This is a genomic window from Streptomyces sp. NPDC018693, assembly GCF_044391385.1.
In the GTDB taxonomy this organism is placed as follows: domain Bacteria; phylum Actinomycetota; class Actinomycetes; order Streptomycetales; family Streptomycetaceae; genus Streptomyces.
Map to the genome: position 1 here is coordinate 166,521 of NZ_JBIRZZ010000012.1, position 54,903 is coordinate 221,423.

Consider the following 54,903-nt stretch of genomic DNA (forward strand, 5'->3'; position numbering starts at 1 on the left):
GGGTGCTGTCGGGTCGTACGCACTCGTCGCGTGAGACGCCGTCCAGGGGCGCGACCTCGGCGTCGAAGAGGCCCCGCTCCCAGGCGGCTGCGGCCTGGCGGTGCGAGGAGACGGCGAAGTTGTCCAGCTGTGCGCGGCTCAGGGACCACTTGGCGGCGATCAGCTCGGCGCTGATGCCCTGCGGGACGAGTCCGTCCGGGTAGCGCTCGGCGACGCCGGGTCCGAAGGGGTCCGTGCCGGGCGGCACGTTGGACCACATCGGTACCCGGCTCATGGACTCGACGCCGCAGGCCACGACGAGGTCGTAGGCGCCCGCGATGACGCCCTGGGCGGCGAAGTGCACGGCCTGCTGGGAGGAGCCGCACTGGCGGTCGACGGTGGTCGCGGGCACGGACTCGGGGAATCCGGCCGACAGCGCCGCGTAGCGGGTGGTGTTCATGGCCTGCTCGCCGACCTGGTCGACGGTGCCGCCGATGACGTCGTCGATCAGGGCCGGATCGACTCCGGAGCGTTCGACGAGGGTGCGCAGGGTGTGGGCGAGGAGCTCGACGGGGTGGACGTGTGCGAGGGCGCCGTTCGGCTTGCCCTTGCCGATCGGGGTGCGTACGGCTTCGACGATGACTGCGTCACGCATGGTGCGGGCCTCCTGCCGATTACCAGTAGGTAGGAAATCTGGACCCACCATAGGCGGGTGGGTTGGGAAAACAAACCCAGTAAGCCCTTGCACCGCCCCTCGGGTTGGAAATTCAAACCCTCACTAGACTGAGGAGCATGGCCGCCACCAAGGACCCGCGCCCCTGCTCGATCGCCGACGCCCTCGCCCTAGTCGGCGAGAAGTACTCCCTGCTCGTCCTGCGGGAGGTCTGCCTGGGCAACGGACGCTTCGACCAGCTGGCGCGCAACATCGGGGCCCCGCGCGACATCCTGGCCACCCGGCTGCGCCGCCTGGTGGACGCCGGGATCCTCACCAAGCGGCCGTACAGCCAACGGCCCCAGCGCTTCGAGTACCGGCCGACCGAGGCGGGGCTCGAACTGGAACCGGTCCTGATGACCCTCATGGCCTGGGGCGACCGCCACCTGCGGGGGGACGACGACCGCCCCATGGTGATCGAGCACAGCTGCGGCCACGAACTGCTCCCGGTCGTCACCTGCGCCACCTGCGGCGCACAGGTCCACCACGAGGACCTCCGGGCCCACCCGCAGACCCCGGGCTGGACCCTGTCGGGCCCGGCGGGGCGCTAACCGCCGCGTCCGTTGCGCCCGGGGAGGGGCTCCCACGAAGCCCCTGTGACGGACCTGTCATACCGGGACGCTAGGCTGCCCCCGGCACACGTGATCAGACGCGGCTGTCGTCGCGTCCGTCCGTCGCCCCTCCCACCGATCGGCACTTGGACTCCGTAACTTCATGTCTTGGTTTGAATCCCTCATCCTCGGACTCGTCCAGGGGCTGACCGAGTTCCTGCCCGTCTCCTCCAGCGCGCACCTGCGGCTGACCGCCGCGTTCTCCGGCTGGGAGGACCCGGGCGCCGCCTTCACTGCGATCACCCAGATCGGCACGGAGGCCGCGGTGCTGATCTACTTCCGCAAGGACATCGGGCGGATCCTCTCGGCGTGGACCCGCTCGCTGACCGACAAGACGATGCGCAAGGACCAGGACGCCCGGATGGGCTGGCTGGTCATCGTCGGCTCCATCCCCATCGGCGTGCTCGGGGTGACGCTCAAGGACCAGATCGTGGGCCCCTTCCGTGACCTGCGCATCACGGCGACCATGCTGATCGTCGTGGGTGTGATCATCGGCATCGCCGACCGGATGGCGGCCCGCGACGAGAAGGGCGGGCGGCACCGGGCGGCCAAGCAGCGCAAGACGCTCCAGGAGCTCGGCGTACGGGACGGCCTGATCTTCGGCCTCTGCCAGGCGTGCGCCCTCATCCCCGGTGTCTCCCGCTCCGGCGCCACCATCAGCGGCGGCCTGTTCATGGGCTACAAGCGCGAGGCGGCGGCCCGCTACTCCTTCCTGCTCGCCATCCCCGCCGTACTGGCCTCCGGGGGCTACGAACTGAAGGACGCGCTGGAGAACGATCACGTGGCCTGGGGGCCGACCATGTTCGCCACGGTCATCGCCTTCGTGTCCGGCTATGCCGTCATCGCGTGGTTCATGAAGTTCATCTCGACCAAGAGCTTCATGCCCTTCGTCTGGTACCGCATCGCCCTCGGCATCATCCTCGTCGTCCTCGTCACCGCCGGCGTGCTCAGCCCGGACGCCGGCGAGCCGGCGGGCGGCTGAGCCGCCACACCCGGGACAACTCAGGGTGCCCACCGACCAGTTGGCTGTTCGACTGATCGATCAGCCGTGACCAAGCCCATACGGGATCAGTAGCCGCGCGGTAGCGCGCTGTCAGTCCTTGTGCCTAGGCTTGGCGCATGTCCCCCGAATGTGCCTTCCCTGGTTCCGTGCGGTCCGCTGCCGAGTTAAACGAGCGGATCAGGGCCTTGTGGCTGCGCGCGGGCGGGTCCCTGACGGCCCAGGAGCGCGCGGAGTACGAGCTGTTGGTGGTCGAGTGGGCCGAGGCGATCCGCGGCGAGGTCGTCGAGGCGGCCTGACGCGGATCACCTCCGCAGGTGCGCGAGGACCTCCTCCGCCACCGGGTACGGCCGCTCCGGCGGCAACAGGGCCCGCGCCCGGTCCAGTTCACCGGCGCGCACCTGGCCCTGGATCTCCCTGGCCAGCGGGGTCACATCCCTGATGCCGACGAGCCACTCATCGGCGTACCGGGCCGTCGCCTCCCCCGCGAGCCCCAGCTGCAGCGACCTGTGGGGCAGCGGGTTGTGGTGCAGATCCCGCTCCGGATCCCACTGCACCCGCGCCGGTGCCGCTCTCAACTGCCGCTTCCACTCGGCCTGTTCGCCGTGCAGCTCCGGCACGTGATGCGAGAGGCAGGAATGGCGCAGCGCCCACTCGAAGCCCTCCCGGGTGATCTCCACGGCGAGGACGGTCTCCTGGTTCTCCTTGGTGGCCCAGCCGCAGCGGTACATCATCCACAGGAAGGACGGCTTGATCCACGTCATGCGCTCACGGCTCCATGACGAGGGGAAACGGCCGTTGCGCGCCGCCGCGGCGCCGATCCGCGGACGGTATGCCTGATAGACCGTGATCGTGGACTCGGTGTAGAGCGCACGGATGCGGAACCTCGGTTCCTCGGCGACGGTCTGTTCGACTGACTGATCGTTCACGGCCCCAGCCTGGCCGCCACCCGGGCGACACGGCCACCGAATATCCCCGCACGGCCCTTGGCTGCGCACGCCGTATGTCCAACACTCGGGCCATGACGCAGCGTGTGGAGCTCGCCACCGTGATGGACCGACTGGCCGTCGATGGACTGATCACCGACTACGCGGTGGCGGTCGACGACGGTGACTGGACGGCGTACCGGGACCTGTTCACCTCCGACGGCCGCGCGGACTACCGCTCCGCCGGCGGCATCGAGGGACACGCCGGGGACGTCGCCGACTGGCTCGCCGACACCCTGCGGCGGTTCGCGATGCGGCAGCACCTCATCGTCAACCGCCGGCTGCGCTTCGGGATCCTGGAGCAGGACACCGGCGACACCGCCCGGGTCCAGGCCGACTACGTCAACCCGATGCGGCTGGCCGGCGGCGACGGTGCCTCCCCGCCCGACTTCGTGTGCGGCGGCCGCTACGCCTTCGCCCTCCTGCGCACCCCCGACGGCTGGAGGGTCCACCAGGTGGTCGTACAGGAGAAGTGGCGCCGCCTGCCGAGCGCATAGCCGCGGTCGCCCGCCGAACCGCTGCTCCGGAAGATCGCACAGAGCCGTGCCCACTGTCGGAGATCGTCCGCCGCGCGGCACACTGGAGCCATCACCGGGCAGGAGGCGCCGTATGAAGTGGTTCGGCCGGTGGCTCGCCTCCCCGTGGCGGCGGTCCGTGGTCGCCGCACTGGCGGGTGCGCTGCCCGTGCTCGCCTTCCCCGGCCCCGCGCTGTGGTGGTGGGCGTACGTCGCCCTCGTGCCCTGGCTGCTGCTCCTACGGGCCGCGCCCAGCTCTCGACGCGCGGTGTACGACGGCTGGTGGGGCGGGTTCGGGTTCATGCTGGGCATGCACCACTGGCTGCTGCCGAACCTGCATGTGTTCACCTTCGTGATCGCCGTGCTGCTCGGCGTGCTGTGGGCGCCGTGGGGCTGGCTGGTGCGCCGGTTCCTGGCCGGAAGACCCTCGCGGTGGCAGGTCGCGGCGGCGCTGCTGGTGCTGCCGTCGGGCTGGCTGGTGGTCGAGCTGGTGCGGTCCTGGCAGGGGCTCGGCGGGCCCTGGGGCATGCTCGGGGCGAGCCAGTGGCAGGTGGAGCCCGCGCTGCGGCTGGCCTCCGTCGGCGGGGTGTGGCTGCTGAGTTTCCTGGTCGTGGCCGTCAATGTGGCCGCCGCCGTCCTGATCGCCGTGCCGCCCTCGCGGGTGCCCGCCGTGGCCGGCCTGGTGGCCACCGCCGTCGCCGCCTCGGTGGCGTGGGTGTGGTCGCCGCGCCCGGACGAGACCGGCCGGGTCCGGATCGCCCTCGTCCAGCCCGGCGTGGTCCACGGTCCGGCACACCGCTTCGACCGCGAGGAGCAGCTCACCCGCGGGCTGGTCGGCCAGGACGTGGACCTGATCGTGTGGGGCGAGAGCAGCGTCGGCTACGACCTCGGTGAGCGACCCGACCTCGCCCGGCGCATCGCCGCCCTGTCGGAGGCGACCGGTGCCGAGATCCTCGTCAACGTCGACGCCCGCCGCTCCGACCGGCCCGGCATCTACAAGAGCTCGATCCTGGTCGGCCCGGACGGGCTGACCGGCGACCGCTACGACAAGATGCGGCTGGTGCCGTTCGGCGAGTACGTCCCCGCCCGCTCCCTGCTCGGCTGGGCGACCTCCGTCGGCGAGGCGGCCGGTGAGGACCGGCGGCGCGGCACCGCGCAGGTCGTGATGGACGTCGCGCCCGGCCTGCGCATCGGGCCGCTGGTGTGCTTCGAGACGGCGTTCACCGACATGAGCCGCCATCTCACCGAGGACGGCGCGGACGTCATCGTCGCCCAGTCCGCGACCTCCACCTTCCAGCAGAGCTGGGCGCCCGCGCAGCACGCCTCGCTCGCCGCGCTGCGCGCCGCCGAGACGGGCCGCCCGTTCGTGCACTCCACGCTGACGGGCGTCTCGGCGGTCCACGACGCGAGCGGGAAGCGTGTGGGGTCCTGGCTGGGCACGGACGCGAGCACCACGGCGGTCTACGAGGTGCCGCTGTCCGACGGCGTCACCCCGTTCGTCCGCCTCGGCGACTGGCCGGTGCGGGCGGCCCTGCTGGTGCTGGCCGGCTTCGGCCTCGCCGAGGGCGTACGGGCTGTGCTCAGGCCGCGCCGGAGCGCTCCCGCACCGTCCGCACCACCCGCTCGCACAGTTCGTGGGTCGCGAGCGCGTCCCGGGCGCTGAGCACCTTCCCGGCGCGCACCGCGTCCAGGAAGACGAGCACCGCCTGCTCGATACCGCGCTGCCGGGCGACCGGCACCCAGTCCCCGCGCCGGCGCACCGACGGCTGCCCCTTGTGGTCGATCACCTCGGCGAGGTTGACCACCTGCCGCTTGGTGTCCTGCCCCGACACCTCCAGGATCTCCTCGGTGGAACCGCTGAGCCGGTTCATCACCCCGAGCGCGGTGAAGCCGTCCCCGGCGAGCTGGAGCACGACGTGGTGCAGCAGCCCGTCCACCACACGCGCGCGGACCGTCACGTCGTCGATCGGGCCGGGCGCCAGGAAGCGCAGGGTGTCGACGACGTGGATGAAGTCGTCGAGGATCATCGTGCGGGGTTCCTCGGGCAGGCCGATCCGGTTCTTCTGCATCAGGATCAGCTCACGCGGATGGTCGGCGCACTGCGCGTAGCCGGGCGCGTAACGCCGGTTGAAGCCGACGGCGAGACTCGTCCCGCGCGCCTCGGCGAGCTCCACCAGCCGCTGGGAGTCGGCGAGTTCGTAGGCCAGCGGCTTGTCGACGTAGGTCGGTACGCCCGCCTCCAGCAGCCGGGCGACGATGTGCGGGTGGGCCTCGGTGGGCGCATGCACGAACGCGGCGTCCAGGCCGGCCGCGAGGAGCGCGTCGAGGTCCCGGTGACGCTGCGCGGCGGGCAGGTGCAGGGCGTCGGCGACCCGGTCGAGGGTGGCCGGGGTGCGGGTCTGCAAGTGAAGTTCGGTCCCTGGCTGCACGGCGAGCACCGGCAGGTACGCCTTCTGCGCGATGTCACCGAGTCCGATGCAGCCGATCTTCACGGGGGCTCCTTCACTGCCTGCCTGGGGACGCCTGCACGGCAGCATACGGGTGCTGCGGCGGCCGCCGGCCTGCGATGCCGTGGAAGCTCCGTGGGCAAAGCGCCGGCCCGGCCGCCGCTGACGGAGCTGCTGCGCGGCCCGGGGCCGGAAAACCCGTGGTGGGCCGAGCGTTCGCTGGGCGAGGATGCCCTCATGACGACGACTCAGCGCACCTCGACCTCTCAGCACGCCGACGAGCGGACCACGCTGGAGGGCTGGCTGGACTTCCACCGCCAGACCCTGGCCCGGAAGTGCGAGGGCCTGACCGACGCACAGCTCAGAACCGCCTCCGTGGAGCCCTCCGAGCTGACCCTCATGGGGCTGGTGCGGCACATGGCGGAGGTGGAGCGATGGTGGTTCCGCGCGATCCTCACGGACGACGCCGCCGCCGGCCCGATCTACTACACCGAGGACGACCCCGACGGCGACTTCCACGTCACCGACGACGACACCTGGGCGGAGGCGCACGCCACCTGGCAGGCCGAGATCGAGGCCGCCCGGCGGGCGGCGGCCGGTGTCGCCCTGGACGACCTCTCCCAGCGCAGGAGCCGGCGCACGGGTGAGCCGTACAACCTGCGCTGGATCTACACCCATATGATCGAGGAGTACGCCCGCCACAACGGCCACGCCGACCTGATCCGCGAGCGCATCGACGGCGCGACCGGCGACTGACGTCAGCCCGCGCCGCCCCACGCCCTCCTTACGGGGCAGGAGATCACCCGTGCGGGGCAACCTCCGCTTGTCCACTGTGGTTCTCGGGGCGTGACCCAGCAGAGTTGCGCGGGTGCAGCGAACGACGACTACCGCAACGCTCCTGGTCACCGTGGCCGTGTCCGCCCTCTCCGGTTGTGTGACCGTCCAGCAGCGCCCGCCCGTGCCCGGACCGCCGCCCGTGGCGCCGTCCCAGCTGCCGGTGCCGCGACCGGACGGACGGGCCGAGACACAGGTGGTGCAGGCCCCGGTGCAGGAGGCGCTGGAGATGGTGCGGCCGGCCGCGACACCGCAGGCCGCGGTCCCGGCCCGGCGACCGGACACCGAGCCGCAGCGGAGCGTCCCCCTGGGGGAGCGTCCCGAGCGCTCGGAGTCGCCGCGGAAGGCGCAGGCACAGCCGCACCCCCGGCCGACGCATCCCTCGCCCCGGCGGACCGCACACCCCGGCGGGGGTACCCTGGACCTGTCGAAGGGCACGTCGAACGAGATGGCGCGTGAGGTGTCGCAGGGCGTGCAGAAGGAGGTGCGCAAGAACACCGATGTGTGCGCGCTCGGCAAGAAGTACGGGGGGTGGCGGGCGGACAGCCCGGAAGCCGTGATCTGCCGGCAGACGTACGGAAGGTGACAGCCCCGACCGGGGTCACGGCCGCTGCCTGGGCGGGCCCCAGCTCTCCCCGTCGGCGCCGCCCTCCCCCAGCCGCAGCTCCAGCCGCCTGATCGCCTCCCGTACCCGGTCGCCGTGGCCGTCGTCCGGCAGGACGGCCGCCGCGCCACGGGCCGCGCGCAGATGGGAGCGGGCGGCGTCGGAGCGGCCCAGCTTGGCGTAGTCCGCCGCCAGGTTCAGATGCAGCGAGGGGTACAGCGCCCGCGCGGCGAGCGACCCCTCGTGCTCCTCGGCCGCTGTCAGGGCCCGCAGGTCCCAGGCCAGTTCGTGCTCGGGGTCGTCCTGGGTGTCGGCCAGGTAGTGGGCGAGGGTGCAGCGGTGCAGCGGGTCGCCCCGCTCGCCGAGTTCGGACCAGAGGTCCAGGAGGCGGCTGCGGGCCTCCTCGCGGTCGCCACCATGGTGCAGCATCACGACCTGCCCGATCCGCGTCAGCAACGCGTCCGGCGCCGTCTGCCCCTGTCGCTCCGCCACGATGCCCTCCTCGCGTCCTTGGGACGACGCTAACCGCCACCACCGGCATTCCCCGTCAGGCGGCACCGGGCCGGCCCTGGGTGGGACCGGCCCGGCGGCGGTCAGCCGAGGTTAGGGACCGTCCAGTCGATGGGCTCGTGGCCCTGTGCGGCCACCGCCTCGTTGATCTGCGTGAACGGACGGGAGCCGAAGAACTTCTTCGCGGACAGGGGAGAGGGGTGCGCGCCCTTGACCACCACGTGCCGGGTCTCGTCGATCAGGGGGAGCTTCTTCTGCGCGTAGTTGCCCCACAGGACGAACACGGCCGGGTCGGGCCGGCCGGCCACCGCGCGGATCACGGCGTCGGTGAACTTCTCCCAGCCCTTGCCCTTGTGCGAGTTGGCCTCACCGGAGCGGACGGTGAGGACCGCGTTGAGCAGCAGGACACCCTGCTCGGCCCACGGCATCAGATAGCCGTTGTCCGGGATCGGGGTGCCCAGCTCCTCGTGCATCTCCTTGTAGATGTTGCGCAGGGACGGCGGGATCTTCACCCCGGGGCGGACCGAGAAGCACAGGCCGTGCCCCTGGCCCTCGCCGTGGTAAGGGTCCTGACCGAGGATCAGGACCTTCACCTTGTCGTACGGCGTCGCGTCGAGGGCGGCGAAGACCTCCTCGCGCGGCGGGTAGACGGGACCCTTCGCCCGCTCCTCCTCGACGAACTCCGTCAGCTCCTTGAAGTAGGGCTGCTGCAGCTCGTCGCCCAGCACCCCGCGCCAGGACTCGGGCAGCATGGCGGTGTCGGTCACGTCAACGTCCTTAGGTCGTGCGGTCGCTTCCAGGTCTCAGAACCTACAGGCGACCACTGACAACCCGCCCCCGGACCGGGACTACCAGCTCGTCTTGCGGGACAGCTCCCACAGCAGCATGATCGTCGACGCGTCCATCGACCGCTCGGCGCCGGAGATGTCCTCGTTGGCGGCCACGTACTGCTTGCCCTGCCACAGCGGCAGCAGCCGGACGTCCCTGACGAGGACCCGCTGGGCCTCCTCGAAGTCCTTCACCACGTTGGCGCGGTCGCTCTCCTGGCGGGAGCGCGGCAGCAGCACGTCGGTGATCCGGTTCGCCTCGTAGGGCGTGCCCAGGGCGTTCTGCTTGCCGACGAAGGGGGCGATGAAGTTGTCGGCGTCCGGGAAGTCCGGGGACCAGCCGCGGCCGAACACCGGGTACTCGCCCTTCTGGTAGCCGTCGACGTAGTCCTTCCACGGGCGGCTCTTGAGGGTGATCTCGAACAGTCCCGTGGCTTCGAGCTGCCGCTTGAGCTCCTTGAACTGCAGGGCGATCTCGGAGCCGTAGCGGTCGGAGGTGTACCAGAAGGTGAGCGGGACCGGGTCGGTGATGCCGGCGTCGGTGAGGATCTCGCGGGCCTTGTCGGCGTCGGGGTTGCCGAAGTCGTCGAAGAAGGCCGTGGTGTGGCCGGTCAGGCCCTGCGGGACCATGGAGTACAGCGGCTGGACGGTGTTCTTGTAGATCGTGTGCGCGAGGGCGGCCCGGTCGACGATCTGGGCGATGGCCTTGCGGACGGCGGGCTTGGCGGCCCACTTGTCCTTGGGGTTGAAGACCAGGTAGTCGATGCTCGCACCGGTGCCCTCGACGATCTGCAGTCCCTCGTTCTCGCTGTTCTTGCTCTCCAGCGAGACGATGTCGTCGGCGGCGAGGCCGCGGTAGGTGACGTCGATCTGCCGGTCCCGCAGCGCCTTGACCATGGTGGCCGAGTCATGGAAGTAGCGGATCGACACCGCGTCGTTCTGCCGGTCGGCGAAGCCCTTGTACCGATCGTTGCGGACGAGTTCGGCGCTCTCGCCCTCCTTGTAGCTGTCCAGCTTGTACGGCCCGGAGCCGACGACGCCGGAGCCCTCACGCAGGGCGTCGGCGGGGTAGTCGTCGGGGGCGACGATGGACATGGCCGGGGTGGCCAGCACGAAGGGGAAGGTGGCGTCGGGCTTGTTCAGCTGGAAGACGACCTCGCGGTCGCCGCGCACCTGGACCCGGTCGAGGCTGCCCAGCAGTCCGGCCGGGCCGGTCGGGGCGGCGATCTCCAGGATCCGGTCGATGGAGTGCTTGACCGCCTGCGCGTCGAGCTTGTCGCCGTTGGAGAAGGTCAGGCCGTCACGCAGCTCGCAGCGGTAGGTGCGGTTCCCGGTGTCGGTGAACTCGCAGCTCTTGGCGGCGTCGGGTTCGGGGGTGGACGCGCCGGGCGGGTACGCCAGCAGCGTCTGGTAGACGTTGCGGAACAGCTCCCAGGATCCGTCCCAGGCGGCGGCCGGGTCCAGGGTGCTCACGGGGCTGGTCGTTCCGACGACGATGGGTCCCCGGTCGTCGGAGCCGCTGTCCGAGAAGACGCCGCATCCGGCGACCATGCCTATGGAGGCGATCGCCGCCACTTGGCGAAGGCTTCGCTTCCGGTTGAACACGCGCACGCTCCTCGTTCTGCCGTACCAAGGGTTGGCCGACCATACCGCAGTGCCACGGGGGTAGAGCCAGGCTCCCGACCCGGTCTTGATCCACTTGTGTCCGACGGCGTGATCGACGGGCCGTGCGGCGCCCGTACGACGACCAGGGCGCCGTTCCCGTCAAGGAAACGGCGCCCTTCGTGAGCGGTTCGTGACCCGCGCGGCGGGCCGGGTGAGGTCAGCCGACGCCGGCGTTGAGGAAGATGCCGCCGTCGACGACGAGGGTCTGCCCGGTGACCCAGTCGGACTGCTCGGAGGTGAGGAAGGCGGCGGCGCCGCCGATGTCGGAGGGCACCCCGAGCCGGCCGAGCGGGTAGGCCGCGGCGGCCTCCGCCTCCCGGCCCTCGTACAGGGCCTGCGCGAACTTGGTCTTCACCACGGCCGGGGCGATGGCGTTGACCCGCACCTTGGGCGCGAACTCGTGGGCGAGCTGCTGGGTCAGGTTGATCAGGGCGGCCTTGCTGACGCCGTAGGCGGCGATGAAGGGCGAGGGGGCGATGCCGGCGACGGAGGCGATGTTGACGATCGCGCCGCCGTTGTCCTTCTGCCAGGCGTGCCAGGTCCTCTGGGCGAAACCGAGCGCGGAGATCACATTGGTCTCGAAGACCTTGCGTGCCACGTTCAGGTCGAGGTCGGCGATCGGCCCGAACACCGGGTTCGTACCGGCGTTGTTGACGAGGAAGTCGACGCGCCCGAAAGCCTCCATGGTGCGCTCGACGGCGACGGCCTGGTGGTCCTCGTCGTGCGCCTTGCCGGCCACCGCGATGGCCCGGTCGGCGCCGAGCTTCTCGACGGCCTCCTTGAGGGCGTCCTCGTTGCGGCCGGTGATGCAGACCCGGTCGCCGCGGGCGACGAGGGCCTCGGCGACGCCGTAGCCGATGCCGCGGCTGGCGCCGGTGATCAGGGCGACCTTGCCGGAGAGTTCAGTCATGTGCGTGTTCCCTGCTCCCTGTTTCCCGGGCTTCAGTTGAGCGGACCGCCGGCGACGTACAGCACCTGGCCGGAGACGAATCCGGCCGCCTCGCCGGTGAAGAAGGCGACGGCGCCCGCGATGTCGTCGGGCTCGCCGACGCGCTGGACGGGGATCTGCGAGGCGGCGGCCTTCTTGAAGTCCTCGAAGCCCATGCCGACACGTTCGGCGGTCGCGGCGGTCATGTCGGTGGCGATGAACCCCGGGGCGACCGCGTTGGCGGTGATGCCGAACTTGCCGAGCTCGATGGCGAGGGTCTTGGTGAAGCCCTGCAGACCGGCCTTGGCGGCCGAGTAGTTGGCCTGGCCGCGGTTGCCGAGCGCGGACGAGGACGACAGGTTGACGATGCGGCCGAAGCCCGCGTCCACCATGTGCTTCTGGACCGCCTTGGTCATCAGGAACGAGCCGCGCAGGTGCACGTTCATGACGGTGTCCCAGTCGGAGACGCTCATCTTGAACAGCAGGTTGTCGCGCAGCACGCCCGCGTTGTTGACCAGGATGGTCGGCGCGCCGAGCTCCGCGACGATCCGTGCGATCGCCGCCTCGACCTGCGCCTCGTCGGACACGTCGGCGCCGACCGCGATGGCCCTGCCGCCGGCCGCGGTGATCTTCTCGACGGTGTCCTTGCAGGCGGCCTCGTCGAGGTCGATCACGGCGACGGCACGGCCTTCGGCGGCCAGCCGTACGGCGGTGGCGGCCCCGATGCCGCGCGCCGCACCGGTGACTACTGCGACCCGCTGCTCAGTGGTGGACATTGCTGGATCTCCTCGCCCTTGAGAGAACACATGACGTGCGGTGAGCGACCGCTTAGTACCTTCAGCAGACGTGACGCTAGAAGCCCTGGCACCCGGTGTCAACGGCCCACCGGCCTCATGTGATCCATTACCCGAACGGCCTACGGCCGCGCGCCGTCGCACCGTGGGCCTCCTAGCGTCGGCGAGGGGACCCTGATAAAGGAGGCACCTCATGCCCCGCCGCCATACCTGCGCCGTCGGCGCGCTGTTCGCGATATCCGTGATCGTGCCGACGGCCACCGCCGCCCGGGCCCAGGACGGGGACGACCTGGACTGCCGTCATTTCGCCTTCCAGGAGGACGCACAGGCGATCCTGGACGCCGATCCGAGCGACCCGCACCGGCTGGACGCGGACAACGACGGCATTCCCTGCGAGGTCCTGCCCCGCCGCGGCGGACCCTCGATCTCCTCCACCTTCCGTCCCGCGACGCCGACAGCAACACCAACGCCAACACCAACGCCGAGACCGACACAGACACCGACACAGACACCGACGCAGACACCGACACCGACACCGACACCGGCCGTCACCCCGACCCGCGGTGTCGAGGGCGGCTTCGGCGGCGCGTCGGGCTCCGGGCCGACCGAGTGGGACATCGCCCTCGGCGTGGCGTTCGTGACCGGTGCCGCCGTGGCCACGGCCTACCTGGTCAGGCGCCGCCGGAGCTGACCGCGCAGGTCACCGCACCAGCAGGTCCAGCAGTCGCTCCGTCTCGGCGGCCGGGTCGGTGGTGAGGCCGGTGTGGACCGGGCCGGGCTGGACCACGGTCGACCGCGGGGCGACCAGCCAGCGGAAGCGGCGCCCGGCGTCGTCACCGGCCGCCTGGCCCGCCGTCCCGCCCCCGCCGCACACCCGCTCCACGGCCGCCAGAGCGTCCCGCACGCCCGCCACGTCCGCCGCGGGGTCGAGGGCGAGCAGCCGCGCCTCGTCGAGGTGGGTGCGGGCGCCGACGTAGGAGCGGGCGCGGCAGTAGACCAGCACGCCGGCGTTGATGCACTCGCCGCGCTCGACGCGCGGGACGACGCGCAGCACGGCGTACTCGAAGACGTCCCGGCCGCCGCCCTGGCCGGCCCGGGTGATGTGCCGCTCGGTCATGTGACCGGCCACGTTGATCCGGCTCTCGCTCACTGGGCCTCCTGGGTGCTGCCGCTGTCCGGGCGGTGGTCGCTCACTTCGTCTCCTCGATCCCGGTGATCCGCTCCCGGATGACGGCCGCCCGCGCCAGCAAGGGCCGGGCGTAGGCGCGGCGCAGCTCGTCCGGACCGGCGAAGCCGGGCTCGTCGGTGAGCCAGACGTCGGGGATCTCGGCGGTGACCTCGGCGAGGAGGTCCTCGGTGATCCGGGGCGCCAGGTCGGCCGCGGCGGCCGCGAGGTCGGGGGCGAAGCGGGCGAGCGCGTGGTCCGAGGCGGCGTAGGGGCGGGCGGCGGAGGTCTCGGCGGAGGGCCAGTTGTGCTGCCAGATCATGGTCGCGCCGTGGTCGATGAGCCAGAGCTCGCCGCGGTGCATCAGCAGGTTGGGGTTGCGCCAGGACCGGTCGACGTTGTTGACCAGCGCGTCGAACCAGACGATCCGGCCGGCCTCCTCGGGGCTCACCGGGAAGGCGAGCGGGTCGTAGCCGAGGGCGCCGGAGAGGAAGTCCATGCCGAGGTTGGTGCCGCCGCTGGACTTCAGCAGCTCCTGCACCCGGTCGTCGGGTTCGCCGAGGCCGAGCAGCGGGTCGAGTTCGACGGTGACCAGGCGGGGCATCCGGAAGCCGAGCCGCCGTGCGAGTTCGCCGCAGACGACCTCCGCGACGAGGGTCTTGCGGCCCTGGCCCGCGCCGGTGAACTTGATGACGTAGATCCCGAGGTCGTCGGCCTCGACGAGTCCCGGCAGCGAGCCGCCTTCCCGCAGGGGCGTGATGTAGCGGGTGGCGGTGACGTCCTTGAGCATCGTCCCAGGCTACTGGGGCGGCCCTGACAGCTCCGTGACAGCTTGGTCTTACGCCGGTCCGACCTCGACAACGTCAAGCTCTCGACGTCGTCCGGAGTTGGGCGCAGCGCTGAACACGCGGCGCCCCCCGACCGTACCTCTCGACAGATCACGCAGTCTCCGAAGGGAAACGTCAGCATGACCAGCGCATCGCTCAACTCCGCATCGCGTCCTGCCCGTCGTACGGTCGTGGCGGCGGCCGGAGCGGCCGGGCTCGCCGTCGCGCTGACCGCGTGCGGGGACTCGGACGACGGTTCGTCGTCGAGTGCGACCGGCAGCCAGACCAGTCAGGCGGCGGGCAGCGGCGGCACGAGCGGCGGGGACGCCGCCGGGGCCGCGCTCACCACGACGGCGGAGATCCCGGAGGGCGGCGGCAAGGTGTTCGCCGACCAGAAGGTGGTCGTCACCCAGCCGAAGGCCGGCGAGTTCAAGGCGTTCTCGGCCGTGTGCACCCACCAGGGCTGCGCGGTCAAGAGCGTGGCCGACGGGGTCATCAACTGCCCTTGTCACCAGAGCAACTTCTCGATCGAGGACGGCAGCGTGAAGAGCGGTCCGGCGACGAAGGCCCTGCCGTCGGTGTCCATCACGGTGAGTGGCGACTCGATCACCCTGGCCTGAGACAGCCCAGCAGCTCGTCGGTGGTCGTGAGGGTGGCGACCAGGGCGAGGGTGTGACGGATCATCGCGGAGGTGTAGTCGGCGGGCACCCCCGCGATGGCGTCCGTCGGCACGACGGCGGTGTAGCCGCGGTTCACGGCGTCGAACACGGCGTTGGGGACGGCCACGTTGGCCGAGACGCCGGTGACGACGAGGGTGCGGCAGCCCAGGTTGCGCAGCAGGGCGTCGACCTCGGTGCCCTGCACGGGCGACAGGCCGTGCAGCCGCCGTACGACGATGTCCTGCTCGGCGACCTCGATCGGGTCGGCGACCCGGACGGCGGTGCTGCCGGTGAGCTGTCGTACGGGCAGGCGTTCGGCGGCGCGGAACAGCCGGGCGTTGCGGCTGGCGCCCCGGCCGTCCGGGCGGCGCTCGGCGACGGCGTGGATCACCTGGACGCCGGTGGCGTGCGCGGCGGCCACCAGAGCGGCGATTCTGGTGAGCGCCCCCGACTGCCGTGCCTCACGGGCGAGTTCGGGCAGGGCCGCGTCGGGGCCGACGACGCCCCGCTGGCACTCGACCGTGAGCAGCACGGCAGTCGCGGGATCGAGGAGTTCACTGGGTTTCCCGTACGACGGCATGGCTCTCCCCTGGTCACCTGTGGGTGGGCGGGCGACACTAACCACCGCCGCGTGGCGAGGGAAGACATGAGAAGAGGGGGCACGATGACGGTGACTCAGCGCCGAGGGCGCAGGATCATGATGACGCCCGGCGAGGTGAACGCCTTCCTCACCACCCAGCGGACCTGCCGGGTCGCCACGGTGTCCGCCGACGGCACCCCGCATGTGAGCGCGTTGTGGTTCCTGTGGGACGGCAGCGCGCTGTGGTTGTACTCGGTGGTGCGCAGCAGACGGTGGGCGGACCTGCGGCGCCATCCGCGGGTGGCGATCGTGGTCGACACGGGCGAGGAGTACGAGCAACTGCGCGGCGTGGAGCTGTCGGGCACCGTGGAGTTCGTGGGGGAGATCCCGCGCACCGGGGAGCTGTGCGCCGAACTCGACACCGTGGAGACGTTGTTCGCCCGCAAGAACTTCGGCCTGGACGCCATGCCGCACGACGGCCGGCACGCGTGGTTGCGGCTCAGGCCGCAGAAGGTGGTGTCGTGGGACTTCCGCAAGCTGGGCGATCTCTGAGCGTCAACCGATGTGGGCCCCCGCCTCCTTGAGGGCTCGTACGGCCGCCCGGATCGACGGCCGGCGGTCGGCGTCGGCACGCCAGACGACGTAGACGTGCCGGCGCACACGCTGTTCGAGGGGCACCATGACGACGCCCTCGGGCACCGGGTGCCGGCCCAGCAGCGGCACGATGCACACGCCCAGTCCGGCCTGCACCAGCCCGAGTTGGGTGTGGGTCTCGGCGGCGCGGTGGCCGACGATCGGCTCGATGCCGCGCGAGCGCAGCGTGAACATCAGCCACTCGTGGCAGAACTCGCCCTCGCCCCAGGTGATCCACTCGTCCTCGGCGAACTCCCCCAGGTCGACCTCGTCACGTCCGGCGAGCCGATGGCCGACCGGCATGGCGACATCGGCCGGATCGTCGAGTACGGGCGCCTTGACCAGGCCGTCCGGCAGCGGCATCGGCTTGTTGTACCAGTCGAGGACGACCGCGAGGTCGAGGTCGCCGCGCACCACTCCGGCGATGCCCTTCTCCGGCTCCAGCTCGCACGAGCGCAGCCGGAGGGCGGGGTGCTGCCGGCGCAGCGCGGCGAGCACTGCGGGGAACAGTCCGCGCGCGGCCGTCGGAAACGCGGAGAGCCGCAACTCGCCCACCACTTGGCCGCGTTGGGCCTCCAGGTCGGACTGGGCGAGCTCCACCTGGGAGAGGATGCGGGCCGCGTGCTCGGCGAGCAGCCGCCCGGCGTCGGTGAGGCGCACCCCCCGCCCGTTCTTGGCGAGCAGCCGCTGGCCGACCTCCCGCTCCAGCTTGGCCAGTTGCTGCGAGACCGCCGATGTCGTCACGTGCAGCCCTTCGGCCGCACCGCTGACCGAGCCGTGCCGGGCGAGGGCGTCGAGGGTGCGCAGGCGCTCCAGGTTCAACATGAGGGCTCCAGGGTCGACATGTAAGCGATGCTACGAGATATGGCGTGCGTTTTCTCGATTGTGCTACGAGATCGTCTCCAGCATCGTTGAGGGCATGACCACCGCCACCGACGTCCGCCGCGCCTCCGCCACGGCCCCTGCCCGCTCCCGCCTCGACTGGCGTCTGCGCTTCGGCCTCCTCTCCCTGATCTGGGGTTTCAGCTTCCTGCTCATCAAGGTGGGGACCGACGGCTACGCCCCCTTCCAGGTCACGCTGGGCCGACTGCTGTTCGGTACGGCGGTGCTGGCGGTGGCGATGGTGGTGAAGCGGCAGCGGCTGCCGCGCGGGGCACGGACGTGGGCGCATCTCGCGGTCGCCGGGTTCCTGCTCAACGCGCTGCCCTTCTCGCTCTTCGCCTACGCCGAGCTGACCATCCCCTCGACCCTCGCGGGCATCTGCAACGCGACCTCTCCCCTCTGGGGGATGGCCCTGTCGCTGGTCGCCCTGTCCGAGGACCGCCCGACCCGGCTGCGGGTCGCCGGACTCGGCCTGGGCTTCCTCGGCGTGCTGACGGTGCTGGGTGCCTGGCAGGGCTTCTCCGGCCTGGACGCCACGGGGACGGCGCTGGCCCTGCTCGCCTCGCTGAGCTATCCGGTCGGCTGGATCTATGTCCGCCGGACCCTGGCCGGGACCGGATACTCGCATCTGTCGATGACAGGCGCGCAGCTGATGCTGGCCACGGTCCAACTGGCGGTCGTCACGCCGCTGTTCACCAGCATGCCGACGCGCTTCCCGGTGCTGCCCCTGCTCGCGGTCCTCGCCCTGGGCGCCCTGGGCACCGGGCTGGCGGTCCTCGTCCAGTACGGCCTGGTCGCGGAGGTGGGGCCGACGACGGCCCAGACGGTCACGTACGTCATTCCGGTCGTCGCGGCGGGGGCGGGTGTGCTGATCCTCGGGGAGTCGCTGCGCTGGAGCACGCCGGTCGGAGCGGTGATCGTCCTGGCCGGTGCCGCGCTCACCCAGGTGAGGCCGCGGGCTCACACGTAGCTGCGCGCCGGTGCCGGGCCCACGGCCTCCGCGACCGCGTCCGCCAGGGAGGCGGCCTCCTCCTCCCCGAGCGTGGAGACGGTGATCCGGATACCCGGCGGCGACGCCGTCCGGAAGCGGGCCCCCGGCGCCACCGCCCATCCCGCGTGCAGGAGCCGGGCCACCGCCGCCGTCTCGTCCGGGACCGGGACCCAGACGCCCAGGCCGCTGCGGCCGTGTGCCGCGATCCCGCGCTCGGCGAGCGCGGCGACGACCGCCTCACGCCGACTCCGGTACGTCGCCGCCACGGCCGCGCCGTCCAGGGTGCCGTCGGTCCACAGCCGCGCCACGGCCCGCTGGAGCAGCAGGCTCACCCAGCCGGGCCCGAGCCGGTGCCGGCCGCGCACCCGGTCCACCGTCACCTCGTCGCCGGTGAGGACGGCGAGGCGGAGGTCGGGGCCGTACGCCTTGGCGACCGAGCGGACGAAGGCCCAGTGGTGGGTGACGCCCGCGAGGGGGTGCAGCGGCAGATCGACGATGCCGTGGCCGTGGTCGTCCTCGATCAGGACGGTCGCGGGGTGTTCGGCGAGCACGGCGCGCAGGGCACGCGCGCGTGCGGGGCCGACACAGGCGCCCGTGGGGTTCTGCGCGCGGTCGGTGACGACGACGGCGCGCACTCCGGACTCCAGGACCCGGCGCAGTTCGTCGGGCAGCGGCCCGTCGTCGTCGATGCGCAGGGGTACGGCACGCAGGCCGAGCGCCGCGACGAGGTCGAGGGTGCGGCCCCATCCGGGGTCCTCCACGGCGACACCGTCCCCCGGTCTGAGATGCGCCGCGAGGACGCGCTCGACGGCGTCCAGGGCCCCGGACACCACGGCGAGCGGCCCGTCGGGCACCCCGTCGGCGTCGAGGGCGGCCCGGGCGAGACGGGTCAGCTCGGGCTCCACCGGCTCCTCCCCGTACAGCACGGGCCGCAGGTCCTGCTGTGCGGCGGCCGCCGCGAGCGCCTCCGCGAGCGGCGGCAGCAGTGCGGGGTCGGGGTTGCCGGAGGCCAGGTCGCGCACCCCGGCCGGCACGTCCTCGCGGACCTTCTCGCGGCCCGTCGTGGCCGGTTTGGGTCGCACCCGGCTGCCCCGGCGCCCGTCTGTCTCGATCACCCCGCGCTCACGCAGGGTGCGGTACGCGGCCGCGACCGTGTTCGGGTTCACGCCCAGCCGGGCCGCCAACTCCCGCATGGGGGGCAGGACTTGGCCTGGCTCCAGGTCACCGGTGCCGACCGCGCGCTCGATGCTCGCGGAAATGTCCGCTGCACGACGCCCTTTGATCGGATACTCTCCTAGCACAAAGCCAATTATGCACTAGTGCAATCAGGAGCGCCAATGCGGGGCACCACCGCCTACCCAGCGACCGACCGTACCGTCCCCACCCGCTCCGCGGACCGGGCGTCGTACGACAAGGAGCTGGTGCACTCGATACTCGACGAGGGCTATGTCTGCCACCTCGGCTTCGTGCGCGACGGAGCGCCGGTGGTGCTGCCGACGCTGTACGGCCGGGTCGGTGAGCGGCTCTACGTCCACGGTTCCACGGGTTCGCGTCCGCTGCGCATGGCGGGCCAGGCCGACCCGGGCCTGCCGGTGTGCCTGACGGTGACCCATGTCGACGGGCTGGTGCTGGCCCGCTCGGCCTTCCACCACTCCATCAACTACCGCTCCGTGGTGGTGCACGGCGTGGCGTACGAGGTGACCGACCCGGAGGAGAAGAGGGCCGCGCTCGACGCCCTGGTCGACCATGTCGTACCGGGCCGGTCCGCCGACTCCCGGCCGGCCGACAAGAAGGAGCTGGCCGCGACCGCGGTGATCCGCCTCGACCTCGACGAGGTCTCGGCCAAGCTCCGCACGGGCGGGGTGAACGACGAGCCCGAGGATCTCGCCCTCCCCCACTGGGCCGGCGTCGTCCCGCTGCGCAAGGGCTACGCCACCCCGGTGCCGGACGCCGGCCTGGCCCCCGGCACCGGGCTGCCCGACTACCTCGCGGTGCTGTGATGCTGATCCACCCCTGGGACGCGGCGCTCGACGACACCGAGTGGCAGCAATGGCTGTCCCGGCATGACTTCGGGCAGCTCGCCGCCAACGGCCTCGACGGCGAACCACCCTTCGTCCAGCCCCTGCACTTCGCCTACGACGCCGACCGCGGCGAGGCCGTCACCCACCTCGCCCGGCCGAACCCGCTGTGGTCCGCCCTGGAGGCGAATCCCCGGGTGCTGCTGAGCGTCGTGGACGACTACGTCTTCGTACCCGGCCCCTGGCAGGCGGGACCGGCGGACCCGCCCGAGCACGGGGTGCCGACCAGCTTCTACGCGGCGGTGCAACTGCACTGCACCGCCCATGTGGTGGACGCCCCGGCCGCCAAGGCGGAGCTGCTCAACCGCCAGATGGGCCACTTCCAGCCCGAGGGCGGCTCCGCGCGGGTCTCGCCCGGCGAGGCGCCGTACGGACGCCTCCTGGCCGGGATCCGTGGCCTGCGGCTCGAAGTGACGGACATCCGCGCCAAGTTCAAGTACGCCGGCAAGCGCCCCCGGGAGATCCAGGACCACATAGCAACCCGCCTCACCGAACGCGGTGGCCCGGGGGACAAGGCAGCACGCGACCACCTGACCCGCCGCCGCCCCTGACCCCACTGCCCCCGGTCCTACCCTCGCCCCCCACCGGTCCCCCGGGCGCGCCGACCCTGCCCCCGCCCTCGGCCCCTGCCTTGGCCTTGGCCTCGCCCCCCGGTCCCTGCCCCTACCCTCGACCCCCACCCCCCGGTCCCTGTCCTTGGCCTCGCACCCTCCGCCCCGGGTCCCTGTCCTTGGCCTTGGCCTTGGCCCCCACCGATCCGCTCGGCCCGGCCCGTGACCCGGTCCACCGACCGTGCCCCCACCGATCTGCTCATCTCGCTCCCCTGCCCTTGGCTCCCACCGGGTCCACCCCGGCCCCCGACGGATCCACCGCCCCAGCCCCAAAACCCACCCCGCCGGATCTGCCCCGTTCGCTCACCCGGCCCGACCCCGGACACGGCCGTCGACCATGCCTCACCTCCAATCCGGCGGACCCGACCCCAGGGCCGGCGGGCCAGGCATGCCCCGACCCGCCGGCCTCACCCCGGCCAATCCGCCGGGCCCGCGCCTACTCGGTCGGCCGAACCGGGGTCCCGCCCGGTCGGCTCGTCCCGTCGCGTGCCTCCGCCAGTGCGAGGCCCGTGACCGAGCCGAGCATCAGTAGCGTGCCGGCGACGGTGGCGGTGGTGAGTGGTTCGCCGAGCAGGACGACGGCGAGGACGGCCGCGCTCACCGGCTCCAGCAGCATGATCACGGAAACGGTCGCGGACCGTACGACGGCGGCGCCCGCGAAGTAGAGCGCGTAGGCCAGCGCGGTCGGCACCGCCCCGATGTACGCCAGCAGCCACAGCACCCGCACCGGATCCGCGCTGTGCGGCAGCAGTCCCTCGACCAGGGCGAACGGCAGCAGGCACAGGCCGGTCACCGCGAACGCCCCCACGGTGGTGGACGAGGCGTCCGCCGCGCCGTCCCGGCCCCACCACCTCACCAGCAGGGTCATCGTGCTGTACCCGGCGGCGGACACCAGGGCCAGCAGCACCCCCCATGGCCGTACGGCCGTGTCACCGCCGTCGGCGAACAGCACCGCGAGCCCCGCGAGCGCCCCGGCCACGGCGAGGACACCGGCCCGGCCGAGCCGCTCACCCAGCGTCAGCCGGGCCCCGAGGGCGATCAGGACGGGACCGGCGCCGAGGGTGACGACCGTGGCGACGGCGAGTCCGGTGGCGTCGACGGCCGCGAAGTACGCCGTCTGGAACACCGCCAGCCCGACGCCGGTGGCGGTCATGCGCCGGACACGGGGGCCCAGCGGCAGCCGGGTACGGGCGCCGCGCGGGGGCAGCAGGCGCGCGGCGAGCAGCAGGACCAACCCGGCGGCGCAGCGCCAGAAGGACAGCGTGGCGGCGCTCATGTCACTGGCCCGGAAGACCAGCGCGGCGGCCGCGCCGGCGGTACCCCAGGCGGCACCGGCGACGATCAGATAGAGGAGGGCGCGCCCGACGGGCAGTGGGGCGGCCGGGGACGGAGTGGCAGAGGAATCTGCACGGGAAAGGGTCGACACGCATTCTCTCCGCAGTCGCGCGCAAGGCGCGGAAGTTCGGGAAGGGCCGCCGCTTGCGCGACGGTCCGCGGACTTCGTCTGCGGGCAGCACCGTTCCGCCCGGCGGCGCGCGCCGGGCGTGGTTCACCGGAGGGCCCGCCTCAGGCGGCCGGCGGTGAGATGAGAGGGGTGCGCTGATCCATGAGCGGCACCCTAGGCGGCCGTTCCACGGGGGGACAACTCCCTTTCGGGGGTGCCGCCGGCCACCGGCTCCGGGGAGCCCTTCACCGGTGTGGACGACTGCGCGATGAACGCGCCCAGCAGCACCACCGCACCGCCGACGATCTGCGGGGCCGAGAGGTGCTCGCCGAGCAGCACCCAGGCCAGCACCGTCGCGATGACCGCCTCCAGACAGGCCACGACGGTCGCGACCTGCGGGGAGAGCCGCCGTACGGAGACCACTCCGGTGACATAGGCGACGACCGTGGCGATCAGTACGATCCAGGTGAGCAGCAGCCAGGAGGGCACATCGGTGCCGTTCATCCCGGCGGTGTCGGCGAGCACCGACCACTGCATGCCCCAGGGGCGGGCCACCACGGTCAGGACGGCGGCACCGACGAGGAGGCCGTACGCGATGACGCCGAACGGGTCCGGGGTGTCCGCGCCGGCGTCGGTGCCCTGGTCGGACAGGACGAAGTAGCCGACCTGGCAGCAGGCGGCGCCCAGCGCCAGCAGCAGCCCGAGGGCGTCGACGCTCAGCCCCGCCCAGACCTCGACGACACAGGCGAGCCCGCCGACCGCGAGCACCACACCGACGGCGGCGGCCCGGGTCACGGGCCGCCGCTGCACGAACCGCACCCAGCCCAGTACGAGGGCCGGCGCCAGGTACTCCACGAGCAGCGCGACACCGACGGGCAGACGGGAGATCGAGGCGAAGTAGAACGCCTGCACACCGGCCACGCCGAGCAGCCCGAACCCGGCCAGCAGCGCGGGGCGGCGGCGCAGCAGGTCGCGGTGGCGCACGGCGAGCGGAAGCATCACCAGGGCCGCGCCCGTCACCCTCAGCCACACCACGTGCAGCGGGTCCAGGCCCGCCTCGATCAGCGGCTTCGCCGCGACCCCCGACCCGCCGAAGGCGATGGCCGACCCCACCGCGAGCGAGAGCCCGATGCCCTTGCCGCGGCTGCCCTGACTGCTCACAGACGTACGCACCGGCACATGATGACAGGCGACGACATGACCGTCACCCCCGTTGACACCTGTCTCACCGGCTGGACGGCGGTCGGCGACCGCGCCGGTCACGAGGGGGTCGCACAGCGAACAAGCGAACAAGCGAACAGAAGAGCCACCGCCCGGTCACGACGCGGCGCTGTCGCCATCCCCGGCGTACTCCTCCACCCCGCTCTCGACGCGCGCCAGCAGGTCCTGCGCATCGACCCCGGCGTGGCCGAGCACCTCGACGGCGCGGGCCTCCGGATCGGCGACGATCGAGGCGAGCAGATCCAGGCCGTGGGCCGCGGTGCGGCCGCGCCGCAGAGCACGGGCACGGGCGTGCCGTACCGCGATCGCGGCGAGCGGCGAGAAGCCGTGGCCGGACGACGGGTCCGCCGTGTCGGCCCGGCCCGTGGGCGTCACGACGGGCAGCGCGCCGGAGTCCTCGACGCCGCTCTGCCAGCGCAGTCCGTAGCCGATGCTGCGCTGGACCAGATAGCCGAGCAGCCGGGCGAGCTGCGGCCCGCCCTCGAAGGCGGCGCGTACGTCGAGATCGTGTTCGAGGAGGGAGTGCAGCAGATGGGCGGTGTCGATCTGCCGGTCCCCGTCCCGGAGCGCCCGTCGGCGGGCACCGGCGACCACCGCGGTGAGTTCGTCGCTGAACCCGCCGTCATCGTCCGCGCCGGGCGTCACTGGCCCATGGTCCGACTGCCGGGGAATACGGGATTGCACATCCCCCACCCCATCAGCCCCGGCCGATCCGGTCATCCGCGCGGCGAACCATTCGCACGTCCCACGCTGAGCGGACGGCGCGGTGTGCAATCTCCTCCCTGCGGATGAGATCCAGCCGTTTCCCACGAGGGGCGCGCGCCGCCTTGCCCCGCGCCCCTCACGCCATGACATTTTCTGACGGTTCATCAGTATTGAAAGTTGCGGACCCTGCCGCTACGTTCCGCGACACCTGGCCCGAGTCGGAGAGGTGGTCGCATGGCCGAAGTGAGCGCGGAGGCACGCATCGGCGCGTCGGCGGAGAGAATCTGGGCGCGGCTCACGGACTGGCCGGCGTACGGCGAGTGGAACGCGACGCACACCGACTTCCCCGAGGGCGGTCCGAAGACCCTGGAGGTGGGCGCGGCCTTCCAGGAGAACATGAAGCTGATGGGCTTCCCGGCCGAGGTGGAGTGGACGGTCGAGGAGCTGGAGACCGCCCGGGTGCTGGCCATCCGCGGCAAGGGCCCGATGGCGGTGACCGTGGCGACGCGCTACACCCTGACACCCGACGGGGACGACGCGGCGACGGTCCGGATCGACGGCGAGTTCACGGGCGCGGCGGTGTCCCTGATGGCGGGCAGGCTGAAGGACTCGGCGACGGCCGCGCTGAACGAGTCGCTGCGCCGACTGGGCGGGCTGGTGAGCTGACCCCGGACACGGGAAGGCGCCCCGCGCGGGTCGCACGGGGCGCCTTGACCGCCGCAGGACGGTCAGTCCTCGTCGGCGAGGATGAGGTACAACTTCTTGCGGGCGTCGTTGATGACCGCCAGGGCCTTGTCGCGCTGCTCCTTGCTGCCGGTCTTCCAGACCTGGCCGAACGCCTCCATCAGCCCGAATCCGGCCTGCCGGATCTCACCGAGCGCCTCGAAGTCGATCCCTCGGGAGGCTTCCTCCCAGGGCGCCTCCGGACCGGCCTCGGCCGCGGCCCGGCCCTCCTCGGTGAGGGAGAACAGCTTCTTGCCGCCCTCGCTCTCACTGGCGATGAGCCCCTCGTCCTCCAGCAACTGGAGGGTGGGGTACACCGAGCCGGGGCTGGGCTTCCACGCGCCGCCGCTGCGCTCGGCGATCTCCTGGATCATCTCGTAGCCGTGCATCGGCCGGTCCTTCAGCAGAGCCAGGATCGAGGCCCGCACATCACCGCGGCGCGCCCTCCCCCTGGGTCCGCCCCGTCCTCGCCCCCAGGGCCCCGGCCCGAATCCCGGCCCTCCCGGCCCGAAGGGCCCGAACGCCGCCCGCAGCCCGTCGAAACCACCCAGGCCACCGCCGAAGGGACGCTCCTGTCCATGTCCACGCTCAAATCCGTGGCTACGCATCGCGCTCACTCCATCCATCGTTGATCTCTCGCGATGCCTCAACGATATATCGGAAGAGTGAAACCGACAAGCCCCCGAACAGTGCGGCGTCGGGGGCGCGGTCTCTCAGCCGGCGTGAAGGATCCGGAAGCGGCCGGGTTCCGCCGGATCGCGGTCGACGACCTGGACCGGCGGCCAGGCCCACTGCCACACGCCGATGCCCGGCGTGCGGGAGAACCGGATCTGCCCGCGGGTGCCCTCGACCGCGACGCGGGCCCAGGATCCGGCGGTGAGTGCCCGGTCCGTGCCGTGGGAGCGCAGCACATCGGCGAGGACGGCGACCGTGTCATAGCCCTCGAACGCGACGAAGGAGGGTGCCTCGGACAACCGCTCACACAGGGCAGTCGCGACGCGCGCACCGAGTGGGCCGAACCGCTCGGGGAGATAGCGCAGGAACGGAATCGCGGCGCTGTCGTCGCCCAGCGTCGCCGCCCACTCGGCGAACTCCGGCTGCCCGGCCGGAGCACCGATCAGGATCTCGGCGAGGCGCCGGTCGCGGCGGACGGCCCTGACGATCGAAACCGCCGGCTCGGGGTGGCCGACCAGCAGCAGGAGGGCTGTCGCGCGATGGTCGACGAGTGCCTCGCACACGCCCTCGGGGGCGAGTTCACGCGTGTCGAGTTCGACGACGGTGCCGCCGCGTGGAGCGAGGTGGTCCCGAAGGATGCGGACCCCTGACGCCCAGTAGACACTCGGTTGGGTTGCCACCGCGATGCGGCCGTGGCCCGCGCCGAGGAGGAAGTCCGCGTAGATCCGCCAGCCGTGGGACTGCGCCGGAGGGAGGCGGGCGACCCATTCCGTCGGGTGCTCGGTGAGCGCGTCGAGCACCGCCGACGAGCACAGGAACGGCAGGCCGAGCGCGTCGGCCCTGGCGGCAGCGGCCCGAGCGACGACGCTGTGGTACTCCCCCGCCAAGGCGGCAACGCCCAGGTGAGCCAACTCGTCCACGGCCGCCGCGGCCCGCCGCGGATCGGCCGCGGTGTCCCGGACCACCAGTTCGAGCGGTCGTCCACCGATCCCGCCGCTGTCATTGACTTCACCGACGGCCAGTTCGAGTCCGGCGAGCAGGTGCCGGCCCGCCTCGGCCCAGCCGGGCGGAGTGAGCGGAACGAGGGCGCCGATCAGAACGGCCGGTTTCTCATCTCGCCGGGGCGAGCGCATCTGGGTGACCATGCCGGGCATTGCATCCACCGCCCTCGCCGACAGGCAACGGATTATCCGTTCTCCGATCCGCCGGGCTCCAGAAGGCACACGCGATCAGCCGGCGGCGGCTCCGAACCATCGCGGCAGTCGGGCGAGCAGCTCTTCCTGGTCCGCACCGGCCCACGCCACATGCCCGTCCGGACGGAGCAGCACCGCGGGCACGTCCAGTTCCTCGCTGACGTCGAGGACGTGGTCGACCCGGTCCGCCCAGCCCTCGACCGAGAGCCGGCCGGTCTGGTCGAGGAGGAGTCCGCGGCCGCCGCGGGTCAGCTCGTAGAGACGGCCCCGCTTCAGCTTCACGTCCCGCAGCCGCGCGCCGAGCAGTTCATGGCCCTCGCCGAGGTCGTAGCGGACGTCGAGCGCGTTGATCAACTCGGTGACGTACCGGTTCGGCTCCTCGAAGTCCAGCAGCCTGGAGAACAGCTCCCGCAGGGCGGCCGTCCCCGGGTCGGTCCGCAGCAGGGCCATCTGGGCGCGGGTGCGGCTCAGCACGCGCGCGGCCACCGGGTGGCGCTCTGCCTCGTAGCTGTCCAGCAGGCCGTCCGGCGCCCAGCCGTTGATCTCGGCGGCCAGCTTCCAGCCGAGGTTGAACGCGTCCTGGATACCGAGGTTGAGCCCCTGCCCGCCGGTCGGCGGGTGGATGTGCGCCGCGTCACCGGCCAGCAGCACCCGGCCGGACCGGTAGCGCTCGGCCTGCCGGGTGGCGTCGCCGAACCGGGACAGCCAGCGCGGCGAGTGCACACCGAAGTCGGTGCCGGCGGTCGCCCGCAGCTGCTGCCTGAATTCCTCCAGGGTCGGCGCGGCCGTACGGTCCTCCGCCACGCCGGCGGCGGGGACCACCACGCGGTACACCCCGTCGCCGAGGGGCATCAGGCCGAACCGCAGCTGGGTCCTGCGGACTTCGGCCACCGTGGCGGCCACCGTCTCCGCCGGTACGGCCACCTCCATCTCTCCCAGCAGCGTCTCGACCTCGGCGGGCTGACCGGGGAAGCCGACGCCGATCAGCCTGCGCACCGCGCTGCGGCCGCCGTCGCAGCCGACGAGGTAGCGCGAGCGCAGACAGGTTCCATCGGCCAGCTCCGCGCTGACCCCGTCCCCGTCCTGGCTCAGCCCGACCAGTTCGCAGCCGCGCCGGATCTCGGTGCCGAGTTCGACGGCGCGCTCGTCCAGCAGCCGCTCGGTGGCGGTCTGCGGGATGGCGACGCCGTACGGGTGGCCGGTGTCCACCCCTTCCGGCCACGGCTTGGCCATACCGCCGAAGAGGCTGCCGACCGTGAACTTCTGGCCGACCGCGAGGAACCGGTCCAGCAGGCCACGCTGGTCCATCACCTCGACGGTCCGCGCATGGATGCCGAGCGCACGGGACTGCCCGGTCGGCTCCGCCAGCTTCTCCAGGACGACCACCCGCACACCGGCCAGCCGTAGCTCGGCGGCCAGCATCAGCCCGGTCGGTCCCCCACCGGCAATGACCACATCGATCATCAAAACCCCCTTGTCTTCCGCGAGTTCTGGCTTCGGCCGGTGATTCTGCGGCACCAGGCGGGCCTTGCCGCAAGCCCCCCGGCGCGCTATACGTTGAGACTGGCAAGGAGTGAGAGACTCCTTGCCTTTCCTTTTGCCGGTCCTTTTGCCGGCCGCTCCGGCGCCCAGGACCGGCTCAGGGCCACAGCTCTCGAATTGGCCTTGGCACGCCGGTCCGGTCCGCCCCTACGGTCGGCGGCATGCGGATCCGAATCGTCGACGCCTTCACCGACCGTCCCTTCGCCGGCAACCCCGCGGGCGTGCTGCTCCTGGACGACGACGCCTTCCCCGACGACAGCTGGCTGCAGAACGTGGCCCAGGAGGTCAACCACGCCGAGACGGCCTTCGCCCACCGCCTGCCCGAGAGCGGCGAGGCCGACTGGGCGCTGCGCTGGTTCACACCCGTCGCCGAGGTCGCGATGTGCGGCCACGCCACGCTCGCCACGGCGCACGTCCTGCACACCACCGGCGCCCACGAGGGCCCGGTGCGGTTCGCCACCCGCAGCGGTGTGCTGAGCGCGGCGCCCGCCGAGGACGGCTCGATCACCCTGGACTTCCCCACCGCCCCGCTCACGCCCGTCGACGTCCCGGCGGGGGCCGCCGAAGCGCTGGGCGCGCGACCGCTGGCCGCCTTCGACACCGGCCCGAACGGGGGCGACCTGCTGGTCGAGCTGGCCGACGAGAAGACCGTCCACGCCCTGCGGCCCGACCACAAGGCGCTCGGCGCCCACTCCGCGCGCGGCATCATCGCCACCGCCCCCGCGGAGGACCCGGAGCTGGGCTACGACTTCGTCTCCCGCTGCTTCTTCCCGAACGTCGGCATCGACGAGGACCCGGTCACCGGCAGCGCCCACACGGCGCTGGCCCCCTTGTGGTCCGCGCGGCTCGGCCGCACCGACCTGACCGGCCTGCAGGCATCGCCGCGCTCCGGCCGGGTCCGTACGGGGCTGCGCGGCGAGCGCACGCTGCTCACGGGCCGTGCGGTGACGGTCATCGAGGGCGAACTGCTGGCCTGACGGCCGTCACGCCGTCGGCAGCCAGTCCACCTTCCCGGCGAGCAGCGCGTAGCCCACGAACGCCCCGATGTCGAGCAGGGAGTGCGCCACCACCAGGGGCCCCACCCGGCCCCACCGGCGGTACAGGTACACGAAGACCACGCCCATCACCATGTTGCCGATGAACCCGCCGATGCCCTGGTAGAGGTGGTACGAGCCGCGCAGTACGGAGCTGGCGACCAGTGCCGTGATCGGTGTCCAGCCCAGCTGGCCCAGCCGGCGCAGCAGATAGCCGACCACGATGACCTCTTCGAGGATCGCGTTCTGCAGCGCCGAGAGGATCAGCACCGGATACTTCCACCACACGTCGGGCAGTGCCTCGGGCACCACGGTGAGGTTGAAGCCGAGGCCGCGGACGGCCAGGTAGAAGGCGATGCCGGTGCTGCCGATGACCGCCGCGATCACCGCGCCGCGCCCCAGGTCGGGCCACGGCCGGGAGCGGTCGAAGCCCAGGGTGCGCAGACTCCGCCCCTCGCGCAGCAACAGGTGCGCGACGAGCGCGACCGGCACCAGGGCGGACGCGATGCCGAACAGCTGCCAGGCCAGGTCCAGCCAGGGCCGGCCCGGCGCGGCCGAGGCGTTGAGGGTCGCCGCCTGGTCCTTCAGCCCTCCCGGCTTGGTCACCGACCCGACGAAACTGATCAGCGCGGCCACGCCGCTCGCCCCGAGCGACACCCCCAGCACCAGCAGAGTCTCGTCCCGCAGAACCCGGCGCGCCGGCCGCTCCTCCCCCGGGGCCCCAGCCACCGTCTCCGCCTCCACCGGCACACCCACTTCCCATCCGACACTTCCACCCCCATCATCCACACCACCCCCACCGGGCCCACCACCACCCTCCTCAGATCGCCCCCGCCCCAGGGCTGACTACAACCTCCCCGCTCTCTTCAGTCCACCCCTTCCTCCCGCCGCCCTCCCCCAGCCGCACGGCGAGCACCCCGACGCCGCAGCCCGGCGGTGCCCGACCACCCGGGCCGTCCGCGCCATCCAGCCCCAACCGAGCCATCCGCCCCCGGAGTCACCCCATTCGCACCGGCTCCGGCAGCCCCACCGGCCACGTGTGTACCGGCTCCCCCTGCTGCATCAGCTCGCTGTAGCGACGGGTCATCGCCGCGAGCGCCGCGTCTCGCGGTAGCCCCGCCTCCAGGGCCCGGTGGAAGGTCGCCACCTGCCATGACGCGCCGTTCATCCGGCGCCGGCACCGCTCCTCGATCACGCCGAGGTACAGATCACGGTCGACCGGCTCCACTCCCCAGGCGTCCAGCCCGGCCTCCGCCAGCGGCAGCAGCTCGTCCCGTACGAGACTCACCGCGTCCACCTCGGCCGTACCCCCGAGCCGCCCCCGCCGAGGCCACTGCAGGCGCGCGTCGATGCCGTAGCGACACGCCGCGTCGAAGTTCGCGGCGGCCGCCCGGAACGACAGCCGGCTCCACACGGGCCGCGACTCCTCCGCGAGGGCGCGGACGACGCCGTAGTAGAAGGCCGTGTTGGCGAGTACGTCGGTGATGGTCGGCCCGGCGGGCAGCACACGGTTCTCCACCCGCAGGTGCGGGACACCGTCGGCGATGCCGTAGACGGGCCGGTTCCAGCGGTACACGGTGCCGTTGTGCAGGACGAGTTCGCCCAGTTTCGGAACCCCGCCCGCGGCCAGCACCTCCAGCGGCTCCTCCTCGTCGCAGATCGGCAGCAGCGCGGGGAAGTAGCGCAGGTTCTCCTCGAACAGCTCGTACGCGGACGTGATCCACCGCTCACCGAACCACGTGCGCGGCCGCACCCCCTGCGCCTGGAGCTCCGGCGGCCGGGTGTCGGTGGACTGCAGGAAGAGCGGGACCCGGGACTCGTGCCACAGCTCGCGGCCGAACAGGAAGGGCGCGTTGGCGCCGACGGCGACCTGCGCGGCGGTGACCGCCTGCGCCGCGTTCCACACGTCGGCGAAGCGCGCCGGGGTGACCTGCAGGTGCAACTGCACGGAGGTGCAGGCGGCCTCCGGGGTGATCGACTTGGCGGTGCAGAACAGCCGCTCGGGCCCCTCGATGTCGAGTGTGAAGTCCTCACCACGGGCGGCGACGATCTGATCGTTGAGGAGGGTGTAGCGGTCCACCTCGGAGAGGTTGGAGGAGACCAGATCGTCCCGGTCCAGCGTCGGCAGAATGCCGATCATCACGATTCCCGCATCGACCTCGGACGCCTTTCTGTCGGCATATGCCAGCGAGGTCCGGAGTTCCTCCGCGAGCTGGTCGAATACGCGCCCACCCAGCCTGTGTGGGGCTATGTTCACTTCCAGATTGAACATGGCGAGTTCTGTTTGGAAATCGCGGCTCGCGATCCTCTCCAGTACTTGCCCATTCAGCATTTTCGGCATGCCGTCGGCACCCACGAGATTCAGCTCGATCTCCAGCCCCATGAGGTTCTTCGGCCGATCGAAGCGCTGCTGGGCCAGGAGCCGCTCCAGCCCCGTCAGGCACCGCCGCAGCTTGTCGCGGTACTGCTGACGATCGGACAGGTCGAACCCGCCGGCCACGACCTTCTCCCCCATCGAAGCGTCCCTCCTCGCATGGGCGGGCCGGCTGACCGGCCGCCGGTCTCCCGGGTCAGGTGGGATGATGCCCAGCGGAGCCGATCGATAACGTCCGCACGCGGCCGCGTCGCCCGCTACTCTGGGCGGAGGTGACCTGCGGCACATTCGCGGGGCATGGAGCGCGGCGGGTTTTCCGTTCGGGATCTCGTGAAAAACGCCGACGGGAATGCGCCGACCACCACGGCCGCATATTCCGAGGTCACCACCCGGGCGGCACCACTGAATCGGGATGATTCACACATACCGCCGACCGAATAGACTCTTGCGGAGTCACCCGGAATCGGCTAGATGAAACACAGCCTGAACAAGCGTCGTATAAACTCCGCGGAAACAGGGCAGAGAAGGTGAGCGCCCACGGTCGAAACAGCCCGTCGTCGAAGCGATGGACGGCAGGCCGTAATCGTCTCCGCGCGCAGACCCCGGCCCATGCCTCTCTGACCTCTGTGTTCTTCGAGAGCTGACAGCGTCGTCCGCCCCCGCCCTCGCGCCACCATGCCTGTCGAATGAGAGGCGACCCACCATGCCGCTGCATGTACCCCCGGCTCCCGCGCCCGCCCTGCGCTCCGTCCTCACGGCACTCGGTTCTCCCACCGCGGTCAAAGAGGCGCGCACCCCCGCCCTGCGTACCGCCCAGGGCCCCGCCACACCCGAGCTCCCGCTGCCCGTCCATGTCCTGGACCGGATCACACCCGAGGGCACGGCCGCGACCCGACTGGCCGGCTGGCGGTTCCTGATCCGCTGCGGCGAGCGCGCGGTGGCCGCCGCGGAGACCCGGCTGACCGCGGACGGCTGGGTGTTCTCACACTTCTTCGAGGGACCGTACATAGCCTCCACCGAGCTCGCGCTGCGCCAGGCGGAGCCGACGCCCCAGCCGTACCAGGCACGGCTGCTGTCCGTGCCGGGCCTGTACATGCTCACCCTGTGGCTGCACGGCGACCACGCCTCCGACGGCACCACCGGGAACCCGGCCGCCACCGACCTGCTGGTCCCCCTCGCACCCGCACCACCCGGCATCGCGTCCCACCGGCCGCACCTGGTCGCCGATCTGCTCCCGGCGCTCACCCACCGTGTGACACCGGCGCCCCTGCTGTCCGCCTGAACGGCGCACCCCGCACACACTCCGTGCCCCGCCACTGCGGCCCCGGTGGCGGGGCACGGCGCCATGAAGGACGGGCGCCCGACGAGGGACTAGCCCCATCCGGCCCCCCGAAACCACCCGAAGTGACGGTGCGCCCGCGATGAACCGCCCGCGCGGGTGATGCGTCATGAACCTGTGAGAAGCGGTGCTGCGAAATGCCTGCGGAACAGCGCCCGTGGGGCAACACTGGTTTCGAACCGACTTATCACAACGGGGGGCGGCCATGAACGACGCTTCACGCCGCGGGACAGACACGACACACACTCCACACACCACGTCAGAGCGAGAGATCCCTTCCATGTGCCAGCACCAGCCACCGTGTCCGACAGCCGACTCCGCCGACCGGGAATCCGCCCGCCTCGTGGCGCACCACCCGGAGCAGGGTTGGAGCCTGCTGTGCAACGGCGTTCTCCTCTTCGAGGACACCGGTGAGCTCCTGCCGGACGGCCAGATCATCGCCCCGCACCGCCCGGTGGAATCCACCCGGGTCGTGACGGCCGCCTGAGCACCCCGGGCGGCAGCCCCGCCCGACGACACCCCGGGGCCGGACCGCAGCCATCCCTGCGAACCGGCCCCTGAGCATGTCCGGGCCCGGCACCGAGTTCCGTACGCCCTTCCCCGACCACCCGATTTCCGGAAGACTCCTGGAAGTTTCGACGCGGGGTCGAAGCATCCGCCGACGGAGGGGCGACGTGGCTGCACAGCCCGAGAAGGTCACCATCACCGAGATCGCCCGCGAGGCCGGCGTCTCCGTCCCCACCGTGTCCCGGGTCGTCAACGGCCGCTCCGACGTCTCCCCCACCACCCGCGCCCGGGTCGAGGAACTCCTACGCCGCCACGGCTACCGCAAGCGCGCCGCCGCCTCCCCGGCCCGCCCCGCCACCCTGCTCGACCTGGTCTTCAACGACCTGGACAGCCCCTGGGCGGTGGAGATCATCCGGGGTGTCGAGGAGGTGGCGCACGCGGCCGGCGTAGGCACCGTGGTGTCGGCGATCCACGGCCGCTCCGGCGCCGCCCGCGAGTGGATGCGCAATCTGCGCGCCCGCGCCTCTGACGGGGTCATCCTCGTCACCTCGGCCCTGGAACCCACCCTGCACGAGCAGCTGCGCATCCTCGGCGTCCCGCTGGTGGTGGTCGACCCGACGGGCACCCCCGGCGTCGACACCGCGACCATCGGCGCCGCCAACTGGTCCGGCGGTCTCGCCGCAACCCAGCATCTGCTGGCCCTCGGCCACCGCAGGATCGGCCTGATCGCGGGCCCTCCCCGGCTGCTGTGCTCCCGGGCCCGCTTCGACGGCTACCGCGCGGCACTGGAGGGCGTCGGTCTGGCCGTCGACGACTCCCTCGTCGTGCCCGGCGACTTCCATCCGGAGTCCGGCTTCACCGGCTGCAACACCCTGCTCGACCTGCCCGAGCCGCCGACCGCGCTCTTCGCGGCCAGCGACCAGATGGCGCTCGGCGCGATCGAGGCACTGCGCCGACGCGGACTGCGGGTGCCGGAGGACATGAGCGTGGTCGGCTTCGACGACCTGCCCGAGGTCCGCTGGTCCGCCCCGCCGCTCACCACCGTGCGCCAGCCGCTCGCCGACATGGGCAAGCTGGCCGCCCGCACGGTGCTGCGCCTGGCCACCGGTGAGCACCCGGACTCGCCGCGCGTGGAACTGGGCACGGAACTGGTGGTGCGGTCGAGCACCGCACCACCAACCCCCCGCTGAACGGCACTACTTCAGCGCGTCACGGATCGCGTAGTAGGCCGGCTTGGGCCGCAGCTCCTCGTCCCACGGCAGGGCGGCACCCTCCCCGTCGAAGAACGCCGGGATCCACGAGTACTTGTCCGTGTAGTCCCAGATGGTGATGCCCACACACCGCCGCACCGCGAGACACGCCTCGGTCATCTCCCGGTACCAGTCGGCCTGTTGGGCGAGCTTCTCCTCGGTCGCCGGCAGGATCATCCGTACGTCGACCTCGGTGAGAGCGGTGTCCAGGCCGAGCCGGGCGAAGCGGCGGAGGTTGTCCTCCAGGGAGGTCGGATAGCCGTACTGGAGGGCGAGATGGGCCTGCAGGCCGAAGCCGTGCAGCGGGACGCCCTGGGCCTTCAGCTGCTTGGCCAGGTTGTAGTAGGCGTCGCTCTTCGGGCCGATCGCCTCGACGTTGTAGTCGTTGAGGTACAGCTTGGCCTTCGGGTCGGCCTGGTGGGCCCAGCGCAGCGCGTCGGCGATGTAGCCGGGGCCGAGCGTCTTGTAGAAGATCGTCTCCCGGTAGGTGCCGTCCTCGTTGAACGCCTCGTTGACGACGTCCCAGGCGTAGACCTTGCCGCGGTAGTGGCGTACCTCGGCCTGGATGTGCTTCTTCAGCACGGCCCGCAGCTCGTCGGCGGTCCACTCCCTGCTGGTGAGCCAGTCGGGCAGCTGGCTGTGCCAGACGAGGGTGTGGCCGCGCACCTTCTGGTGGTTGGCGCGGGCGAGGTTCACGATCTCGTCCCCGGCGGTCCAGTCGAAGACGCCCTGCTGCGGCTCGGTGGCGTACCACTTCATGCCGTTGCCGGGGGTGATCATGTCGAACTCGCTGCCGAGGAGCTTCGTATAGGCGGTGTCGGTGAGTTCGGGGTTGTCCGTGGCGCTGCCGAAGTAGCGGCCGTGCCGCTGGGCGAGGTCGGCGAGGGTGGGCGGCTTCTTGTCGTGGGCCTGGGCGGCCGGTCCGGCGGCGACCCCGGTGGCGACGAGGACGGCGGCGAGGACTCCGGCGATTCCGAGCCGGGTGCGGGAGGTGCTGGGCATGGTGCGACTCCTCACGGTCTGGGGTGTGTGGGCGAGCCGTACGTACGTCCGCGGGCGCGGGTCATCCCTTGGTGGCGCCGGCGGTGAGGCCGCCGACGAGCTGGCGCTCGGCGACGGAGTAGAAGGCCAGGGCGGGGACCATGGCGAGGACGAGGTAGGCGAAGACCCGGGCGTACTCCGCCGAGTACTGGCCCTGGAACTGCTGGACGCCGATGGGGATCGTCCACCAGGTGGACTCGGTGAACACCAGCAGCGGCAGGAAGAAGTTGTTCCAGCTGCCGACCACGGCCAGCACGGAGACCGTGCCGAGGGCGGGGCGGGCCATCGGCAGCAGGATCCGCCAGAAGAAGCCGAGCGGGCCGCAGCCGTCGAGGGTGGCCGCCTCCTCCAGCTCGGCCGGGATCTCCCGGAAGAAGGCGCGCAGGATGACGATCGTCATCGGCAGCCCGAAGGCGGCCTGCGGGAGGATCACCCCGAGCGGGTTGTCCAGCAGGCCGAGGGAGCGCAGCAGCAGGAAGAGCGGCAGGGCGGCCACCGCGAAGGGGAACATCAGCCCCATCGTGAACAGGGTGAACAGCACCTCGCGGCCGCGGAAGGCGAACCGGGCGAAGGAGAACGCGGCGAGCGCGGAGGCCGCGACCACCAGGACCGTCGTACCGATCGCGATGAGTGTGCTGCTGCCGAGCAGCTGCCAGAAGGAGCCGGAGCCCAGGATGTCCGCGTAGTTGGACGTCACCCAGGACTCGGGCAGGCCGACGGGGTTGCGGGACAGCTCGTCGGTGGACTTGAAGCCGGACAGGACCGCGTAGACCAGGGGCACCGCCATCACCGCGCCCACGGCGACCAGGACGATGTGCAGTGGAAGGGTACGGCCGCTCTTGCGGGCGCTCACGAGCCGCCTCCTCTCAGGGTCGTGGTGGCCCCCTCCAGGTCACGGCGGAGCACGAACCGCTGGTAGGCGAGGGCGAAGACGAGGCAGATGGCGAACATGGCGACGCTGATCGCACTGGCGTAGCCGACCTGGTAGCGCTTGAATCCGTACTGGAACATGGTCACGGCCATCGTCTCGGAGTGGTGGTCGGGGCCGCCCGCGGTGGTGACCCAGACCAGGTCGAAGAGCTGGATCGCGCCGATGACGGAGAGGAAGACGCTGATGCGCAGGGTGGGCGCCAGCAGCGGCAGGGTGACATGGCGGAAGCGCTGCCAGGGGCCGGCCCCGTCGATCAGGGCCGCCTCGGTCAACTCGGCCGGGATGGACTGGAGTCCGGCCAGGTAGAGCATCATGTGGAAGCCGAAGTACTTCCAGGTCATGACCAGGAAGAGGGTGGCCATGACGGTGGACGGATCGGCGAACCACTGCCCGCCCAGGCCGTCCAGGCCGACCGCGCCGAGGACATGGTCGGCGAGTCCGTCGTCGGGCGCGAAGATCATGCCGAACAACACGCCGGTGATCGCCTCGGAGAGGATGTACGGCGCGAAGAACAGCATCCGGTAGACGGCCCGCCCGCGGATCCTCTGGTTGAGCGCGACGGCCAGCGCCAGCGCGAACGGCAGCTGGAGGGCGAGCGAGAGGCCGACCAGGACCAGGCAGCGCCACAGGTCGCCGAGGAAGACCGGGTCCTGGAAGAGCCGGGTGAAGTTGTCGCCGCCGACGTAGTCCTCGGGCATGCCGAAGCCGCCCCAGCGGAAGAAGGAGGCGTACAGCGCGAACAGCATCGGCAGCAGCACCAGCGTGCCGAACAGCACCAGGGCGGGCACCTGGAAGCCGACGGCGGTGAGCCAGTGCCGGGCACGCCGCCGGGCGCGGCCCGGGGCGGCGCCGGCGGCCGGGGGCGGGGGCGCGGCACCGGGGCCGCTCCGCTTGTCCGGGAGGTAGGTCGAGGTCATCGCCTGCTACTGCTCTTCCTTCGCGACCTTGGTGATCGACTCGGCGACCTGCTTCGGGGACTTGGAGCTGGCGATGAGGGCGGCGACGCTGTCGTTGACCTCCTGGCCGAGGGCGGGCGCGTATGCCTGGTCGAGGTAGAGCTGGAAGCCGGTGGCCGCCTTCAACTGGGCTTGTACGGCGGTGAGGTTGGGGTCGGTGAGGGCACCCTCGGCGGCGGGGACGACCGGCAGCACGCCGGTCTCCTTGACCAGTTGGGTGTCGGTGGCGGCGGAGGCGAAGAACTCCAGGAAGTCGACGGCGGCCTGCGGGGCGTCCTTGCGCAGGGCGTGCCCGCCGCCTCCGCCGAACACCTCGGTGAGGGAGCCCTTGCCGCCCTCGACCGCCGGGAACGGGAAGAAGCCGAGGTCGTTCCCGAGCCCCTTGCCCGCGTCGGCCTGCACGACCGGGGCCCACTGGCCCATGAGTTCCATGGCGGCCTTGCCGTTGCCGACGGCGGCGGCCTGGCCGGTGGGGGTGGAGTAGGCGGCGCCGAGGAAGCCCTTCTGGAAGGGCTGGAGGTCGACCAGCTCCTGGAGGTGCTGTCCGGCCTGGACGAAGTCGTCGCCGGTGAAGTCCTTGTCGTCGTTGGCCTTCTGCAGGGCCGCGGCGCCGGCGGTGCGCATCGACAGGTAGGCCCAGTAGTACATGCCGGGCCACTTCTCCTTGCCGGCGAGGGCGAGCGGGGTGACCCCGGCGGACTTCAGCTTGCGGACGGCGTCGAGGAAGGCGCTCCAGGTGGTGGGCGGGGCGCTGATGCCGGCCTTCGCGAAGAGGGCCTTGTTGTACCAGAACCCGATCATGCCGATGTCGAAGGGTATGCCGTACACCTTGTCGTCGATCAGGTACGGCTCCTTGGCGACCGGCAGCAGGCCGTCGGCCCAGGGCTTGGTGCGTTCGCTGAGGTCCTCGACGAGCCCGGCGTCGACCTGCTGCCTGAGCACGCCGCCGCCCCAGGTGTGGAAGATGTCGGGCAGCTTCCCGGAGGCGGTCAGCGCGGTCATCTTCGACTTGTACGCCTCGTTCTCCAGCTGAACGATCTTGACCTTGACGTTGGGGTTCTCGTCCTCGAACTTCTTGGCGAGCGCGGCCCAGACGTCCTTGGCCGGCTGGGTGGTGGAGATGTTCCACCACTCGATGGTGGTCGTCCCCGAGGACGACCCTCCGTCCGAGTCGCCGCCGCAGGCGCTCAGTGCCGTCATGCTCACACCGGCCGCGGCGGAGGCCGCCAGGAAGCCGCGGCGGGACAGTGCCGGGTCGCCCATCATGCGCTCCTTGTGATCGAAAGTTTCGCTGCTGATCCAGAAAGCTTCGCTGCTGCCGCACCCTAGAGACAGCGTCCGGAGGGTGGCAACCCCTTGAACACAGCGAATCCGCCGCCGACAGAGAGTCGGCGGCGGACCAGGAAGGACGAAACATTCGATCCGGACAGCGAACCTTACGACCTCCAGTTTCCCGCGCCCAGGACGGCCACCTGGCCGGGCGCGCCGACAGTGATGACATCGTCCTCCACCATCAGCACCCAGGTCATCGGCGCGTCCCCTCCTCAGCTGCGGTCGGTGAGTGCCCGGAGCGCGATGTTCAGCTCCAGGACGTTGACGCGGGGCTCGCCCAGGAAGCCCAGGGTGCGGCCGGTGATGTGCTCGTCGACCAGCTTGCGCACCTGCGCGACGGTCAGGCCGTTGGCCTCGGCGACCCGCCTGACCTGGATGTCCGCGAAGGCCGGGGAGATGTCCGGGTCGATCGCGGAGGCCGAGCCGGTGACCGCGTCGGCGGGCACCTGGGCCTCCGGCACGCCGTTGAAGGCGGCGACCTGCTTCCTGGCCGCCTCGACGTCCTTCACGAGCGTCGGGTCACTGGCGCCCAGCTGGCTGGACCCGGTGGACAGGGGGTCGTAGCCGCTGTGGGACGGCCGGCCCTGGAACCACTTCGGGTCGGGCCGGTCCGTGCCCGGGACGTTCCAGCTCTGCCCGATCAGCTGGGAGCCGACCTCCTTGCCGTCGACCTTCACGATCGACCCGTTGGCCTTGTCGTGGAAGACCGCCTGACCGATGCCGGTCACGGCGAGCGGGTACAGGATCCCGGTCACCACGGTGAGGACGAGCAGCATGCGCAGGGCGGCCCACGCCAGGCGGCCGGAGTTCGCAGAAGAGATGTTCATGTCCTTCACCCGATCCCGGGGATCAGAGAGACGATCATGTCGATGATCTTGATGCCGATGAACGGGGCGACCAGACCGCCGAGGCCGTAGATCCCGAGGTTGCGCCGGAGCATCCGGTCGGCGCCGACCGGCCGGTACCGCACGCCTTTCAGCGCCAGTGGTACGAGCGCGACGATGACCAGCGCGTTGAACACCACCGCGGACAGGATCGCGGAGTCCGGGGTGGACAGGCCCATGATGTTGAGCTTGTCCAGGCCCGGATACACGGCCGCGAACAGCGCCGGGATGATCGCGAAGTACTTCGCGACGTCGTTGGCGACGGAGAACGTCGTCAGCGCGCCCCGGGTGATCAGCAGTTGCTTGCCGATCTCGACGATCTCGATCAGCTTGGTCGGGTCGGAGTCGAGGTCGACCATGTTGCCGGCCTCCTTCGCGGCCGACGTGCCCGTGTTCATCGCCACGCCCACGTCCGCCTGGGCGAGGGCCGGGGCGTCGTTGGTGCCGTCGCCGGTCATCGCCACCAGCTTCCCGCCCGCCTGCTCCCGCTTGATCAGCGCCATCTTGTCCTCGGGCGTGGCCTCGGCGAGGAAGTCGTCGACGCCCGCCTCCTCGGCGATCGCCCTGGCCGTCAGCGGGTTGTCGCCGGTGATCATGACGGTCCTGATGCCCATGCGGCGCAGCTCCTCGAACCGCTCGCGCATGCCGTCCTTGACGACGTCCTTGAGGTGGACGACACCGAGGACGCGGGCGCCCCTGTCGTCGTGGACCGCGACGAGCAGCGGGGTGCCGCCGGCCGCGGAGATGCGGTCGGTCACCTCCTGGGCGTCCGGGGCGACCTCACCACCCTGCTGCCGCACCCAGGCCGTCACGGAGGCGGCGGCCCCCTTGCGGACCCTGCGCCCGTCCACGTCCACGCCCGACATCCGGGTCTGCGCGGTGAACTCGATCCACTCCGCGCGCGCCAACTCCCCCTGGTGCCGCTCCCGCAGCCCGTACTTCTCCTTCGCGAGTACGACGACGGAGCGGCCCTCCGGAGTCTCGTCGGCCAGCGACGACAGCTGGGCCGCGTCGGCGACCTCCGCCTGCGTCGTCCCGCGCACCGGCACGAACTCGGCGGCCTGCCGGTTGCCGAAGGTGATGGTGCCGGTCTTGTCCAGCAGCAGAGTGGAGACGTCACCGGCGGCCTCTACCGCCCGGCCGGACATGGCCAGCACATTGCGCTGCACCAGTCGGTCCATGCCCGCGATGCCGATCGCGGACAGCAGCGCGCCGATCGTGGTCGGGATCAGACAGACCAACAGGGCCACCAGCACCACCATGCCGAGGTCGGACCCGGCGTAGGCGGCGAACGGCGGCAGGGTCGCCACCGCGAGCAGGAAGACGATCGTCAGCGAGGCGAGCAGGATGTTCAGCGCGACATCGTTCGGTGTCCTCTGCCGGGCCGCGCCCTCCACCAGGCCGATCATCCGGTCGATGAAGGTCTCGCCCGGCCTCGTCGTGATCCTCACGACGATCCGGTCGGAGAGCACCTTCGTGCCGCCCGTGACCGCGCTCCGGTCGCCACCGGACTCACGGATGACCGGGGCCGACTCACCGGTGATCGCCGACTCGTCCACCGACGCGACACCCTCGACGACATCACCGTCACCGGGGATGACGTCCCCTGCCTCGCAGACCACCAGGTCACCGATCCTCAGCTCGGTGCCGGCGACCACCGTGCCGTCGACCTTGCGCGCCACCGTGTCGGTCCTGGCCCGGCGCAGCGTGTCGGCCTGCGCCTTGCCCCGGCCCTCGGCGACCGCCTCCGCCAGGTTCGCGAAGATCACGGTCAGCCACAGCCAGGCGCTGATGGTCCAGCCGAACCAGTCACCCGGGTCCTTGAAGGAGAAGACCGTCGTGAGGACGGAGCCGACGAGCACCACGAACATCACGGGCGACTTGACCATCACCCGCGGGTCCAGCTTGCGGAACGCGTCCGGCAGCGACTTCACGAGCTGCGCGGGATCGAACAGCCCCGCACCGACCCGGCCCTCGGGGGCGGCCCGGTGCCCCGTCGGCGCGTCCCGGTGCGGCGCGAGAGTGGGAGTGGCCATGGAGTCCCGCTTCTCTACGTCGGTCCTCTGGGCGTTCGTCGTCATCACGCCAACCCCTCCGCCAGCGGCCCCAGCGCCAGGGCCGGGAAGAACGTCAGGCCGGTGATGATCAGGATCGCCCCGACCAGCAGGCCGGTGAACAGCGGCTTCTCGGTGCGCAGGGTGCCCGCGGTGGCCGGCACGGGCTGCTGCCCGGCCAGCGAGCCCGCCAGCGCCAGCACGAACACCATCGGCAGGAACCGGCCCAGCAGCATGCACAGGCCCAGCATCGTGTTGTGGTACGGAGTGTCGGCGGCGAACCCCGCGAACGCGCTGCCGTTGTTGTTGGAGGCGGAGGTGTAGGCGTACAGCACCTCGGAGAAGCCGTGCGCCCCGACGTTCGTCATCGACGACTGGCCCTTGCCGAGCGCCATGGCCAGCGCGGTGCCGATCAGCACGAGGGCGGGGGTGACGAGGATGTAGCAGGCGGCCGGCTTGATCTCACGCGAGCCGATCTTCTTGCCCAGGTACTCGGGCGTCCGCCCGACCATCAGCCCGGCGAGGAACACCGCGATGATCGCCATGACCAGCATCCCGTACAGCCCGGAGCCGACACCGCCGGGCGCTGTCTCGCCGAGCATCATGCCCAGCAGCAGCACACCGCCGGACAGGCCGCTGTAGGAGTCGTGGAAGGAGTCGACGGAGCCGGTGGAGGTCATGGTGGTGGAGACCGCGAACAGCGAGGAGTTGCCCTCGCCGAAGCGCTGTTCCTTGCCTTCCATCGCGCCGCCCGCCAGCTGGGAGGCGGTGCCGGGGTGGGCGTACTCGGTAAGGGTCACGGCGACGACGCCGAGGAGCCAGATGACGCCCATCGCGGCGACGATGGCGTAGCCCTGCCTGACCGAGCCGACCATGGTGCCGAAGGTGCGCGGCAGCGAGAACGGGATCACCAGCAGCAGGAAGATCTCCAGCCAGTTCGTGAAGCCGTTGGGGTTCTCGAACGGGTGCGAGGAGTTGGCGTTGAAGAAGCCGCCGCCGTTGGTGCCCAGGTCCTTGATGGCCTCCTGCGAGGCCACCGCGCCGGGGCTGATGGCCTGCTTTTCGCCGGTCAGCGTGGTGATGGTGTGGATGTCACCGAAGTTCTGGATGGCGCCGGCCGCGATCAGCACGACGGCCGCGACCACGGAGACCGGGATCAGGATGCGGACGGTGCCGCGCACCAGGTCCGCCCAGAAGTTGCCCAGGTTTCCGGTGCGGGACCGCGCGAAGCCGCGCACGAGGGCCACCGCCACGGCGATGCCGACGGCGGCGGACACGAAGTTCTGCACGGCCAGGCCCATGGTCTGGGTGACATGGCTCATCGCCGTCTCACCCGAGTAGGACTGCCAGTTCGTGTTGGACACGAAGGAGGCGGCCGTGTTGAACACCTGATCGGGGGTGATCGGCTTGAACCCGAGCGACAGCGGCAACCTGTCCTGCACCCGCTGGAGCAGGTACAGGAACAGCACACCCACCGCCGAGAAGGCCAGCACCCCGCGCAGATAGGCGGGCCAGCGCATCTCCGCGTCCGGGTCGACACCCACGAAGCGGTAGATCCACCTCTCCACCCGCAGATGCCTCTCGGAACGGAACACGGCGGCCATGTAGTCACCGAAGGGACGGTGCACCAGGGCGAGCGCGCCGACCAGCGCGATCACCACCAGCACATCGGCAGAGACCGAACTCATGGCAGCCGCTCAGAACCTCTCCGGGAAGACAAGGGCAAGGACGAGGTAACCCAGCAGGGCGACGGCCACGACCAGTGCGACAACGTGCTCGGCGGTCACAGCTTCGTCACCCCCTTGGCGACGAGAGCCACCAGCGCGAACACCGCGACCGTGGCGACGACGAAGGCCACATCGGCCATCGCGAGCTCCTGAAGTGAGGTTCTTCGAACAAGGACGGTTCGAGGAAACTCCCCGGACGACGGATTCCGACCGTCGTTGACGGCTCTCTGACGGCGCCGCGCACGCCTTTGACGGATCCCTGACGGGGCTATCGTGACCGGCATGCAGTCCTACACGATCGGGCAGGCGGCCCGGCTCCTCGGCGTGAGCCCCGACACCGCGCGCCGCTGGGCGGACGCCGGCCGGGTGGCCACCCACCGCGACGAGGCCGGCCGGCGACTCATCGACGGCAAGGACCTCGCCGCGTTCTCCGTGGAGCTCGCCCAGACGGGCAGCGCCGAGGAGGACACCCCGTACACCTCGGTCCGCAACGCCTTCCCGGGGATCGTGACCGCCATCAAGCTCGGTGACATCGCCGCCCAGGTGGAGATCCAGGCCGGCCCGCACCGCCTGGTCTCCCTGCTGACCCGCGAGGCCGTCGAGGAGCTGGGCCTGGAGGTCGGCATGGAGGCGACGGCCCGGGTGAAGTCGACGAACGTACATATCGACCGCACCTGACATCCATCGGCAGCCGATCCGCACTTGCGGACCTCCAAGGCCGGAACAGCCCGCTCATGCGATGCGCCAGATGACTTACGCCTCGCACATGCGGCACTATCATCACGCTGGGCCGTTCGCCGGATCGCGCCACCGAGGAGTTCACCGTGATGACCCGTTCCCCGCGCCGCCGCACCCGCCGACGGCTGCGGGTGGCCGGCGCCGGAGCCGCCGCGCTGCTCGCCCTGACCGCCTGTTCCGATGCCGGCTCCGCGGAGCCTGCGTCCGGGGGTTCCGGCTCCGGGAAGGTCTCGGGCACGGTGACCGTCTTCGCGGCCGCCTCCCTCAAGGAGGGCTTCGAGGCGCTGGGCACCCAGTTCGAGCGGCAGCACCCGGGCAGCAGGGTCGTCTTCAACTTCGGCGGCAGCGACTCCCTCGCCGCCGGGATCACCGCAGGCGCCCCCGCCGACGTCTTCGCCGCCGCCAGCACCAGGACCATGAAGGTCGTCACCGACGCCGGGGACAACGCCACCGAGCCGGTCACCTTCGCCCGCAACCAGCTGGAGATCGCGACACTGCCGGGCAACCCGGACGGCATCACCTCGCTGAAGGACCTCACCACGTCAGGCATGAAGGTCGTCCTCTGCGACACGACGGTGCCGTGCGGGACCGCCGCCCGGCAGGCCCTGGACGCCGCCGGCCTGAAGCTGACCCCGGTCTCCTACGAGCAGGACGTCAAGAGCGCCCTGACGAAGGTGACCCTCAAAGAGGCCGACGCCGCGATCGTCTACCGCACGGATGTGCGAGCGGCGGGCGACAAGGTGGCGGGGGTGGACTTCCCGGAGGCGGCCGACGCCGTCAACGACTACCCGATCACCCAGCTGAAGAACGCCCCCAACGCCGAGGCGGCCAAGGCGTTCATCGCCCTGGTCCGCTCCCCCGAGGGCCGGCGGGCTCTGACCGAGGCAGGGTTCCGCACACCATGACCGCACCCGCGAAGCCGACCGAAACCCTGAGGGGCGGCCCGCGCCGCACACGGCCCCGCACCGGCGTCCCCCTCCCCCTCCTCCTCCCCGCCCTGCTGGGCCTGGCATTCCTCCTCCTCCCCCTCGTCGCCCTGCTGGTCCGCGCGCCCTGGCGCAGCCTCCCCGAGCAGCTGACCAGCACGGAGGTGTGGGAAGCCCTGCGGCTGTCCCTTGTCTGCGCCACCGCGGCCACCGCGGTGAGCCTGGTCCTCGGCGTCCCACTGGCCTGGCTGCTGGCCCGTACGGCCTTCCCCGGCCGGGGCCTGGTCCGCGCGCTGGTCACCCTTCCCCTGGTCCTGCCCCCGGTGGTGGGCGGTGTGGCGCTGCTCCTCGCCCTGGGCCGCAACGGCGTGGTCGGTCAGTGGCTGGACTCCTGGTTCGGCATGACCCTGCCGTTCACCACCACCGGCGTCGTGATCGCCGAGGCGTTCGTCGCGATGCCGTTCCTCGTCATCAGCGTCGAGGGCACGCTGCGCGCCGCCGACCCTCGCTACGAGGAGGCCGCCACCACCCTCGGCGCCTCCCGCTTCACCGCCTTCCGCCGCGTCACCCTCCCCCTGGTCGCCCCCGGCATCGCCGCGGGCGCGGTCCTCGCCTGGGCCCGCGCTCTCGGCGAGTTCGGCGCCACCATCACCTTCGCCGGCAATTTCCCCGGCCGCACCCAGACCATGCCCCTGGCGGTCTATCTGGCCCTCCAGAACGACCCCGAAGCCGCCATCGCCCTCAGCCTGGTCCTCCTGGCGGTCTCGATCACAGTCCTGGCCGCCCTGAAAGACCGCTGGCTGAGAACCCCGTAACACCCGAACACCCCACCCCCAAAAAAGCCACCAGCGCCACCGAAACCAGCCGCCCAAGACAACGAGCCACCACTGAAGCCACCGGCCAGCCGCCGACGGCGCCCAGCCCACACAGGGCCACCCGCACCCAACAACGCTTCCCGCACGGGTGGTTGCGGATGGGAACGCCAAATCCGGCCGAAGGCCGGATACCCGCCCACAACCTCCCGCAGGACCCCATGACCCTCGACGCCCACCTCATCGTCACCCGAGCCCCGTTCCACCTGGACATCACCCTCCAGGCCGCCCCCGGCGAGGTCCTCGCCCTCCTGGGCCCGAACGGCGCCGGCAAGACCACAGCCCTACGCGCCCTGGCCGGCCTCACCCCCCTGACAGCCGGCCACCTCCACCTCGACGACCAGCCTCTCCAGCACACCCCGCCCGAATCCCGCCCCATAGGCGTCGTCTTCCAGGACTACCTCCTCTTCCCCCACCTCACCGCCCTGGACAACATCGCCTTCGGCCCCCGCTGCAAAGGCGCGACCAGGCAAAGCGCACGCACCCAGGCCACCACCTGGCTGCACCGCATGGACCTCACCGCCCACGCCGCCACCAAACCCCGCCACCTCTCCGGCGGCCAGGCCCAACGCGTAGCCCTGGCCCGAGCCCTCGCCACCAACCCCCGCCTGCTCCTCCTCGACGAGCCGCTGGCCGCCCTGGACGCGCGCACCCGTCTCGACGTACGCGCCCAACTCCGCCGCCACCTCGCCGCCTTCGAAGCAGTCGCGGTCCTGGTGACCCACGACCCCCTGGACGCCATGGTCCTGGCCGACCGCCTGGTCGTCATAGAGGACGGCTGTGTGGTCCAGCAGGGCATCCCCTCCGACATCGCCCGCCACCCCCGCACCGACTACATCGCCCAACTCGTCGGCCTGAACCTCTACCGAGGCCACGCGGACGGCCACACCGTCACCCTCGACGAGGGCCCCACCCTCACCACCATGGAACACCTCACCGGCCCGGCGTTCGTCGCGTTCCCCCCCTCCGCGGTAACCCTCCACCGCGAGCCCCCGACAGCCTCCAGCGCCCGCAACCTGTGGCGCTGCGAGGTCGCCGGCCTGGAAACCCATGGCGCCCAGATCCGCGCCGACCTCACAGGCGACCTCCCTCTCGCCGCCGACCTCACCAGCGTCGCGGCCGCCGAACTCGACCTGCACCCGGGCACGCCCGTCTGGGCAACGGTCAAGGCGACGCAGACCCACGCATACCCCGCCTGAACCGCCCATACGACTACCGTGGCTGCCCATGACCCTGAGCATCCGCAACCAGCTCCCCGGAACGGTCACCTCCGTCACCCCCGGCGGCGTCATGGCCACCGTGGGCATCCTCCTGTCCGGCGGCCGCCATCTCACCGCCGCGGTCACCGTGGAGGCCGCCGAGGAGCTCGGCCTGACCGAGGGCACCGCCGTACGCGCCCTGGTGAAGTCCACGGAGGTGTCCCTGGCCGCCGACCCGGTCGCGGGCCTGTCGATCCGCAACCAGCTCCCGGGCACGGTCGCCGGCGTCACCACCGGCGCCGCCATGGCCTCCGTCAAGGTGGCCGTCGACGGCGACACCCTGCTGACCGCCGTGATCACCAAGGACGCCGCGGTCGACCTCGCGCTCGCCGCCGGCACCCCGGTCGTCGCACTGATCAAGGCCACCGAGGTCTCCCTGGCGACACCCTGAGACACAAAGGGCCCCCACCCGAGCGGGTGGGGGCCCTCACCGATGACAACCGCCGGGATCAGTCCTCGTACGCGTCCAACGGCGGGCAGGAGCACACCAGGTTCCGGTCCCCGAACGCCTGGTCGATCCGCCGCACCGGCGGCCAGTACTTGTCGGAGGCGGAGACACCGCCCGGGAACACGGCCTCCTCACGCGTGTACGCGTGCTCCCACTTCCCGCCGAGCGCGGCAGCGGTGTGCGGCGCGTTCCGCAGCGGGTTGTCCTCGGCCGGCCACTCGCCCGCACCGACCTTCTCGATCTCCGCCCGGATCGCGATCATCGCCTCGCAGAACCGGTCCAGCTCGCCCAGGTCCTCGGACTCGGTCGGCTCGATCATCAGCGTCCCGGCCACCGGGAAGGACATCGTCGGCGCGTGGAACCCGTAGTCGATCAGCCGCTTGGCGACGTCGTCGACCGTCACCCCGGTCGCCTTGGTCAGCGGCCGCAGATCGATGATGCACTCGTGCGCGACCAGCCCGCCCGGACCGGTGTACAGCACCGGGTAGTGCGGCTCCAGCCGCTTGGCGATGTAGTTGGCGGACAGCACGGCCACCTGCGTGGCCCGCTTCAGCCCCTCACCGCCCATGAGTCGCACGTAGGCCCACGAGATCGGCAGGATGCCCGCGGAACCCCACGGCGCGGCGGAGATCGGCCCGACGCCCGTCTCCGGGCCGGCGGCGGGCTGCATCGGGTGGTTCGGCAGGTACGGCGCCAGGTGCGAGCGCACCGCGACGGGACCGACGCCGGGACCGCCACCGCCGTGCGGGATGCAGAACGTCTTGTGCAGGTTCAGGTGGGAGACGTCCCCGCCGAAGTGCCCCGGCTTGGCCAGCCCCACCAGCGCGTTCAGGTTGGCACCGTCGACGTACACCTGCCCGCCGGCCTCGTGCACCTGCGCGCAGATGTCCGCGACGTGCTCCTCGAACACACCGTGCGTCGACGGGTAGGTGATCATCAGCACCGCCAGCTCGTCACGGTACTGCTCGATCTTCGCGCGCAGGTCCTCGACGTCGATCTCGCCGTCCTCGGCGGTCCTCACCACGACGACCTTCATGCCGGCCATCACCGCGCTCGCCGCGTTCGTGCCGTGCGCGGAGGACGGGATCAGACACACGGTCCGCTGCTCGTCCCCGTTGGCCCGGTGGTATCCGCGTACGGCGAGCAGTCCGGCCAGCTCGCCCTGCGACCCGGCGTTGGGCTGGAGCGACACCTTGTCGTACCCGGTGACCTCGGCGAGGCGTTCCTCCAGCTCACGGATGAGCGTGAGGTAGCCCTCGGCCTGCTCGGCGGGCGCGAAGGGGTGCAGCTGCCCGAACTCGGGCCAGGTCACCGGCTCCATCTCGGTGGTCGCGTTGAGCTTCATGGTGCAGGAGCCCAGCGGGATCATCCCACGGTCGAGCGCGTAGTCACGGTCGGCGAGCCTGCGCAGGTAGCGCAGCATGGCCGTCTCGGAGCGGTGCTGGTGGAAGACGGGGTGGGTCAGGAACTCGTCGTCCCGCAGCAGCCCCGCAGGAAGCGCGTCCCCGGCGGCCGCGTCCAGCGCCTCGACGTCACCCTCGACACCGAAGGCCGCCCACACGCCGGCCAGCTGTGCCCGGACCGTGGTCTCGTCGCAGGAGACCGAGACATGGTCGGCGTCGACGGGGTACAGGTTGACCCCGTTCTCCCGAGCGGCCGCGACGACCTCGGCGGCCTTCCCCGGCACCCGCGCGGTCACCGTGTCGAAGAAGTCCCCGTGCACGACCTCGACGCCCCCGGCCTTCAGACCCTGGGCCAGGATCGCGGCGTACCGGTGCGTGCGCCGCGCGATGGTCCGCAGCCCCTCGGGCCCGTGGTAGACGGCGTACATCCCGGCCATCACGGCGAGCAGCACCTGCGCGGTGCAGATGTTGCTGGTCGCCTTCTCGCGTCGGATGTGCTGCTCACGCGTCTGCAGCGCCAGCCGGTACGCCTTGTTCCCGTCCGCGTCCACGGACACACCGACGAGCCGCCCGGGCAGGCTGCGCGCGAACTTCTCCTGTACGGCCATGTAGCCGGCGTGCGGACCGCCGAAGCCCATCGGCACCCCGAACCGCTGGGTCGTACCGACCGCGATGTCCGCCCCGAGCTCACCCGGCGACTTCAGCAGCGTCAGCGCGAGCAGGTCGGCGGCGACGGTGACCAGCGCGCCCAGCGCGTGCGCCTGCTCGATGACCGGCTTGATGTCGCGTACGGCACCGGAGGCGCCCGGGTACTGGATCAGCACGCCGTTGATCTCACGCGCGGCGATGTCGGCCGGGATGCCCTCGCTGAGGTCGGCGACGACGACCTCGACGCCCGTCGGCTCGGCGCGGGTCTCGATGACGGCGATGGTCTGCGGCAACGCGTCCGCGTCGACCAGGAACAGGCCCTTCTTGTTCTTGCCCATGCGCCGGGACAGGGCCATGGCCTCGGCCGCGGCCGTGCCCTCGTCGAGCAGTGAGGCACCGGAGGTGGGCAGCCCGGTCAGCTCGGCGACCATCGTCTGGAAGTTCAGCAGGGCTTCGAGGCGCCCCTGCGAGATCTCCGGCTGATAAGGCGTGTACGCGGTGTACCAGGCCGGGTTCTCCATGACGTTGCGCAGGACCACCGGCGGGGTGAAGGTGCCGTAGTAGCCGAGGCCGATCATGGAGCCGAGGACCTGGTTGCGGTCGGCGAGCGAGCGCAGCTCGGCGAGCACCTCGGCCTCGGTGCGGGCGCCCGGCAGGTCGAGCGCGTCGGCGTTCTTGATCACATCCGGGACCGCGGCGGCGGTCAGCTCGTCCAGCGAGCCGTAGCCGACCTGGGCGAGCATCTTGGCCCGCGCCTCCTGGTCGGGCCCGATGTGGCGCTGCTCGAAGGGGATCCCCTGCTCGAGCTCGGCGAGCGGCGTGCGGTGGGCGGTCATTGCGGAGGGCCTCCTGGTCTGACGCGACCTTCGAGGGGCACCACGGCGTGGGTGCCCCGACGGCCTCCCCCTCTGTCATCTCAACCTGAGAGCTTCACCGGGCGCCCGGGGGCGGCCGGTTTTCACCGTCGGTGAGAGCGGAAGCCGTCGACATCCGCCCTGCTTTCCAGAGTGACCTCGTCCGTGCGGTACGTGGGCCTGAGAGATTCCGGGGAGGATTTGCTCCTTCGGCGCCTCCGATGATCTCCGGAGGACTCTCCCGCACGGGGTCAGCAGCCGCTTGCCAGCCTACCAGCGAGGCCAACGCCGCAGCCTTCGAGTGGCCACCGAGCTGATTGTGCTCTTTTGTAGTGCTTACGGATGAGTTGCGACCAAGTGGAGGGACCGTGCAGACCGATATCGATCCACGCAACCTGATCGGCCGCAAGGCGTTCGACCGCGATGGCGTCAAGATCGGCACGATCGACGAGGTCTACCTCGACGACGCGACCGGCGTGCCGGAGTGGGCGGCCATACGGACCGGCCTGTTCAGCAGAGACGCCTTCGTCCCCCTGGAGCCCAGCGAACTGATCGAGGGCACCCTACGGGTCCCCTTCGAACGGGCTCTGATCAAGGACGCCCCCGACTTCGGTGTGGGCCGCCATCTCTCCCCGGAACAGGAACTGCAGCTCTACCACCACTACGGCCTGGACGTGGCCGCCCCTCCCCCGCTCCCGGACCACGACTTCGGCCGACTGGCGGGCGACACGGACGAGTCCTAGCGGGCACAGCTGCCGATCAGCGCCGCGAGAACCCCCCGCGGGTCGTACAGCGGGCGCGCCCCGCCCCGGACGACGCGGCGCGTCCCCTCGTCGACGGGCTCGGTCCGCGCCCACTCGGCCGTCCCGACACCCAGCTCCACCTCCAGCCCCGACCCGGTGGCATACCGCCACTCGGTCATCGGCCCCCAGGCCCGCGTGCGCACCAGCTCTCCGAGACCCAGCGGGCACCCGTCGTCGTACCGGGCCGGATCCGCCGTCAGCAGCACCAGGTCCACATCGGAGTCCATCCGCGCCTCTCCCCGGGCGCACGACCCGACGAGCAACAGCCCCATGACATCGGCCCGCCCCTCGGCCCACCGGACGACCCGCCCGACCACGTCCCGTATCTCGGTCTCCCGCTCCGGCGACACCCCGTCCGTGATCATGGAACCACCTGCCCCACCGACCCGGCCTCCGTCTCTCCCACAGTGCTCCCCTCCGGTCTCTCAGCTCTCTGTTGCACCAGCGGCAACGGCTCCGCCGGCTCCAGCCCGGGATCGTCGACCCGGAAGGTCCGCACCCGGCCCGGCTCCACGTCCGCGGGCGTCTCGAACCGCACGGTCACCCGTCCCAGCCCGCTGCCCTGCACCCACCCGTGCCCGAACTCGGTGTGCCGCACGTCCTGCCCCGGACGCCAGTGGTGCTCGGCCGGGGCCGGCTCGGCGGGCTCGGATTCGTCCGCCACCGCCTCCTCGTCGGACCCGTCGGCCTGCTCCTCCGCCGCCTGCGCGAACAGATCCTCCTGTGTGTAGTCGGCGAGACCCGAGACGCCCACCCCGAGCAGTCGCACCCCACCGGTCGTGTCGACGGAGTCCAGCAGCCGGGCGGCCGCCTCCCGCACCACTGCCGGATCGTCCGTGGGCCCGCGCAGCGTCTCGGAGCGGGTCAGCGTGGAGAAGTCGTAACGCCGCACCTTCAGCACGATCGTCCGCCCGGACAGCCCGGCCCCGCGAAGCCGCCGCACACACCGGTCGGCCAGCCGCTGCACCTCCAACCCCACCCGGACCCGGTCATGGATGTCCACGTCGTAGGTGTCCTCGACCGAGACCGACTTGGTCTCCCGCTCGGCCACCACCGGCCGCTCGTCGCGCGCCAGCGCCATCGCGTACAGCCCGTGTCCGTGGGCCTTTCCCAGCAGCCGCACCAGCTCGTCCTCGCCCGCCTCGACGATCTCGTCGACCGTGGTGATCCCCGCCCGCCGCAGATGGTCTCCGGTCGCCGGACCCACCCCGGGCAGGGTCCGCACCGACAGGGGCCCGAGAAGCGCCCGCTCGGTGCCCGGCTCGATGAGGACCATCCCGTTGGGCTTGGCCTGCTCCGAAGCGATCTTCGCGAGCATCTTGGACGCCGCCAGTCCCACCGAGCCCGTGAGCCCGGTGACCGCCCGTATGTCCGCGCGGAGCTTCGCCCCCGCGACCCGCGCCGACTCGCTGTCCCAGGCGGCTCCCCCGGCCTCCAGGTCCACGAACGCCTCGTCCAGGCTGAGCGGCTCCACCAGCGGCGACAGCGCCCGCAGCAGCGCCATCACCTGCTCGCTGATCGCCCGGTAGAAACCGCCCCGCGGGCAGAGATACGCGGCGTTCGGCGCCAGCCGACGCGCCTGGGCCATGGGCATCGCCGAGTGCACCCCGAACACCCGTGCCTCGTACGAGGCGGTGGCCACCACCCCGCGCGGCCCCAGCCCGCCCACGATCACGGCCTTCCCGCGCAGGCTCGGCTTGGACGCCTGCTCCGCCTGCGCGAAGAAGGCATCCATGTCGAGATGCAGGATGGTGGGCGCGTTTCTCACATCTCCGATGCTGCACCACACCACTGACAACGACCCCGCACCCTCCGGTGCGGCGCCCGTCAGGGGTTCAGACGGCGCGGTTGCGCCGGCGCGCCAGTTCGTCCGCCGGGTTGTGGCCGACGAGCGTCTCGCCGGTGTCGACGCGCTCCCCGTGCAGCTGCGACAGCGCGCTCTCCACGTCCCGCCACACCACGCCGACGGCGATCCCGAAGACGCCCTGACCACCCTGGAGCAGCGCGTGGACCTCGTCCGGAGAGGTGCACTCGTAGACCGTGGCGCCGTCACTCATCAGCGTCATGCGCTCCAGGTCACGGAAACCGCGTTCCCTGAGATGCTGCACGGTGGTGCGGATGTTCTGCAGCGAGACGCCCGTGTCGAGAAAGCGCTTCACGATCTTCAGGACGACAACGTCCCGGAAGCTGTACAACCGCTGCGTCCCGGACCCGTAGGCGGGCCGCACACTCGGCTCGACGAGCCCGGTGCGGGCCCAGTAGTCCAGTTGCCGGTAGGTGATTCCGGCGGCCGCGCAGGCCGTCGGACCGCGGTAGCCGATCTGCTCGGACGCCATGGACGTCGCCCCTCCGCTGCTCGGCACGGCCGCCGGTCGCTGCGGAACGTGATCGGCCGCGCCACCGGGAAGCCGGTACGGACCGTTCCCCGCGAACTCGCGTCCGGGAGCACCCCCAGCCGTACCGTCGCCGCTGCTTCTCACGCCGACCTCCGTCCTTGACCTGCCTTCTCGACGGTAGGCAGTCACCAGGGGTGCGTCAACGATCGCCACACTCGGCACGCCGAGTGATAATCACCCTAGGAGTGGTTTCCCGTACCCCACCGCGGGGAAAGGCTAGCCGAATGCCTTGAGAAGGAGCCGCAGGACGCTCTCACGCGCCGCCGGCAAGTGCCCGCCCCTACTGGTTGCTGGTGCCGAAGTCCTCCGGCGAGATCTGGTCGAGGAACTCGCGGAACTTCTCCACCTCGTCCTCCTGCTCGTCGGGGATCGCGATGCCCGCGTCGTCGAGCACCGTGTCACTGCCGTAGATCGGCGTACCGGTGCGCAGGGCCAGCGCTATGGCATCGGACGGACGGGCGCTGACCTCGACCCCGCTGGCGAAGACCAGCTCGGCGTAGAAGACGCCCTCACGCAGGTCCGTGATGCGCACTTCCGTGAGCTCCTGGCCCACGGCCTCCAGCACGTCCTTGAACAGGTCGTGCGTCAGCGGCCTGGCGGGCGCCATGCCCTGCTGGGCGAAGGCGATCGCCGTCGCCTCCCCCGGCCCGATCCAGATGGGGAGGTAGCGGTCGCCTCCCACTTCGCGCAGGAGCACGATCGGTTGGTTGGAGGGCATCTCGACCCGGACACCTACGACATCGAGCTCGTTCACACAGCAACCCTAGGCCGTGTTCCAGACGTTTG

At 71.4% G+C, this 54,903-nt stretch carries 58 protein-coding genes and 1 riboswitch (1 of these 59 cut by a window edge); of the genes, 24 read left to right on the plus strand and 34 right to left on the minus strand.

Features of this window, described 5'->3' with window-relative positions; genetic code table 11:
* Positions 1-634, minus strand: partial view of a thiolase family protein gene (locus tag ACH5AC_RS28190; protein ID WP_398864987.1) — the 5' portion only. Its footprint begins 536 nt before the window's first position; 634 of the gene's 1,170 nt are visible here — the first part of the coding sequence; the start codon lies at positions 632-634; its stop codon lies off the left edge, out of view.
* A gap of 137 nt (positions 635-771) precedes the next feature.
* On the opposite strand from ACH5AC_RS28190, the gene ACH5AC_RS28195 reads away from it, so the two are divergent.
* From ACH5AC_RS28195 to ACH5AC_RS28205, 3 genes are all read left to right on the plus strand, one after another.
* Positions 772-1,242, plus strand: a complete 471-nt coding sequence (locus tag ACH5AC_RS28195) for a winged helix-turn-helix transcriptional regulator (RefSeq protein WP_398864988.1) — start codon at positions 772-774, stop codon at positions 1,240-1,242.
* A gap of 163 nt (positions 1,243-1,405) precedes the next feature.
* Entirely contained in the window at positions 1,406-2,284 is an 879-nt protein-coding gene (locus tag ACH5AC_RS28200) for an undecaprenyl-diphosphate phosphatase (protein ID WP_398864989.1), read from the plus strand.
* Between the two features lie 137 nt (positions 2,285-2,421).
* Positions 2,422-2,601, plus strand: a complete 180-nt coding sequence (locus tag ACH5AC_RS28205; RefSeq protein ID WP_398864990.1) for a hypothetical protein — start codon at positions 2,422-2,424, stop codon at positions 2,599-2,601.
* Between the two features lie 6 nt (positions 2,602-2,607).
* On the opposite strand, the gene ACH5AC_RS28210 is transcribed toward ACH5AC_RS28205, so the two are convergent.
* Entirely contained in the window at positions 2,608-3,231 is a 624-nt protein-coding gene (locus tag ACH5AC_RS28210) for a DUF4291 domain-containing protein (protein WP_398864991.1), read from the minus strand.
* Positions 3,232-3,323: 92 nt separating this feature from the next.
* Here ACH5AC_RS28210 and ACH5AC_RS28215 point away from each other — a divergent pair, with 92 nt between their 5' ends.
* Both ACH5AC_RS28215 and lnt read left to right on the plus strand, forming a co-directional pair.
* Positions 3,324-3,785, plus strand: a complete 462-nt coding sequence (locus tag ACH5AC_RS28215; RefSeq protein ID WP_398864992.1) for a nuclear transport factor 2 family protein — start codon at positions 3,324-3,326, stop codon at positions 3,783-3,785.
* Positions 3,786-3,897: 112 nt separating this feature from the next.
* Entirely contained in the window at positions 3,898-5,466 is a 1,569-nt protein-coding gene (gene lnt, locus ACH5AC_RS28220) for an apolipoprotein N-acyltransferase (protein WP_398864993.1), read from the plus strand.
* Here the strand turns inward: lnt and ACH5AC_RS28225 are convergent.
* Entirely contained in the window at positions 5,384-6,295 is a 912-nt protein-coding gene (locus tag ACH5AC_RS28225; RefSeq protein ID WP_398864994.1) for a Gfo/Idh/MocA family protein, read from the minus strand. The genes lnt and ACH5AC_RS28225 overlap by 83 nt on opposite strands.
* Positions 6,296-6,487: 192 nt before the next feature.
* Here ACH5AC_RS28225 and ACH5AC_RS28230 point away from each other — a divergent pair, with 192 nt between their 5' ends.
* Both ACH5AC_RS28230 and ACH5AC_RS28235 read left to right on the plus strand, forming a co-directional pair.
* Complete coding sequence (locus ACH5AC_RS28230) at positions 6,488-7,006, plus strand: DinB family protein (protein WP_398864995.1); 519 nt, start codon at positions 6,488-6,490, stop codon at positions 7,004-7,006.
* 112 nt (positions 7,007-7,118) lie between these two features.
* Complete coding sequence (locus ACH5AC_RS28235) at positions 7,119-7,670, plus strand: hypothetical protein (RefSeq protein WP_398864996.1); 552 nt, start codon at positions 7,119-7,121, stop codon at positions 7,668-7,670.
* A 15-nt stretch (positions 7,671-7,685) separates the two neighbouring features.
* Here ACH5AC_RS28235 and ACH5AC_RS28240 read toward each other — a convergent pair whose 3' ends face one another.
* From ACH5AC_RS28240 to fabG, 5 genes are all read right to left on the minus strand, one after another.
* The gene (locus ACH5AC_RS28240) at positions 7,686-8,180 is read right to left on the minus strand and encodes a hypothetical protein (protein ID WP_398864997.1); all 495 of its coding nucleotides are present in this window, start codon (positions 8,178-8,180) and stop codon (positions 7,686-7,688) included.
* A 101-nt stretch (positions 8,181-8,281) separates the two neighbouring features.
* Positions 8,282-8,965 carry a uracil-DNA glycosylase gene (ung, locus tag ACH5AC_RS28245; RefSeq protein WP_398864998.1) on the minus strand — a complete coding sequence of 228 codons (684 nt, stop codon included), beginning with the start codon at positions 8,963-8,965 and terminating at the stop codon, positions 8,282-8,284.
* An 81-nt stretch (positions 8,966-9,046) separates the two neighbouring features.
* Entirely contained in the window at positions 9,047-10,630 is a 1,584-nt protein-coding gene (locus ACH5AC_RS28250; protein ID WP_398864999.1) for an ABC transporter substrate-binding protein, read from the minus strand.
* A gap of 217 nt (positions 10,631-10,847) precedes the next feature.
* A complete protein-coding gene (locus ACH5AC_RS28255; RefSeq protein ID WP_398865000.1) occupies positions 10,848-11,600 on the minus strand; it encodes an SDR family oxidoreductase in 753 nt (250 codons plus the stop codon).
* Between the two features lie 32 nt (positions 11,601-11,632).
* Positions 11,633-12,394 (minus strand): 3-oxoacyl-ACP reductase FabG, encoded by a 762-nt coding sequence (fabG, locus tag ACH5AC_RS28260; protein WP_398865001.1) that lies wholly within the window; start codon positions 12,392-12,394, stop codon positions 11,633-11,635.
* Between the two features lie 211 nt (positions 12,395-12,605).
* On the opposite strand from fabG, the gene ACH5AC_RS28265 reads away from it, so the two are divergent.
* Positions 12,606-13,103 carry an excalibur calcium-binding protein gene (locus ACH5AC_RS28265; RefSeq protein ID WP_398865002.1) on the plus strand — a complete coding sequence of 166 codons (498 nt, stop codon included), beginning with the start codon at positions 12,606-12,608 and terminating at the stop codon, positions 13,101-13,103.
* 9 nt (positions 13,104-13,112) lie between these two features.
* Here the strand turns inward: ACH5AC_RS28265 and ACH5AC_RS28270 are convergent, their stop codons facing one another.
* Positions 13,113-13,529: a DUF3037 domain-containing protein gene (locus tag ACH5AC_RS28270; protein ID WP_398865051.1), complete on the minus strand. Its 417-nt coding sequence runs from the start codon at positions 13,527-13,529 to the stop codon at positions 13,113-13,115.
* Positions 13,530-13,602: 73 nt separating this feature from the next.
* Complete coding sequence (locus tag ACH5AC_RS28275) at positions 13,603-14,367, minus strand: HipA family kinase (RefSeq protein ID WP_398865003.1); 765 nt, start codon at positions 14,365-14,367, stop codon at positions 13,603-13,605.
* A 177-nt stretch (positions 14,368-14,544) separates the two neighbouring features.
* Between ACH5AC_RS28275 and ACH5AC_RS28280 the strand changes: the two genes are divergently transcribed.
* Positions 14,545-15,024, plus strand: a complete 480-nt coding sequence (locus tag ACH5AC_RS28280; protein ID WP_398865004.1) for a Rieske (2Fe-2S) protein — start codon at positions 14,545-14,547, stop codon at positions 15,022-15,024.
* On the opposite strand, the gene ACH5AC_RS28285 is transcribed toward ACH5AC_RS28280, so the two are convergent.
* Positions 15,011-15,643 (minus strand): isochorismatase family protein, encoded by a 633-nt coding sequence (locus ACH5AC_RS28285; protein WP_398865005.1) that lies wholly within the window; start codon positions 15,641-15,643, stop codon positions 15,011-15,013. The two genes, ACH5AC_RS28280 and ACH5AC_RS28285, sit on opposite strands and share 14 nt — an antisense overlap.
* 84 nt (positions 15,644-15,727) lie before the next feature.
* On the opposite strand from ACH5AC_RS28285, the gene ACH5AC_RS28290 reads away from it, so the two are divergent.
* Complete coding sequence (locus ACH5AC_RS28290) at positions 15,728-16,195, plus strand: pyridoxamine 5'-phosphate oxidase family protein (protein WP_398865006.1); 468 nt, start codon at positions 15,728-15,730, stop codon at positions 16,193-16,195.
* 3 nt (positions 16,196-16,198) lie between these two features.
* Here the strand turns inward: ACH5AC_RS28290 and ACH5AC_RS28295 are convergent, their stop codons facing one another.
* Entirely contained in the window at positions 16,199-17,101 is a 903-nt protein-coding gene (locus tag ACH5AC_RS28295; protein ID WP_398865007.1) for a LysR family transcriptional regulator, read from the minus strand.
* A 58-nt stretch (positions 17,102-17,159) separates the two neighbouring features.
* Between ACH5AC_RS28295 and ACH5AC_RS28300 the strand changes: the two genes are divergently transcribed.
* Positions 17,160-18,128: a DMT family transporter gene (locus ACH5AC_RS28300; RefSeq protein ID WP_398865008.1), complete on the plus strand. Its 969-nt coding sequence runs from the start codon at positions 17,160-17,162 to the stop codon at positions 18,126-18,128.
* Here ACH5AC_RS28300 and ACH5AC_RS28305 read toward each other — a convergent pair.
* Positions 18,119-19,450 carry an aminotransferase class I/II-fold pyridoxal phosphate-dependent enzyme gene (locus tag ACH5AC_RS28305; RefSeq protein ID WP_398865009.1) on the minus strand — a complete coding sequence of 444 codons (1,332 nt, stop codon included), beginning with the start codon at positions 19,448-19,450 and terminating at the stop codon, positions 18,119-18,121. The genes ACH5AC_RS28300 and ACH5AC_RS28305 overlap by 10 nt on opposite strands.
* A 36-nt stretch (positions 19,451-19,486) precedes the next feature.
* Between ACH5AC_RS28305 and ACH5AC_RS28310 the strand changes: the two genes are divergently transcribed.
* Complete coding sequence (locus ACH5AC_RS28310; RefSeq protein ID WP_398865010.1) at positions 19,487-20,149, plus strand: pyridoxamine 5'-phosphate oxidase family protein; 663 nt, start codon at positions 19,487-19,489, stop codon at positions 20,147-20,149.
* Entirely contained in the window at positions 20,149-20,778 is a 630-nt protein-coding gene (locus ACH5AC_RS28315) for an FMN-binding negative transcriptional regulator (RefSeq protein ID WP_398865011.1), read from the plus strand. Before ACH5AC_RS28310 ends, ACH5AC_RS28315 begins: the two co-directional genes overlap by 1 nt.
* A gap of 496 nt (positions 20,779-21,274) precedes the next feature.
* Here the strand turns inward: ACH5AC_RS28315 and ACH5AC_RS28320 are convergent, their stop codons facing one another.
* The 3 genes from ACH5AC_RS28320 to ACH5AC_RS28330 form a co-directional block, all read right to left on the minus strand.
* Positions 21,275-22,264, minus strand: a complete 990-nt coding sequence (locus ACH5AC_RS28320; RefSeq protein WP_398865012.1) for a DMT family transporter — start codon at positions 22,262-22,264, stop codon at positions 21,275-21,277.
* Between the two features lie 192 nt (positions 22,265-22,456).
* A complete protein-coding gene (locus ACH5AC_RS28325) occupies positions 22,457-23,461 on the minus strand; it encodes an EamA family transporter (RefSeq protein ID WP_398865013.1) in 1,005 nt (334 codons plus the stop codon).
* A gap of 138 nt (positions 23,462-23,599) precedes the next feature.
* Positions 23,600-24,187, minus strand: a complete 588-nt coding sequence (locus ACH5AC_RS28330) for a Clp protease N-terminal domain-containing protein (RefSeq protein ID WP_398865014.1) — start codon at positions 24,185-24,187, stop codon at positions 23,600-23,602.
* Positions 24,188-24,442: 255 nt separating this feature from the next.
* Here ACH5AC_RS28330 and ACH5AC_RS28335 point away from each other — a divergent pair, with 255 nt between their 5' ends.
* Positions 24,443-24,874, plus strand: coding sequence for an SRPBCC family protein (locus tag ACH5AC_RS28335; protein ID WP_398865015.1), 432 nt, complete (start codon positions 24,443-24,445; stop codon positions 24,872-24,874).
* A 62-nt stretch (positions 24,875-24,936) separates the two neighbouring features.
* Here ACH5AC_RS28335 and ACH5AC_RS28340 read toward each other — a convergent pair whose 3' ends face one another.
* From ACH5AC_RS28340 to rox, 3 genes are all read right to left on the minus strand, one after another.
* Positions 24,937-25,539, minus strand: a complete 603-nt coding sequence (locus tag ACH5AC_RS28340) for a PadR family transcriptional regulator (protein ID WP_398865052.1) — start codon at positions 25,537-25,539, stop codon at positions 24,937-24,939.
* 105 nt (positions 25,540-25,644) lie between these two features.
* Positions 25,645-26,760: an ABC transporter substrate-binding protein gene (locus ACH5AC_RS28345; protein ID WP_398865016.1), complete on the minus strand. Its 1,116-nt coding sequence runs from the start codon at positions 26,758-26,760 to the stop codon at positions 25,645-25,647.
* 75 nt (positions 26,761-26,835) lie between these two features.
* Positions 26,836-28,263 (minus strand): rifampin monooxygenase, encoded by a 1,428-nt coding sequence (gene rox / locus ACH5AC_RS28350; protein ID WP_398865017.1) that lies wholly within the window; start codon positions 28,261-28,263, stop codon positions 26,836-26,838.
* A 239-nt stretch (positions 28,264-28,502) separates the two neighbouring features.
* On the opposite strand from rox, the gene ACH5AC_RS28355 reads away from it, so the two are divergent.
* Positions 28,503-29,318 (plus strand): PhzF family phenazine biosynthesis protein, encoded by an 816-nt coding sequence (locus tag ACH5AC_RS28355; protein ID WP_398865018.1) that lies wholly within the window; start codon positions 28,503-28,505, stop codon positions 29,316-29,318.
* 6 nt (positions 29,319-29,324) lie between these two features.
* Here the strand turns inward: ACH5AC_RS28355 and ACH5AC_RS28360 are convergent, their stop codons facing one another.
* Together ACH5AC_RS28360 and ACH5AC_RS28365 are read right to left on the minus strand one after the other, a co-directional pair.
* Positions 29,325-30,125: a CPBP family intramembrane glutamic endopeptidase gene (locus ACH5AC_RS28360; protein ID WP_398865053.1), complete on the minus strand. Its 801-nt coding sequence runs from the start codon at positions 30,123-30,125 to the stop codon at positions 29,325-29,327.
* A gap of 247 nt (positions 30,126-30,372) precedes the next feature.
* Positions 30,373-31,890, minus strand: coding sequence for a glutamate--cysteine ligase (locus tag ACH5AC_RS28365; RefSeq protein ID WP_398865019.1), 1,518 nt, complete (start codon positions 31,888-31,890; stop codon positions 30,373-30,375).
* A gap of 562 nt (positions 31,891-32,452) precedes the next feature.
* Between ACH5AC_RS28365 and ACH5AC_RS28370 the strand changes: the two genes are divergently transcribed.
* From ACH5AC_RS28370 to ACH5AC_RS28380, 3 genes are all read left to right on the plus strand, one after another.
* Positions 32,453-33,031, plus strand: coding sequence for a hypothetical protein (locus ACH5AC_RS28370; RefSeq protein WP_398865020.1), 579 nt, complete (start codon positions 32,453-32,455; stop codon positions 33,029-33,031).
* Between the two features lie 337 nt (positions 33,032-33,368).
* On the plus strand, positions 33,369-33,575 hold the full coding sequence (locus tag ACH5AC_RS28375; RefSeq protein ID WP_398865021.1) for a DUF5999 family protein: 207 nt from the start codon (positions 33,369-33,371) through the stop codon (positions 33,573-33,575).
* Between the two features lie 187 nt (positions 33,576-33,762).
* Positions 33,763-34,785, plus strand: coding sequence for a LacI family DNA-binding transcriptional regulator (locus ACH5AC_RS28380; protein WP_398865022.1), 1,023 nt, complete (start codon positions 33,763-33,765; stop codon positions 34,783-34,785).
* Between the two features lie 6 nt (positions 34,786-34,791).
* Here ACH5AC_RS28380 and ACH5AC_RS28385 read toward each other — a convergent pair whose 3' ends face one another.
* The 8 genes from ACH5AC_RS28385 to kdpF all read right to left on the minus strand — a co-directional run bounded on the left by ACH5AC_RS28385 (position 34,792) and on the right by kdpF (position 43,830).
* Positions 34,792-35,847, minus strand: coding sequence for an endo-1,4-beta-xylanase (locus ACH5AC_RS28385; RefSeq protein ID WP_398865023.1), 1,056 nt, complete (start codon positions 35,845-35,847; stop codon positions 34,792-34,794).
* Between the two features lie 61 nt (positions 35,848-35,908).
* A complete protein-coding gene (locus ACH5AC_RS28390; RefSeq protein ID WP_398865054.1) occupies positions 35,909-36,673 on the minus strand; it encodes a carbohydrate ABC transporter permease in 765 nt (254 codons plus the stop codon).
* Positions 36,674-36,735: 62 nt separating this feature from the next.
* On the minus strand, positions 36,736-37,734 hold the full coding sequence (locus tag ACH5AC_RS28395) for a carbohydrate ABC transporter permease (RefSeq protein ID WP_398865024.1): 999 nt from the start codon (positions 37,732-37,734) through the stop codon (positions 36,736-36,738).
* A gap of 6 nt (positions 37,735-37,740) precedes the next feature.
* The gene (locus tag ACH5AC_RS28400; protein ID WP_398865025.1) at positions 37,741-39,036 is read right to left on the minus strand and encodes an extracellular solute-binding protein; all 1,296 of its coding nucleotides are present in this window, start codon (positions 39,034-39,036) and stop codon (positions 37,741-37,743) included.
* Positions 39,037-39,317: 281 nt separating this feature from the next.
* A complete protein-coding gene (gene kdpC, locus ACH5AC_RS28405) occupies positions 39,318-39,932 on the minus strand; it encodes a potassium-transporting ATPase subunit KdpC (RefSeq protein WP_398865026.1) in 615 nt (204 codons plus the stop codon).
* A 5-nt stretch (positions 39,933-39,937) separates the two neighbouring features.
* Entirely contained in the window at positions 39,938-42,070 is a 2,133-nt protein-coding gene (gene kdpB / locus ACH5AC_RS28410) for a potassium-transporting ATPase subunit KdpB (RefSeq protein WP_398865027.1), read from the minus strand.
* The gene (gene kdpA / locus ACH5AC_RS28415) at positions 42,070-43,731 is read right to left on the minus strand and encodes a potassium-transporting ATPase subunit KdpA (protein WP_398865028.1); all 1,662 of its coding nucleotides are present in this window, start codon (positions 43,729-43,731) and stop codon (positions 42,070-42,072) included. The genes kdpB and kdpA overlap by 1 nt, the downstream gene beginning before the upstream one ends.
* 9 nt (positions 43,732-43,740) lie before the next feature.
* A complete protein-coding gene (gene kdpF, locus ACH5AC_RS28420) occupies positions 43,741-43,830 on the minus strand; it encodes a K(+)-transporting ATPase subunit F (RefSeq protein ID WP_398865029.1) in 90 nt (29 codons plus the stop codon).
* Positions 43,831-44,052: 222 nt separating this feature from the next.
* Between kdpF and ACH5AC_RS28425 the strand changes: the two genes are divergently transcribed.
* The 5 genes from ACH5AC_RS28425 to ACH5AC_RS28445 all read left to right on the plus strand — a co-directional run bounded on the left by ACH5AC_RS28425 (position 44,053) and on the right by ACH5AC_RS28445 (position 47,956).
* On the plus strand, positions 44,053-44,448 hold the full coding sequence (locus ACH5AC_RS28425; RefSeq protein WP_398865030.1) for a molybdopterin-binding protein: 396 nt from the start codon (positions 44,053-44,055) through the stop codon (positions 44,446-44,448).
* A gap of 149 nt (positions 44,449-44,597) precedes the next feature.
* Entirely contained in the window at positions 44,598-45,413 is an 816-nt protein-coding gene (gene modA, locus ACH5AC_RS28430) for a molybdate ABC transporter substrate-binding protein (RefSeq protein WP_398865031.1), read from the plus strand.
* A complete protein-coding gene (gene modB / locus ACH5AC_RS28435) occupies positions 45,410-46,249 on the plus strand; it encodes a molybdate ABC transporter permease subunit (protein ID WP_398865032.1) in 840 nt (279 codons plus the stop codon). The genes modA and modB overlap by 4 nt, the downstream gene beginning before the upstream one ends.
* Before the next feature lie 218 nt (positions 46,250-46,467).
* Entirely contained in the window at positions 46,468-47,505 is a 1,038-nt protein-coding gene (locus ACH5AC_RS28440; protein WP_398865055.1) for an ABC transporter ATP-binding protein, read from the plus strand.
* A gap of 28 nt (positions 47,506-47,533) precedes the next feature.
* On the plus strand, positions 47,534-47,956 hold the full coding sequence (locus ACH5AC_RS28445; RefSeq protein WP_398865033.1) for a molybdopterin-binding protein: 423 nt from the start codon (positions 47,534-47,536) through the stop codon (positions 47,954-47,956).
* Positions 47,957-48,014: 58 nt separating this feature from the next.
* Here the strand turns inward: ACH5AC_RS28445 and gcvP are convergent, their stop codons facing one another.
* Positions 48,015-50,900 carry an aminomethyl-transferring glycine dehydrogenase gene (gene gcvP / locus ACH5AC_RS28450; RefSeq protein ID WP_398865034.1) on the minus strand — a complete coding sequence of 962 codons (2,886 nt, stop codon included), beginning with the start codon at positions 50,898-50,900 and terminating at the stop codon, positions 48,015-48,017.
* 176 nt (positions 50,901-51,076) lie between these two features.
* A riboswitch (glycine riboswitch) is annotated at positions 51,077-51,172 on the minus strand.
* Between the two features lie 114 nt (positions 51,173-51,286).
* On the opposite strand from gcvP, the gene ACH5AC_RS28455 reads away from it, so the two are divergent.
* Positions 51,287-51,661 (plus strand): PRC-barrel domain-containing protein, encoded by a 375-nt coding sequence (locus ACH5AC_RS28455; protein ID WP_398865035.1) that lies wholly within the window; start codon positions 51,287-51,289, stop codon positions 51,659-51,661.
* Here ACH5AC_RS28455 and ACH5AC_RS28460 read toward each other — a convergent pair.
* From ACH5AC_RS28460 to ACH5AC_RS28475, 4 genes are all read right to left on the minus strand, one after another.
* Positions 51,658-52,086: a nucleotidyltransferase domain-containing protein gene (locus ACH5AC_RS28460; RefSeq protein ID WP_398865036.1), complete on the minus strand. Its 429-nt coding sequence runs from the start codon at positions 52,084-52,086 to the stop codon at positions 51,658-51,660. The genes ACH5AC_RS28455 and ACH5AC_RS28460 overlap by 4 nt on opposite strands.
* Entirely contained in the window at positions 52,083-53,489 is a 1,407-nt protein-coding gene (locus ACH5AC_RS28465) for a DNA polymerase IV (RefSeq protein WP_398865037.1), read from the minus strand. Before ACH5AC_RS28465 ends, ACH5AC_RS28460 begins: the two co-directional genes overlap by 4 nt.
* A 67-nt stretch (positions 53,490-53,556) precedes the next feature.
* A complete protein-coding gene (locus ACH5AC_RS28470) occupies positions 53,557-54,201 on the minus strand; it encodes a MerR family transcriptional regulator (protein WP_398865038.1) in 645 nt (214 codons plus the stop codon).
* A 196-nt stretch (positions 54,202-54,397) separates the two neighbouring features.
* Positions 54,398-54,871: a bifunctional nuclease family protein gene (locus ACH5AC_RS28475; RefSeq protein WP_004934251.1), complete on the minus strand. Its 474-nt coding sequence runs from the start codon at positions 54,869-54,871 to the stop codon at positions 54,398-54,400.
* Between the last annotated feature and the right edge of the window lie 32 nt (positions 54,872-54,903).

Bases quoted from the DNA above. Each gene is read 5' to 3' on its own strand.
- ACH5AC_RS28195 (WP_398864988.1), top strand. From the start codon at position 772: ATGGCCGCCACCAAGGACCCGCGCCCCTGCTCGATCGCCGACGCCCTC.
- ACH5AC_RS28200 (WP_398864989.1), top strand. From the start codon at position 1,406: ATGTCTTGGTTTGAATCCCTCATCCTCGGACTCGTCCAGGGGCTGACC.
- ACH5AC_RS28205 (WP_398864990.1), top strand. From the start codon at position 2,422: ATGTCCCCCGAATGTGCCTTCCCTGGTTCCGTGCGGTCCGCTGCCGAG.
- ACH5AC_RS28215 (WP_398864992.1), top strand. From the start codon at position 3,324: ATGACGCAGCGTGTGGAGCTCGCCACCGTGATGGACCGACTGGCCGTC.
- lnt (WP_398864993.1), top strand. From the start codon at position 3,898: ATGAAGTGGTTCGGCCGGTGGCTCGCCTCCCCGTGGCGGCGGTCCGTG.
- ACH5AC_RS28230 (WP_398864995.1), top strand. From the start codon at position 6,488: ATGACGACGACTCAGCGCACCTCGACCTCTCAGCACGCCGACGAGCGG.
- ACH5AC_RS28255 (WP_398865000.1), bottom strand. From the start codon at position 11,600: ATGACTGAACTCTCCGGCAAGGTCGCCCTGATCACCGGCGCCAGCCGC.
- fabG (WP_398865001.1), bottom strand. From the start codon at position 12,394: ATGTCCACCACTGAGCAGCGGGTCGCAGTAGTCACCGGTGCGGCGCGC.
- ACH5AC_RS28265 (WP_398865002.1), top strand. From the start codon at position 12,606: ATGCCCCGCCGCCATACCTGCGCCGTCGGCGCGCTGTTCGCGATATCC.
- ACH5AC_RS28270 (WP_398865051.1), bottom strand. From the start codon at position 13,529: ATGACCGAGCGGCACATCACCCGGGCCGGCCAGGGCGGCGGCCGGGAC.
- ACH5AC_RS28275 (WP_398865003.1), bottom strand. From the start codon at position 14,367: ATGCTCAAGGACGTCACCGCCACCCGCTACATCACGCCCCTGCGGGAA.
- ACH5AC_RS28280 (WP_398865004.1), top strand. From the start codon at position 14,545: ATGACCAGCGCATCGCTCAACTCCGCATCGCGTCCTGCCCGTCGTACG.
- ACH5AC_RS28285 (WP_398865005.1), bottom strand. From the start codon at position 15,643: ATGCCGTCGTACGGGAAACCCAGTGAACTCCTCGATCCCGCGACTGCC.
- ACH5AC_RS28290 (WP_398865006.1), top strand. From the start codon at position 15,728: ATGACGGTGACTCAGCGCCGAGGGCGCAGGATCATGATGACGCCCGGC.
- ACH5AC_RS28295 (WP_398865007.1), bottom strand. From the start codon at position 17,101: ATGTTGAACCTGGAGCGCCTGCGCACCCTCGACGCCCTCGCCCGGCAC.
- ACH5AC_RS28310 (WP_398865010.1), top strand. From the start codon at position 19,487: ATGCGGGGCACCACCGCCTACCCAGCGACCGACCGTACCGTCCCCACC.
- ACH5AC_RS28315 (WP_398865011.1), top strand. From the start codon at position 20,149: ATGCTGATCCACCCCTGGGACGCGGCGCTCGACGACACCGAGTGGCAG.
- ACH5AC_RS28335 (WP_398865015.1), top strand. From the start codon at position 24,443: ATGGCCGAAGTGAGCGCGGAGGCACGCATCGGCGCGTCGGCGGAGAGA.
- ACH5AC_RS28340 (WP_398865052.1), bottom strand. From the start codon at position 25,539: ATGCGTAGCCACGGATTTGAGCGTGGACATGGACAGGAGCGTCCCTTC.
- ACH5AC_RS28345 (WP_398865016.1), bottom strand. From the start codon at position 26,760: ATGCCCGGCATGGTCACCCAGATGCGCTCGCCCCGGCGAGATGAGAAA.
- rox (WP_398865017.1), bottom strand. From the start codon at position 28,263: ATGATCGATGTGGTCATTGCCGGTGGGGGACCGACCGGGCTGATGCTG.
- ACH5AC_RS28355 (WP_398865018.1), top strand. From the start codon at position 28,503: ATGCGGATCCGAATCGTCGACGCCTTCACCGACCGTCCCTTCGCCGGC.
- ACH5AC_RS28365 (WP_398865019.1), bottom strand. From the start codon at position 31,890: ATGGGGGAGAAGGTCGTGGCCGGCGGGTTCGACCTGTCCGATCGTCAG.
- ACH5AC_RS28370 (WP_398865020.1), top strand. From the start codon at position 32,453: ATGCCGCTGCATGTACCCCCGGCTCCCGCGCCCGCCCTGCGCTCCGTC.
- ACH5AC_RS28375 (WP_398865021.1), top strand. From the start codon at position 33,369: ATGTGCCAGCACCAGCCACCGTGTCCGACAGCCGACTCCGCCGACCGG.
- ACH5AC_RS28385 (WP_398865023.1), bottom strand. From the start codon at position 35,847: ATGCCCAGCACCTCCCGCACCCGGCTCGGAATCGCCGGAGTCCTCGCC.
- ACH5AC_RS28390 (WP_398865054.1), bottom strand. From the start codon at position 36,673: ATGGCGGTGCCCCTGGTCTACGCGGTCCTGTCCGGCTTCAAGTCCACC.
- ACH5AC_RS28395 (WP_398865024.1), bottom strand. From the start codon at position 37,734: ATGACCTCGACCTACCTCCCGGACAAGCGGAGCGGCCCCGGTGCCGCG.
- ACH5AC_RS28400 (WP_398865025.1), bottom strand. From the start codon at position 39,036: ATGGGCGACCCGGCACTGTCCCGCCGCGGCTTCCTGGCGGCCTCCGCC.
- kdpC (WP_398865026.1), bottom strand. From the start codon at position 39,932: ATGAACATCTCTTCTGCGAACTCCGGCCGCCTGGCGTGGGCCGCCCTG.
- kdpB (WP_398865027.1), bottom strand. From the start codon at position 42,070: ATGACGACGAACGCCCAGAGGACCGACGTAGAGAAGCGGGACTCCATG.
- kdpA (WP_398865028.1), bottom strand. From the start codon at position 43,731: ATGAGTTCGGTCTCTGCCGATGTGCTGGTGGTGATCGCGCTGGTCGGC.
- ACH5AC_RS28425 (WP_398865030.1), top strand. From the start codon at position 44,053: ATGCAGTCCTACACGATCGGGCAGGCGGCCCGGCTCCTCGGCGTGAGC.
- modA (WP_398865031.1), top strand. From the start codon at position 44,598: ATGACCCGTTCCCCGCGCCGCCGCACCCGCCGACGGCTGCGGGTGGCC.
- modB (WP_398865032.1), top strand. From the start codon at position 45,410: ATGACCGCACCCGCGAAGCCGACCGAAACCCTGAGGGGCGGCCCGCGC.
- ACH5AC_RS28440 (WP_398865055.1), top strand. From the start codon at position 46,468: ATGACCCTCGACGCCCACCTCATCGTCACCCGAGCCCCGTTCCACCTG.
- ACH5AC_RS28445 (WP_398865033.1), top strand. From the start codon at position 47,534: ATGACCCTGAGCATCCGCAACCAGCTCCCCGGAACGGTCACCTCCGTC.
- gcvP (WP_398865034.1), bottom strand. From the start codon at position 50,900: ATGACCGCCCACCGCACGCCGCTCGCCGAGCTCGAGCAGGGGATCCCC.
- ACH5AC_RS28460 (WP_398865036.1), bottom strand. From the start codon at position 52,086: ATGATCACGGACGGGGTGTCGCCGGAGCGGGAGACCGAGATACGGGAC.